Genomic DNA, 57071 nt, shown 5'->3' with positions numbered 1-57071 from the left:
GATCTTCGCGGTGAGGGCGCGCGCCTCGTCCTTCTTGTTCGGGTCGCCCTTGGGCGCCGCGCGGTTGTTGGTCTTGGGCGCGTCCTTCTTGCCCATCTGACCTTCGTCGTTGCGCTGCTTCTGGGCCATCTCGCCCGACTTCTTCTCCTTCTGCTGGTTCAGCTTCTCCAGGAACTTGTTCTTCTGGGTCTCCGGAGCCTTGATGATCAGCTTCGCGATGCGCGCGTCGTTGCCCGCGAGCTCATCCGCGTACTCGTCCCCTTCCCCACTCTGGTTCATGGAGTGGATGACGAACGCGGTGCCGATGAAGAACATCACCAGGAAGATGTTGAGCGCCGTGTAGTCGATGTTCTCGCCCACCGGCACGGCGACGCGCTTGGGCACCGGCTGGAACTGCGCCTCCAGCGTGAGGCCGCCCAGGTCCACCCAGACGAAGTCGTCCGCTTCCAGCGTGAGGCCGTAGGCGTCGCCGTCCTGGGAGGCCTTGCCGGACTCCATCACCGCTTCCAGGTCCAGCGTCTCGCCCTTGCGGGTGAGCTCGCCCTTCATCTTGCGCGCGAAGCGCACGGTGAAGGACTGGCCGTCGGTGCGCAGGACCTCGAAGGTGGGGGCGCCCAGCTTGGCGTCGCCCATCACGAAGTCCACGCCCTTGGCGCTGCCGACCGTGAAGGCCTTCTTCGCGCCGGGGGGCACGAAGAACTCGCCCACGCGCTGGTCACCCCAGAGCAGGCGCAGCGACACGCCCTGCGGGCCGTTGGACTTCGTCTTGCGCACGGTGCGCACGCGCGGCGCGGCTTCCTGCTCCTCGTGCGCGTCGTCCGCCTCCGGAGCCTTGGGGGCCTTGGGAGCCCGCGCGGGCGCCACGGCGTTCTTCTGCGTGGGCGCGACGGATGAATCCAGCGCGGCGACGGGAGCCGGAGCCGGCGTCGCGGCGGGCGCGGGCGTCGCGACCACCGGAGCGGGCGCGGCAACGGCCTGCGCGATGGCGGCGGCGGGGGCCACCGGCGCAACCGTGGGGTTCTTGTCCGTGGGCGCATCCGCCTGGGCAACGGCGGCGGCCAGGTTCACCGCGGCGACAGCGGCCGGGTTCTCCAGGCGGATGGTGGTGCCACCCACGCGGACCTCGTCACCGAAGGAGACCTGCCCCTTGTTGACGCGCTTGCCGTTGACGTAGGTGCCTTCGACGCTGCCCATGTCGATGATGGACATGGAGCCGTCGGCGGCAACTTCGATGACGGAGTGGATGCGGCTGACCTTGTCGTCCTCAAGGCACAGGTGCGCGGAGGAAAGACGACCAATCTTGATGATGTCGCGCTCGTAGTCCTTGGAGGCGACCAACGTGTCGCCCTTGAAGACCTTGAGTGTCAGGGGTACGGCCATGGAGGGCTCCCGGTAGGCTTTGGCGCTCTTGGACAACGGTGCCGGCGGAAGGTTCCCGCCGTCGATTCAATCCGTGGTGGGGGGATTACAGCTCGCCCACGGACTGCATCACCTTGTCCTCGAAGTCTTCGCGGATGCGGATGAGGTTCGAGTGCTTCACGGTCTTGCGCGCCTCGACGTACTCGCCATCCGGCTTCGTGAGGTCACCTTCAATGGTGTCGTCCTCGAAGTCGACGCTGGTCGTCTTCTGCATCCTGGCGCCGCCACCCTCACCCGCCGCCTTGCCGCCCTCGTCCTGGGCGAAGGCCGGGGCCACCGACAGCGTCACCAACAGCATCAGCCACTTCCGCATCCTGCCTCCACGTGGGGCCTTCCCAAGGCCCACTGGTGTTTCCGCATGGTGGGCCCCCGCCTCGAAAAGCGAGGGGCCCACAAGGTTCGCATCTTCCCGAGCCGCGCCGCCAGCGTGAAGCCACTGGCGGGCGTCTCCCACATCACAGCAGGTCGTCGGTGGGCTCGTCGGAGTCCGCCGGTGCTGCATTCTTCTGGGCAGGGGCCGTCTGCGTGCCACCCGCCGGAGCGGCGGCCGGCTGCTGCGCCCCCGTGCCCGAGGCCGGCGTGGCCTGCGGAGCGGTGCCGTTGCCGGACGCGGGCGTTGCTCCACCCGGAGGCGGCTGGCCCTTCTGCTTCGCCTCTTCCGCCTTCATCGCGGCCTGCTGCTGCGCCTGGAGCGCCTCCATCTGCTTGGCCTGGGCCTCCGCGGCGGACGCCTCGCGCTTGGCCTGCACGATGCTCTCCGCCTCGCGCATGAGGCCGAAGACAGGCGCCTCCGCGTTGATCGCGACCTCGCCGCCGGCGAGCGCGACGTACTTCTTGTAGAGCTCCACCGCGCGCTCGGGGGCGTCCTTCACCTTGTGCAGGATGATGCCGCGGTTGAGGTACGTGGCGCCCAGGTCCGGGTTGAGCTTCTCCGCCTCGTCGTACTCCTGCATGGCCTTGTCGTACTGGCCCTGGCCCTTGAGCGCGATGCCCAGGTCCACGTGCGCGGCGGCGTTCTTGCCGTCCGACTGCAGGATGCGGCGCAGGTGCTCCTCCGCGCCGGGGAAGTCCTCCGCGTTGAGCGCCAGCTGGGCCAGCTCCACGTGCGCGGGCACGTAGTCCGCCTTCGCCTCCAGGGCGCTCTTGAACTGCAGGCGCGCGCCCTCGGTGTCGCCCTCCTTCAGGAGGATGAGGCCCACGGCCTGGTGCAGCTCGGGGTCCGTGCCGTCCAGCTTCACCGCGCGCAGCGCGACGAGCTTCGCCATGGCCAGCTGCTTGCGATCCAGGTAGCTGCGGATCATGACCTTGAGGGCGTTGGTGTTCATCGGGTCGCGCATGAGCGCGGCACGAGACAGCTCCATCGCCTTGTCGTGGTCGTTGTTCTGCCGGTAGATCTCCGCGAGCCGAGCGCGCGAGCCCGCGTCATCCGGGTAGCGCGTGAGCACGTCCTGGTAGAGCGCCACGGCGCCGGCCACGTCGCCGCCGTTCTGCTTCATGATGGCCAGGTTGTCGGACGCCTGGCGCAGGGACGGCTTCTTGGTGAGCGCGGACGCGTAGCGGGCCTTGGCCTCGTCGCCCTTGCCCATGCGCTCGGCGATGACGCCCAGGTTGTACTCGGCCTCCGCCAGGTTCTGGTCCGCCTCCAGGGCGGCCTTGAACTTGCGCTCCAGCGACGGGTAGTCGAAGGCCTTCGCCTTCTTCTGCGCGTCGAAGGACTTCACCGCGTCATCGAACAGCAGCATGGCGCGGTTGGAGATGGACACCGGGCCCGTGGGGGCGGCCACCGGCTTGGCGACAGCCGCCGGGGTGTTGGTCTGCGTGGTGGAACAACCGACGGCGGTCAGCGCCAGCGTGGCCAGCAGGAGGGGGCGGAACGGGTGCATGCGGCGATTCATTAGAGGAAGTCCTCCGGCTCCTGATCATCAACGGTCTTCTTGGGGGCGCCGTCCTTGGACGCGGCGGCGGGCTTGGCGACCTCGGACTCGGTCTGCTGGCGAAGCGCGTTCGTCAGCGCGGACAGGTCCTCGTTGAGCGCCTCGCTCTTGGCCATCTTCTCCGGCTCGGACTTGGAGACCGGGGGCGGGATGTCCTGCACGGCGGCCAGCAGGTCGCCGCCCAGCACCAGCTCCTTGTTCTTCAGCGCGAGCTTCTCCTCCAGCACCTCCGGGTAGCGATCCGGAGCGTAGGTGCTACGGAGGATCTTCAGGCTCGCCGCGGCGCAGTCATTGAACACGCCCAGCTCGCGGCTCTTGGCCACCGCGCCGGAGAAGGCCTCCGTGGCCTTGTCCTTGAGCGGCTGGGCCTGGTTGGCGAACTCGTCGCGCAGGGCCTGCTGCGACTCCTCATCCAGGCCGCGCGGCATGGGCGCGTTCACGACGAGCTCCGCCATGTGGTCATACGCGAGGCCAATGCGCTGCAGCGCGCAGATGGCCGGCTCCGGGGCGCCCAGGGCCACGGTCTGCACGTACTTCTTCTGGACGACCTCCAGCGCGCGGCCCTTGTCGGCCAGCGAGCCCTTGAAGCGCTCCGGCGACGGCGGCACACCCCAGTACAGCTTCAGGCGCTTGAACTCGTTCCAGTCCGGCTCGATGGCCAGCAGGTTCGCCTGCGCGGCGGCGGCCAGCGCGGGCTTCTCCAGCGCGGTCTGCTGACGGCGGGGCAGCTGGTCGAAGTACTCGAAGATGCGCTTGTTCATGCGGCGCACGTCGTTCGTCTTCCGCATCTTCGCGTAGATGTCGGTGATGCGGCCCTCGGCCATGAGGAACTTGCTCTGGCTGCGCATGTTGTCGCGCTCGTACTCCTCCAGGAGCTTGATGGCCTTCATGTACGCGCCCTGCTTCACGTACAGGTCCACGACGGACAGGAAGGCGGCCTCCGCGTCCTTCGACTTGGGCCACAGCTCGATGTAGTGCTCGCGGTTCTTGAGCGCGGCCTTCAGCTGGCCCAGGCCCTCGCGGTAGGTGGCCGCGTTGAACAGGGCGATCTGCGCCTTGGACTCGTCCCACTTCTGCACCACCGCGGGCTTCGCGGGGCCGTCGTCGTTGGAGGCCTGCTTCGCGCGGCCCTTGGCCTTGCTCTTCGCCTTGGCCTTCGCGGCCGGCGCGCCGCCCTTCTCGTTCAGGTTGCGCTCGTAGCCGCGCACGTAGAGTTCGTAGGTGCCCGCGGCCTCCTCGAAGTCACCAATGGCCTCCAGCGCCTCCGCGTTCGCGTAGATGGAGTCCGGCACGTACTTGGACCGGGGGTACTCCGCGAACAGGCGCTTGCGGACCTCGATGGCCTTATCCAGGCTCTTCGCCTTGTAGTAGTCGACGGACGCGTTGTAGAGCGCCAGGTCCGCGATCTCCGTCTGCGGGAAGTCGTGGACGAAGTTCAGGTACGCCTCGGCCGCCTTGGAGAACTCCTTCTTCTCCTCCAGCTGGCTGACCAGCTTGAACGACGACTGCTCGATCAGCTTCGCCAGGTCGTCGCGGAACTTGCCGGTGGCCAGCTTGTCGTTGGAGTAGAAGCGGCGGGCCCACTCGTTGACCTTCGCGAAGTCGCCCAGCAGGTTGTACGAGTCGAGGATGAGGTTGGCGGCGATTTCAGCGGCGCGCTGCCCGTCCTCGAACTTGTACTCGGGGTAGCCGAGCGCGATTTCGGAGAAGCGCAGCACCGCTTCGTCGAAGTGGTTGTGGCGGTAGTAGATGTTCGCCGCCTTGAAGGCGATCTCCACGCGCTTGTCGCCCTTGGGGACGTACTTGAGGTAGCGCTCGCACGCGTCCAGCAGCGACTTCTTCAGCGTGGGGATGGCGATCTTCTTCTGGATGTCCGTGCCGGCGGACTCGGACTTGGCCTCGCCGCGCGCCTCAGCGGCCTTCACGACTTCGTCGTAGGCGAGCACGGCGTTGTAGGAGGCGTTGGTCAGCCACTTGCCCGGCTTGCCCGGCTTGGGCTTGCCCTTGTCGTCCTTGGCCTCCAGCACCTTGGCGTCCTGGAGGACGACGAGCGTGTAGTTGGCGGCGGCCTTGTCGAAGTTCTGGAGGTTGTCGTTGAGGAGCTCCGCCCAGAAGAAGCGCAGGTCGTACGCCTTGGGGTTCTCCGGGAAGAGCGTGAGGTAGTCGCTGTACACGGCGTCCGCGTACTTGAAGGTCTCCTCGCTGCGCGTCTTCTTGCCCTCGTTGTGCCAGGTGACGGCGAGGTTGGAGAGCGTGCGCTCGGACAGCTCCTTCGCCTCCGCCAGCGCCTTCTTGTCCTTGTCGTCCTTGATGACGCCAGAGGACTCGACGTCCTTCATGATCTTCACGAGCCGGCGCACCTGGGCCACGGTGCGCTCCTTGTTGCCCATGCGCAGGATGCAGTCGACGATCTTGCCCTGGAAGCCAGGAGCCTCCGGCGACAGCGGCTTCTCCTTGATCAGCGAGTTGTAGGTGATGGCCGCTTCGCGGTCCTTGCCGTCGCCGTAGTACAGGTTCGCGAGCTGCTTCATCATCGCGAAGCGGTCTTCCGGATTGGTGGCGACCTTGCCGAAGTCCGCGCGGGCCTGCGTCACGTCACCCTCGCGGGCGAAGGCGCGCACGTAGTCGGCGCGCGCTTCACGCACCAGCGAACCCTTCGCCTTGGACTTGCCGTCCTTCTCCACGGCGGCGGCGCCCGCCAGCTCACCGTAGAGGACCACGGTCTTGTACTTGTCCTTCGCGGACTCGTACTCGCCCATGTTGAAGTAGCACCAGCCCTGCTTGTAGAGGGCGAAGGCGTAGACCTGGTTCTCCGGGAACTCGGCGGCCTTCTTGTACGCGGCGAGCGCCTTCTCCAGCTCCGGGCGCTTGCCCTTGGAGTTGTTGAAGTAGTACTCGCCGAAGGCGAAGTACGCGTCCGGGATGTACTTGGACGTGGGGTGCTTCTCAATCAGGCGCTTGAACGCGACGAGCGCCTTCTTGTCCTGGCCGTCCTCCATCAGGTACTGGCCGAGGAAGAAGAGCACTTCGTCCGTGCGCTCGAACTTCGGGTACTCCTGGACGATCTTCGTGTACTGCTCGACGGCGTACTTGCCGTTCTCCTTCACCTTCGCCATCAACTCCGCCTTCTCCGCCTTGGCCTTCTGCTGGGCCGCGGCGTCGTTGCGGTTCATGGCGACGATGAGCTCGTCGTCCTTCCGGTTGGCTTCGAAGAAGAAGAACTTCGACTCCTCCCAGTAGAGTTCGCCCAGGCGGAACAACAGGCTGGGGGCCTCCTTCTGATCAGGAGACAGCGAGATGATCTTCCTCAGCGATTCGATCTGTTCGCGGCGCTTGGAAGCGACCTGCACTTCCACGCCCAGGCGGAACTGATCATATTGAAGCGCGGGAGCGGCCTGCTGGGCTTCCTTCGGGCGAGTGATGTCGCCTGCGAGGGACTTGTCCACGGTGGTGGTGGACTTCTTGCCCAGGTCAGCGTCGCGCAGTGCTTTCTTCTCCTGGGCCGAAGCCATGGAAGTCAGGAGAACGAGGCAAACGAGTAGCGAGCGGCGCATGGTCTTCCTAGGAGCGGGTGACCGGTGTCCACGGATGCCTGCTTGCTTGGCAAGTGTCCGGGAATCTTCGGGAATTTCCATGAGGGGACTCGTACTATGCGCGGTTTGCGCAAGGCGGGTCAACCCAGACGACGGGACGTCCGGTCCGTTGGATAGCAAGCGGGAAAACTTCAATTTCGCTGTGCGCCATCACCGCTCCAGACAGCGACAGGAAGGTTGCACCGGCTGTCCCAACGGGTATGGGAGGCTGGCGGCTGTTCGTCTGGTCGCCCTGCCTGGAGTGGTTGTCGGATCATGAGTCTTCTGCCGGAGAGCGCCAGCTTCGAGGAGCTGGTGCAGGACTACTTCCTCGCGGTGCGCGGCGCGGGCCTGATGTTGTCCGCGCTGGACACCGAGCTCGTCATCGCGTGGGCCCGGGAGGGCGTGCCCTTCGAGGTCGTGGCGCGCGGCATCTCGCGTTCGGCGGAGAAGGCGCTGTGGGACGCGCGGCCCGGAGAGCCGGTGCTGCGTTCGCTGCGCGCGTGCCGGCGCCAGGTGGAGACGGAGATCCGCAAGTACCGCGACCTGTCCGCGGGTCAGGGAGAAGAGGCGCCTCAGGCCTCCTCGAAGAAGCGCCCTGCCCGTTCGTGGGAAGAGGTGCGGCACGCGCGGTTGTGCGCGGCGCTGCGGGCGCTGACGGAGCGCGAAGCCGCGATGGCGCCGCGGGTGCACCGGCTGCTGGACACGGTGCTCGCGTGCGTGCCTCGCGAGCCCGCGGCCATGGATCAGCAGGAGGCCTGGGCGCTGCTGGTGCTGCTGCGCGCCCTGCCCTTCTCGGAGCGACGCACGGTGTGGCGAGATGCGCGCACCGGTGAACAACAGCTGATGACCGCCCGCGCGCGGCGTGTGTCCCGGCGCTTCCGGCTCCAGGCGGCCGTCAGACGGCGGCTGGACATGAAGGAAACCTGAAGGGTTGTCCTCCTACCGCACTGCTGAACCAAAGTTCAGCAGGCTGACGGCCAGGGGCGACGGTGTTATGGCTGGGCGCGATGGCTGCCAAGGCGAACGGCGAGGCGTGTGGGCTGTGCGGCGGGCGGACGTACGTCATCGAGCGCCGCGGAGAGCTCGCGACCGCTCGGGTGTGTACGTGCTCGGTGGACTGCCCGATGTGCGGTGGACGCGGGCACAGGCTGGTGCAGAAGGAAGGCACCTTCAGCGCGAAGGTGGGCCCCCGGATGTATGAGGTCCTGGAGCCGTGCGTGTGCACGCTCCGGCGCACGCGTGTGGCGCTCTACAACGACGTGCAGATGCCGGGCGTCATGGCGCACGCGTCGTTCGACAACTACCGGCCCTTCAACGAGGCGCAGGACCGGGGCCGCGGCGTGGCGATGCACTTCGCCAATCAGTACGTGAAGGGCGCCACCAACAAGGGCTTCGTGCTGAGCGGACCGGTGGGCACGGGCAAGACGCACCTCATGGCGGCGACGCTCGGGCACCTGGTGCTGGAGATGGGCGTGAAGACCCGCTACGTCGAAATCTCGCTCCTGTACGCGACCATCCGGCGCGGCTTCCAGGACGGCAAGAGCGGCGGAGAGATCATCGGGCCCTTGTCGGAGGTGGAGGTCCTCGCCATCGACGAGCTGGGCAAGGGGCGCGGCAGTCCCTTCGAGATGGAGACGCTCGATGAGCTGATCGCCCGGCGCTACAACGCGGGGCGCACGACGCTCTTCGCCACGAACTACTCGCTGGAGCCGGAGCGCAAGGGCGTGCGGAGCAGCGCGCCTTCGGGCTACCGCACCACGGACGACGCCCGCTCCGCCATGAAGGACGCGGAGCTTCTGCGCGAGCGCGTGGGCGAGCGCATCTACAGCCGCCTCTGCGAGATGTGCACCTTCGTGGAGCTGCCGCGCGACACCCCGGACCGGCGGCGCACGCGGCAGGAGATGGATGCGCCGCCGCCCATGGGTGGCATGCGCAACCCGGGCCGGTGATCAGCGATTGATGGCGCGCACCAGCGAGTTGCCCGCGTCCGCCACGTAGAGGGTGCCATCCGGCCCCACCGCGAGCCCGGCGGGCAGCACCAGCTGGGCCTCCCTGCCCGCGCCGTCGTCCGCGCCATAGCGGCCACTGCCCGCGAGCGTGGTCAGCTTCTCCGGTTCACCCGACGCGTTGAAGGTCAGCCGGCGCACTCGGTAGTTGCCGGGGTCGGAGATGGCGAGCGAGCCGTCCGGCAGCAGCGCCAGGCCCAGGTACGGCAGCAGCTGGCCCTCCTTCGGCTCACCGTCGCGGAAGCCGGGCGTGGAGCCCGCCACCACGGTGGTGACGCCGTCGCGCACGCGAACCACGCGCGCCATGCCGCTCTCCACGACGTAGGTGGTGCCGTCCACCGTCTGGGCCACCGCGGAGGGACGGTAGAGCCAGTCGCCCTGCAGCGTCGTCACCGGGTTGCCGGGCGTCACCATGTCGATGCGGCGGATGACGCTGTTGTTCAAGTCCGCCACGAGCAGCGCCGTGCCGTCCGGCGTGAAGGACAGGCCCGCGGGCTGGTTGAAGGCCGCCGACAGCGCGGGGCCGTCCTGGTAGCCGAACGAGGTGCCCGCGAAGACCTGCGCCTTTCCGTCCGGGGTGATGCGGCGGATGAGCGCGTTCTCCGTGTCGGACACGTAGAGGTTACCCAGCGCGTCCGAGGCAATGCCCATGGGGCCGTAGAGGCCGGTGAGCACCGTGCGGATCTTCCCGTCCGGCGACACGCGCTTCACGGTGTTGCCCAGCGAGTCCGCCACCGCCCAGCCCCCATCCGGCAGCACGGCGACCGCGAGTGGCGCGCCCAGTTCGTCCGGCCCCACCTTCGCGCCCGAGTGGCAGCGCTTGCCGGGCTGCCCCGCCACCGTCGTCACGGACGCGGCGAACGGCCCCATCGGCGAGGGTGCCGCTGGAGGCTGGAACTTCACCAGGTCGCCCGGCAGCTTCCGGCCCAGCGCCTTGTAGAGCACGTTGGCCACGATGCGGCCCGCGCGCGGATCCGCCACGCGGTCCCCTACCCCGGCCAGCTTCTGCACGAAGTCGATGCCGCCCGAGGAGAAGACGTACGCCTCCCCCTGCTTGCGCACCACCATGTGCGCGAAGCCGAAGCCGCCCTGGAGCGACAGCGACGGCGACTCCGCGAGCACCTCCACGCCGGAGGGCTGGCGGCCGTTGGACACCAGCTGATCCACTTCGTAGCCATTCGCCATCCACAGCGTGTCACCGGCCTTCAGGCCCGTGCCGTTGAAGACCCAGTGCTCCGGGTGGGTGATGACGGTCGGGAAGGGCCACTGGTGCCAGCGCGCGGCGAACTGCACGCCCAAGAGCGCGTTCTCCGGACGGGGCGCGGGCAGGTCGCGGAACTTCACCGTCCTGCGCTGGTCCTTGTACGGATCCTCGGGCGCTCCCTTGTAGCAGGTCACGACGCGGCGCTGACGGCCGTCGGCGGCGGGCTCGAAGCGCACCTGCCAGTAGGCGTTGTTCGCGCCCAGGTTGATGATGGAGCGCCCTTCAGACAGCGCGCGGTCCGCGTGGTCGCGCTGCTTGGAGGACCAGTACTCGTCGTGGCCGGACATGAAGAACACCTTCGCGCCACGGAAGAAGTCGTAGCTTTCGTCCATGTCCTCATCGGTGAAGTAGCCCACGTCCAGGTCTTGCGACTCCAGCCACGTCACCAGACTCAGGTCGTCCGTCATCAGGTGCCCGGAGCCCTGGCCCCGGTAGTAGGGCCGGTCGTAGGAGGACTGGAAGGCACGCGAGACGCCGTGCGCCTTCATCACGCCCTTCTGATCATCGTAGAGGCTGGTGCCACCCCAGGTGTTGTACGCCGCCCAGTTCGCGGTGGGGATGAGCACCGCGACCTCCGAGCGCGGGTTGGCGTCACGCACGTAGAAGGGCACGTAGCGCGAAGGCCGATCGTCGCGCACGAGCTTCACCACGTACACGCCGCGCACCCAGTTCTCGCCGATGGGGATCTCCAGCGTGGGCGACCAGGAACAGGCGATGATGCCCGTGGAGGGATCCGCCGGACAGTCCGCCTGCCGCGTGCCCTGCACCGGGCCACCGCGCGCGACCTCCCGGGCCCCCACGCCGCCGTAATAGCCCAGGCGGTAGACGAACCAGCTGAACTTGCGCTCCTCGGACAGGGACACCGCCACGCGCAGCAACTCGCCCTGCGTCAGGGTGGCCTTGAGCGGGTAGCCTTCAATCTCACGGCTGTTGGCGTTCTTGTCGATGCGCCAGCCCGTGGTGCCCTTCTTCTGGTTCTCCTTGTAGACGGCGTCCGGGTCGCGCTCGGGAAGTGCGCTGCCGCCGTCGGGCAGCGTGCCCGCGTCCGGCTCGTCGTCCGGAGTGCCCGCGTCGTATTCGGGAACGATGATGCCGCCGTCCGGACCGATGACGCCCGCGTCGTCGTTGCTCAGCGGCGGCTCATCATGGCGGTCGCCAGGGGGAGGCGTGCCGGGTGCCGGACCGGAGTCCTTGCAGCCCGAGGCCCCCGTCACCAGGAGCGCCAGCACCACCCCCAGTCCCATCCAGCGACGCCCCTGACCCATGGCCCAACCCTCCAAGGTGTTCGGGGAGGAGGGTAGGCATCGACTTCTCAGAGGGAAGCGCTCTGCCCCCAATAGGAAAGGAAGTTCGACAGACGATGTCGCCTCGTCCCCAGGGACAACCCGCAAGCCCTCGGATCAACGGAGGTTGCGCGGGCGTGATGCGTGTCAGCTACCGAGCAGTTCGCGGTGCAGCCGGGCCGTGAGGGTCTTCAGATGCGTCTTGTCCACCAGGAGGGTCACCTGCAGGGGCGAGGTGCTTACCGCATGGATCCGCGCGGAGAGGGCCTCGGCGGCGGAGAGGGCCTTGCGCAGCGGCACCCAGTCCGCGTTGAGGCCCACGCCCACACAGGTGACCGTGCCCCAGCCGTCCTGCCAGTCCACTCCCGCGCCAAAGCGAGTGGCCAGCTCACGCTGGAGCGCCTCCGGGCCGTGAATGTCCGCGAGTGGAACCGCCAGGTACGTGCGTCCCGGCGCGCCCGGCAATCCATCGTGGGCGAGCGTGCGGCCTCGGACGGCGCGCGCGTCCAGGAACTCCAGCAGCTCCTGGAGGGGCACGCTGGCGTGCGCGACGAGCACGGCCATCTCCGCGTCCGCCGTCACGCCCTTGACGCGGCTGTCGGTGGGCACGGCGAGTTCCTGCACGCTGGTGCCGGTGCCCTGGCCGTGCGCGGTGCGCGCGAGGATGGTGATGCCGCGCGCCTTCGCCCACTCCACGGCCTGCGCGTTGAGCACCTTGGCGCCGGCGCTCGCCAGCTCCTGCATCTCGTCGTAGCTCAGCGACTCCAGCTTGCGTGCGTCCGGCACCACGCGCGGATCCGCGCTGAAGACGCCGTCCACGTCCGAATAGATTTCACACGCCTCCGCGTCCAGCGCCGCCGCCAGCGCGACCGCGGTGGTGTCGGAACCTCCGCGCCCCAGCGTCGTCACCTCCTTCTTGTAGGAGACGCCCTGATAGCCCGCGACGATGACGACCTTGCCGTGCGCCAGCTCGTCCTGGATGCGGTAGGGCCGCACCTCCACGATGCGGGCCTGGGCGTGCGCGTCGTTGGTGATGATGCCGCTCTGGCTGCCGGTGAAGCTGATGGCCGGGACGCCCTGTTCCTGGAGCGCCATGGACAACAGCGCCATGGAGATGCGCTCGCCGCAGGTGAGGAGCATGTCCAGTTCGCGCCGGGGCGGGTCCTGGGACACGCTCTTGGCCAGCGACAGCAGGTCATCCGTGGTGTCGCCCATGGCGCTCACGACGACGACGACCTGATAGCCCGCGTCCCGCTTCTGCTTCACGCGCCGCGCGACCTTGCCGAGCTTCTCCGCGTCAGCGACCGATGAGCCGCCGTACTTCTGCACCACGATTGGCATCCACGCCTCGCTTCCGGGGCAGTGTAGAGTTCGCCCCCGCGCATGCCAATCACCGAGAAGCCCATCATCGAGGTGCGCAACCTCACCCGGCGCTACCGCGATCGCGTGGCCATCGACGACCTGTCCTTCACGGTCGGTGAGGGCGAGCTGCTTGGCTTCCTGGGCCCCAACGGCGCGGGCAAGTCCACCACGATGAAGATCCTCACCGGCTTCCTGCCCCCCTCCGAGGGCAGCGCGAAGGTGGCGGGCTTCGACGTGTCCACGCACCCCATGGAGGTCAAACGGCGTATCGGCTACCTGCCGGAGACGCCGCCGCTGTATCCGGAGCTGACGGTGCACGGCTACCTGGCGTTCGTCGCGGCGCTCAAGCAGGTGCCCGGCCGCGCGGTGAAGGCGGAGGTGGCGCGGGTGGCGGGGCTCACGGGCATCGACGACGTGATGGGCCGCGTGCTCCAGAACCTGTCCAAGGGCTACCAGCAGCGCGTGGGCATCGCGCAGGCGCTCATCGGTTCGCCGCCGGTGCTCATCCTGGACGAGCCCACCGAAGGCCTGGACCCCGCGCAACGCGCGGACCTGCGCGCGTTGATCCGGAGCCTCAAGGGGAAGCACACGGTGCTGTTGTCCACGCACATCCTCCCGGAGGTCACGGTGACGTGCGAGAACGTCCTCATCCTCCACCAGGGCCGCGTGGTGGCCCATGACGCCATCGACCAGTTGGCGAAGGCGCATGGCCAGGCCGAGCACGCGTCGTTGGAAGAAGTCTTCATCAAGCTGACCGCCGCCTGAACAGGAACCCTTAAGCGCATGCGCACCGCCCTGGCCATTGCCCGCAAGGAGCTGGCCGTCGCCTTCACCACCCCGTGGGCCTACGCCGTGTTCACGGCGATGGCGGCGCTCTCGTCGTTCTTCTTCGTCAGCCTGCTGGAGCAGTTCCAGCAGGTGCAGTCCCTGGCGCGCGAGCACGGCTGGAGCAAGCTGCCGCCGGACTCCATCGTCTACCGCAACCTCACGGACGGCGTGGTGGTGCAGCTGTGGGGCGTGGTGTTGATCCTCACGCTCTTCGTCGCGCCCTTCCTGTCCATGCGGCTGTTCGCGGAGGAGAAGCGCCAGAAGACGTTCGCGCTGCTGCTCACGACGCCGGTGCGGCCGGTGGACATCGTGCTGGGCAAGTACCTGGGCGGCCTGGGCCTCATCTTCGTCACGCTGGGGCTGACGCTGGTGTTCCCGGTGCTGCTGTCGGTGGTGGGCACGGGCCCGTCCGGCTCCGCGCTGGAGTGGCCCACGGTGCTGCTGGGCTACGGCGCGGTGCTCCTTTGGGGCGCGACGTGCATGGCCGTGGGGATGTTCATCTCCGCGTTGACGGAGAGTCAGATGCTGGCGGCGTTCCTCACCTTCACCGTGCTGCTGCCGTGGATGCTCCTGCGCGGCGTGGCCCAGTCCACCGCGGAGCCGCTGCGCTCGTTCCTGAACTACCTGTCCTTCGACACGCAGTTGCAGGGGATGATCCAGGGCGTCCTGGAGGTGCAGGCGCTGGTGTTCTTCGCGTCCGTCATCCTGTTCTCGCTGCTGCTCACCCACCGCGCGGTGGAAGCGCAGCGCTACGCATGACCATGAGAGCGACCCACGTCACCCGGGTGCTGGGGCCCTTCGGCCTGCTGCTCCTCGCGTCCAGTCCCTTCACGCTGTTCCTCACCTCCGGCAGCGTGGCGCTCGCTGCGGGCAAGGCGGTGCTGGGCGCGGCGATGCTCACGGCCTACGTCGTCACGCACCGGGAGGAACTGGGGCGCGCGGGCACCCGCCGCACGGGACGGTTCCTCGCGTCCTCCGTGCTCACCACGCTGGCGGTGCTGGGCGTGCTGGTGGCGCTCAACGTGTTCGCGTTCCGCAAGAACCAGCGGTGGGATTTGACGCAGGAGCGCATCTTCTCGCTCGCGCCGCAGACGGTGCAGACGCTGGCGGGGTTGAAGGAGAAGGCCCATGCGCTGGCGCTCGTCCCACCCACGCATCCGTCCTATGGCGAGCTGGAGGAGCTGTTCCGGCGCTACCACGAGGCGGCACCGGAGACCTTCGACTACGCCTTCGTGGATCCGCGTCGCGAGCCGACCCTGGCCGCGAAGTACCAGCTCAAGGACAAGCAGACGCTGGTCGTCGTCTCCCGCGGCGAAGGAGATGCCGCGCCCCACACCACCCTGCCCGTCCCCAGCGAGCAGGAGCTGACCAACGCCCTGCTCCAGTTGAGCGCGACGGGCGCGCAGAAGGTGTACGTCCTCGAAGGACACGGCGAGTGGTCGCTGGAGGCGGCCGGTGAGGGGCTGACGGAGCTGCGGCGCCAGCTGCTGCGCGAGGGCTACCGTCCCGAACCGCTCAACCTCCTGGGCAGGAAGGAGGTGCCTCGCGACGCGGGCCTGTTGATCATCGCTGGCGCGAAGCAGGCGTATACGGCGCCGGAGGTGGCGGTGTTGCGCACCTATCTGGGCGAAGGCGGCCGGCTGCTCTACTTCACCGACGCGAACACGGACGACGGGCTGGGCCTGTTCCTCGCGGACTACGGCGTGCAGGTGGACGAGGGCGTGGCGGCGGACCCGCAGTTCAACTCGGGAAACCCGTTCGTCCTCCTGTCGAACTTCTACGGCAAGCACCCCATCACGCGTCCGTTGCAGGAGCGCGGCTTCAACGTCCAGCTGCCCACGCCGCGCAGCTTCACGCTCGTCCGCGAGGGCTTCCTGCTGCCCGGTGTGACGGTGGAACCGGTGCTGCTGAGCTCACCGTATGCGTGGGTGGAGTCGCGGCCCCTGGAGGACACCACCCCGTCCAGCGGCGAGAAGATGGGACAGCTCACGCTGGTGGCCGCCGCTTCGCGGGACACACGCGCGGCGGAGCACAAGCGCTCCGACGAGGCGCGGCTGGTGGCCGTGGGAGACTCGGAGCTGCTGTTGGATCCGAACTGGGGCTACGAGGCCAACCGCAACCTGGTGATGAACTCCCTGGGATGGGCGTCCCATCAGGCGGAGAAGATCACCCTGCGCCCTCCCGACCGTGAGACGTCCACGCTTGAGCTGGGCGAGGACCAGATGCGGACCCTGCGCTTCGTATCCACCGACCTGCTGCCCCTGTCGCTGCTGGGCGTGGGACTCGCGGTCTGGTTGTCACGGAGGAACCGGTGAGGACTTCCACCGTCTTGATGCTGGGGCTTTTGAGCGTGGGATGTTCGCGCGACGCGGAGAAGCCCCCTGCTCCTCCGAAGCTCTTCGCGACGGAGCCCGCCGAGCTACCCCGTGGCTCGACTCCGGACCCGACGCCCGTCTTCACACACCTGACGGTGAAGGCTCGTGGCGCCACCACGGAGCTGGAGCGGACGCCGGAGGGCTGGCGGCTTGTGTCTCCCGTGGAGGCGAAGGCGGATCCGTACGCGGTGGAGGCCCTGGTGCAGCAGCTCACCTCGGCGAAGTTCAAGTCCACCGTGAACGCGTCACCGACGGACGCGGACCTGAAGAAGTACGGGCTCACGGCTCCGGCGTTCACTGTCACGGCGCGGGCCTTCCTCCCGGACGCCAATGGCGAAGGCGCGGAAAATCCGTCCCGCCAGCGCACCGTGACGCTGGCCGGTGGAGATGAGAACCCGTTCGATGGCTCCGTCTACGTGCGCCGTGAAGGCGACGCGACCGTGTACGCGGCCGACGGTGCCGTGCGGTACTCGCTGGACAAGGGCCCGTTCGAGCTGCGCGCCAAGGAGTTCCTGGGGCCGCTGGAGCTCGCGTCGCTCCAGTCCATCGAAGTCAAAGCGAAGGACCATGCGTACGTGCTGACGCGCGAAGCGGACGGCAAGTCGTGGCGGATGGAGAAGCCGGAGCCCACCCGCGCGAACGCCAGCCGGCTGACGGACCTGCTCAAGGCGTTCGAGAACCATCAGGCCCTGTCCTTCCCTCAGGACACCGCCGCCAACCGGAAGGCCCTGGGGCTGGACACGCCCATCGTGGACGCGCGCTTCGTGCCTGCCTCCGGTGAGCCCATCCGCGTCAGGCTGGCGCAGGTGACCCGCGACGGTGCGACTGTCGTCCATGCGCTGCGCGAACAGGGTTCGCGGTCCACGCTGGCGGAGGTCGAACCTCGCGCGCTGACGACGCTGGACGTGGGCGTGCAGGAGTTGAAGGACCGGCGTGTGCTGTCGTTCCCGCGCGACGACGTGCGGCGCATGGACTTCCTCCCCGGCGGCAAGGCCGCCCCCGTGGTGGTGACGCGCGGCGCGGGCAACAGCGACGCGTGGCAGGTGGAAGGTCCCGGCGGTGGACGCGCCCTGCACTTCCGCGTGGTGAAACTGCTGGGCCGGCTGGAGGCTTTGAAGGCCTCCGCGTTCGGCGAAGCGAAGGTGAAGCACTGGGATCGCTACGGCATCAGCGACACGTCGCGGGGCGTCGTGCTGCGCGACGCGGACGGGCGTGAACTGGCGCGGCTGTGGCTGGGCGACGCAGTTCCGGACACGGAGGACCGGCTCTACGCACGGGGCTCCGGTCCGGACCTGGTGGAGGTGTCCATGAGCGCGGTGGCGGACCTGCCCACGCGCGCCGCGGACCTCCAGGAGGCGCCGCCTGAAGCTTCGGACGGCGGACCTCCCGCGCCCTGAGGCGGCCCTACACTTCCATCAAGGCGAAGCGCTGCTCGGGCGTGAATTTGGTGAGCAGCGGCATGGCGACGTTGAACACCGGGATGCCGCTCTTCGTCTTGCCCTCGAGCGCACCGTGGTGCGCGTGGCCGTGGAAGACGTAGGCCGCGCCGTAGTGGTCAATGGGCATCGACAGACGGCTCGTCCCCAGGAAGGGGCGGATCTCGATGTTCTCCCCCTCCAGCGTCTCCGGGATGGGGGCGTAGTGCATGATCACGACCTTCTTGGGCGTGTCCAGGTGGCTGAGCGCCGCCTCCAGCTTGAGCGATTCGGTGACGGCCTCCTGCACGAAGGACTTCGTCTGGCCCTCGCCGAACGCCTGCAACGTCGCGTTGCCGAAGCCGCCCCCGAAGCCCTTCACCCCCGCGACGCCCAGCACCTTCTCGAAGATGAAGTGGTCCCCGTCGAGGATGTGCACACCGACCTTGGAGAGCTCCGAGCAGATGTCCTTCACCTGCCCGTGCTCGTAGTCGTGATTGCCCAGCACCGCGGCGCACGGGACGCGCAAGGCCGAGAGTTCCTCGGCCAGGACCTTGCCCTCTTCAATCATCCCGCGGTCCGTCAGGTCCCCGCACAAGAGCAGCAGATCCGCCGAGGCGTTCACCTGTTTGACGAGCTGACGGAACCGCCCGTGCTGGTCCTCCCGGCAGTGCAGGTCACCGACCGCTGCCAGTCGAATCTTCGAGCTCGGATCTCGCGCCACGGATTCCCCCCTCGGGTCTGTCCTGTTCGTCCCACGCCCTGCCGTCCCCAAAGCCCCAGTGGTGGATGTCCACGTGATAGTTCACCTTGGACACCAGGTTGCCCCGGCACAGCTTCTCGTCCCAGCTCCCGTCGCGCACCGTCTGGAGCGTGCGGCTCATCAACTCCGTCATCACGTAGTTGGGCACGATGTCGCGCTCGCTCGGGTACGCGAAGCGGAACATCATCAGGTGGCTGAGCAGCACCTCCCAGTAGCGGTCGAAGCGCCGGAGGATGCGGTCCCAGTCCATCTCCCGCCCCGCCTTGAGGATGAGGTGGTTGATGTCCGCGCCGTCATAGCGCTCGCGCTCGGTGACGAAGGCCTTGGACCAGATCATCTCCTCGGCCGGTGCGATGAGGCACTCGTAGCCGAAGATGGTGGCCTTCTTGGCGTTGGTGAACCACTCGTCGTCCACCGTCGCCACGCCGTTGCCGGAGGAGAAGATGAAGTCGACGAAGTAGTCGCCCTTGTACGCCTTGTAGAGCCAGACCTCGTCCGGCCGTTCCGTGCGCCAGCCATCCTTCTCCAGCACGTCCAGGGCGCGGATGGCGTCCTGCTTGCGCGGGAACAGGTCCAGGTCCTTGGTGTCGCGGTAGATGCCGGTATAGGTGGCGTAGGCATACGCACCCCCCACGACGAACGGCACCCCGGCCTCATGCAACAGGCCAACGGCTCTGGCGCGGGCGTTGATCTCGTCCGGCGCACGCTCCCGCTCGGCCAGCGTGGCGTCCGTACCCATCTCCCCGGGATGGTTCGGGTGTCGTTTTTCCATGGGCGAAAGGTAGGGATGGCCCATTTCACCCGTCGGGCAGGCGGCCGCGGGCGGCCGGAGAGCAGGCAGCCAGACGCCAAGCGCTTGGTTTCGCTGTGTTTTTCCACTCCTAGCGAGCGCTTTTTCTGTTTTTCGGCCGGCCTGTGTCCATTGGGGCGAATTCACTGCCGCACGGCCCGCATGAGACGGGCCCTGAAAGGACGCCCGACCATGCTGCGCAAGAGCCTGCTGTGTGCCTCCCTGTTGTTCGTGGGCTGCAACGACGCCGGGAGCAACGACGCGGACACGTTCCGTGACGGCCTGCCCTCCAAGGAGATGACGCAGGTGAAGGCGCCGAAGGCGAACGGCCAGGGCCTGACGGCGGCCGGCCCTTCCGCGCAGTACGGCCAGGGGCAGAAGGCGGAGTACTACCAGGCGACGGTGAACGCCACGGTGGCGGTGAACGGCGGCACGCTGTGGGTGCTCAACCTCATCGAGCAGATCTCCAAGTATCCGCCGACGACGCTGGAGGAGAACAAGGCGGTGTGGGGCCCGAGCACGGAGGCGCTGAGTCCCACCACGTGGCGGCTGACGGTGACGAAGTCCGGGGAGGCGTCGTTCTCCTGGGTGCTGGAGGGCAAGGCGAAGGCCGAGGAGGACAGCGCCTTCCGCGCGGTGCTGTCCGGCGCGCAGCAGGTGGCGGTGGACGCGGACGGCGAGCGCGTGAAGGGCTACGGCTCCGGCGAGCTGTTCATCGACTGGGACGCCGCGCACACCCTGCCGGATGCCGACGACAACGTGGGCACGGTGGAGATCCGCTACGCGCGCCCGAGCGCCTCCGCGGAGGCCACGGTGGACGCGGACTTCCACCAGGTGCGTGACGAGAAGGACCCCAACAAGCGCGTGGACGGGACCTACCACTACAAGGCGTCCGCGACGACGGGCGGCGAGTTCGAGTTCGCGACGAACGAGGACATCGACAATGGCGACCCGCTGCGCGCGAAGCTGGAGAAGCTGTCCATCAAGAGCCGCTGGACGGCGACGGGGGCGGGCCGCTCGGACATCAAGGTGACGGGAGGCGACCTGGTAGGCGAGGCCACGCTGAACGAGTGCTGGGACACGAACTTCCTCAGCACCTACTTCCGCGTCAGCCTGGACCCGCGCCTGGGCTACGGCGAGGCGGAGGCGGCCTGCGGCGGGTTCACGGCGGCGGTGTACTCGTCGCTGTGAGCCGGGTCGCGGTAGGCTTGCGCCGCGCGTGACCGGACCGACCCCGCTGGCCCTGAAGGTGGTGCCTCCCCGTCCCAACGAGGACCGGCGGGCCGTCCTGCGCGAGCTGTACGTGAAGTACGGCGGCAGCGTGCGTGAGCGCTGCCGCTACCTGCTGAAGGACGCGAGCCGGGCGGAGGACGCGATGCATGACGTCTTCGCCCGCGCGCTCGTGCACGGAGAGTCGTTCCGGGCGGAGGCGTCTCCGCTGACGTGGTTGATAAAGATCGCCACGCACCACTGCCTCAACCAGCTGCGCTCCGAAGGGGCGGCATGGCGGAAGTGGTTCGCGCGGGACGAAGCGGCCCGTTCGGAGGGCCATGGCGGCGCGGAGGCGATGGAGACGCGAGACCTGGTGCGCAAGCTGCTGGCCCGGGTGGACGCGGAGACGCAGGCGGCGGCGATCCACTACCACGTGGATGGGATGACGCTGGAAGAGGTGGCCGCGGTGCTGGGGCGTTCGGTGCCCACGGTGCGCAAGCGGCTGGAGCAATTCGCGGAGCTGGGTGGAGAGGAGCTGAGCGTCCGATGAGCGCGCACGAGTCGAACTGGACATTGCGCCGCCTGCACGCCGGTGAGCTGCCCACCCACGAGGCGAACCGCGTCCGGGAGCATGCGGAGGCGTGCGAGGCGTGTGGCTCGACGCTGAAGTCCTTCGCGGATGCGCAGGCCGCCTTCGAGGCGGACGTGCCCTTCGAAAGTTTCGAGGCTGGCGTGGAGCGGGCCCGCGCGCGGCAGGCCTCTTCGAAAGAGTCGGCGACGCGCTCGCAGTGGGTCCGGCCGCTGATGGCGGTGGCGGCGTCCGTGGTGGTGCTGGTGCTGGCGCGTCCGTTGCTGGAGACCGGTGGCAGGACGGATCCGACCCAACCGCCTGTCGCGGGCAACAGAATCAAGGGCGGCGCGGGCGCGGAGCTGCGAATCGGTGGGGGCGTGGATCCGCAGCGGGTGGCGGGCACGGAGGCGCCGGAGACGTTGCAGCCCGGTGAGCGCGTGCGGCTGGGCTACACGGCGGACGCGTTCCGCTACGTGGCGGCGCTGTCGGTGGATGCGCAGGGCGAGGTGACGCCGCTGTATCCGGAGTCCGGAGACAGCCTCGCGGTGGAGCCGGGCGCGGGACAGCACTGGCTGCCGGAGAGCGTGGAGTTCACCGGCGCGGGTGCGGAGCGCGTGGTGCTGGTGCTGACGGACGCGCCCGTGTCCATGGATGCGCTGAGCAACGCGGCCCGGAAGTCCTTCGTCGCCGCGGGCCGGGACGTCACGCGCATGGCCCCGCTGGACGTGGCGGGCACGCAGACGCAGTGGATCTTGCTGAAGCCATGAGCGACGGCCCCGTGAGACAGGTGCTCGCTCCCGTGGCGGCCTGGGCACGGGCCCTGGGCTCGGCGATGCGGGCGTCGATCCCCGCGCTGGTGCTGGCCTCCACCGCCGCGCACGCGGACACGCTGCACCGCTTCGCGCTCATCGCCGGCAACGACACGGGCGGCGCGGACACGAGGCCCTTGAGCTACGCGCGCGACGATGCGCGCAAGATGCACGACCTGCTCACGCGACTGGGCGGCGTGTCCCCGGCCGACGCGAAGCTCCTCCTCGACGACGACGCGAAGGACTTCCTCGTCGCGCTGTCGGAGCTGGAGCAGCGGGCCCGCGCGGCCCAGGCTCGCGGCGAGCGCACCGCGCTGTTCGTCTACTACTCCGGCCATGCGAAGGACGGCGCGCTGCGGCTGGGTGATTCGCGGCTCGCCTTCGACGCGCTCAAGCGCCGGCTGGCAGACGCGCCGGTGGACATCCGCATCGCCATCCTCGACTCCTGCCGCTCCGGTGCGCTCACCCGCACCAAGGGCGCGCGCAAGGCCCCGGCCTTCGACGTGGAGTCCGGCGCGGCACGCGATGCCCGGGGCGTCGTCATCCTCACCTCCAGCGCCGCGGACGAGGACTCGCAGGAGTCGGACGCGCTGGGCGGCAGCTACTTCTCCCATCACCTGGCCAGCGGCCTGCTGGGAGACGCGGACCGCAGCGGCGACGGACGCGTGACGCTCTTCGAGGCGTATTCGCACGCCTACGCCCGCACGGTCGCGGACACGGCCGACAGCAGCGCGGGCCCCCAGCACCCCACGTTCAGCTACGACCTCGCCGGCAACGGCGACCTGGTCCTCACCGACCTGCGCGCGAGCGCCGAAGGCCTGGTCGTCCCCGGCAACGCCCCCGCGGGCTCCTACTACTTCGTGGATCCAGGCGGCCTCGTGGTCGCGGAGCTGGACAAGGCCGTGGACACCGAGCGCCGCGTGGCCCTGGCCCCCGGCACCTACCGCGTGAAGCGCCGGCTCAGTGACCGGCTGCGTATCGGCGAGGTGGATGTCGCTCGCGGACGCACGACCATCCTGCAGGAGCCGCGCTTCAAGGACGCGCCCTTCTCCGACGACCCCGTGAAGGGGGCGATGCTGAACAAGGGCGCGTGGTGGGCATTCGGCCTCACGGGCGGCTTCCAGTCCTTCTTCGACCCCCAGACGCGCCAGTCCCTCTTCCTGTCCGTGCCCCTCTTCGGCGCGGAGGCCGAGCTGCACGACTACTTCCGCCGCGACTGGGTCTGGGGCTTCGATGCGGCGGTGGGCGGCACGAACGGCGTGCTGTCACTGCCCACGCTGGCGGGCCCGGCGTACCGCTACTCCGTGGTGAACGTGGGCACCAGCCTCACCGCCGAATGGCCCGTGGGCCGCTTCTCCCCCTTCGTGGGCGTTCGCGTCGCGTACCTCATCATGGGCCGCAAGTTCGACGACGCGGCGTTCCCGGATCAACGCTTCGCCATGGTGTCTCCGGGCCTGGCGACGGGCGCGAGATTCCAGCTCACGCGCACGCTGAACCTCACCGCGCGCAGCCGCTTGCAGTACCTCCAATACACCGTCGACGCGCAGCGCTCCCTGGGGTTCTGGGAACTCGCCGCGCTCCTCACGTACCAGCCATGAGGGAGCACGTGATGCGAACCTTTGCCCTGGCCCTCCCCTGTCTCCTCGCGGTCGCGTGCGGCGGCGATTTCTCCAACGACGACCTGGAGTTCCAGAACGCCCTGCCCCAGCGCGAGGACCTGGCCGCGAAGCTGCCTGACAGCGCCCGCGCCGGCCAGGGACTGGGCACTCGCGCCCAACGGCTGAGCGCGTCGCAGGTGCTGGGCGGCACGTCGCCCCTCGCCCTTCAGGCCTACCAGGCGGGCACGCAGTTCAACACCAGCGTGGACGGCCTGCTCTCCCTGCTGGAGCTGTTCCGCAACGCCCCGCCCACCACGCGCGAAACCGACCAGCGCATCTGGGGGCCCATCCCCTCCGACGACCACCCGGGCCACGAGCTGCGCTTCGTGATGGAGCGCCAGGGCGCCTCCTTCGCGTACCTCCTCCAGTTCCGTCCCCAGGGCGGTGGCGAGGACGCGTGGTGGACCTACCTGCCCGGCACCTTCAAGGCGGACGGCGGCATCCGCAAGGGGACCGGCACGCTCGCGTTGGACCTCAAGGCGGCCCGCGCGCACGGCTTCGACACGGGGGACGCGAAGTCCTTGGACCGGCTGGACATCGACTACCAGACGAAGGCGCTGCCCACGCGCGTGGAGCTGCTCTTCACCGGCGCGGGCGCCGCGACCCCCAACACCCGCTATGCGTCGCGTCAGACGCCCGAGGGCCTGGGGGAGATGGCGTTCCGGTTGCCGAACACGGACCTGATTCCCGGCGGGCTCCTGGAGACGCTGGACATCCTGGCCCGCTGGACGCCGGATGGCCGGGGCGTGCTGGTGCTCAACATCCTGGACGGGGACGCGAAGGGCGCGCAGTACACGGAGTGCTGGGACACCCGGACGCGCATCACCTTCATGCAGCGAAACTGGGACTTCATCACCCCCACCGAGGGCGACCGCCGCACCTGCCCGGACGTGTCCGCGCTGGACCCGAAGCCCTGAAGAGGCCGCCCGGGCTTAGGGCCGGACAGCAGCCGGGCGGACAGTCCCTGGCCGTTGGAAGGTGACGCGCGGGGTGGATTCTCTATGCTGGCGGCGGTTTCCCGCGCCCCCATGCCCAACTCCTCGCTTCTCACCGTCTTGAAGAGCCGGCGCGTCTGGCTCCTGATGGCCGTCGGCTTCGCGTCCGGCCTCCCCCTGTGGCTGACCGGCGTCACGCTGTCCGCGTGGATGAAGAACGAGGGGGTCAATCTCAAGACGATTGGCATCTTCAGCCTGGTGGCGCTGCCCTACACCTTCAAGGTGCTGTGGGCGCCGCTGATGGACCGCTACACCCTGCCCTTCCTGGGCCGGCGGCGCGGCTGGATGCTGCTCACGCAGGTGCTGCTCATGGGCGCCATCGCCGCCATGGGCCTGGTGAACCCGAAGGACACCCCGCTGGCCATGGCGTGCATGGCGGTGGTGGTGACGTTCCTGTCCGCCAGCCAGGACATCGTCGCGGACGCGTGGCGCACGGACATCCTCACCCTGGAGGAGCGCGGGCTGGGCAACTCGCTGTACGTCACCGGCTACCGGCTGGGCATGCTGGTGGCGGGCGGGCTCGCGTTCATCCTGTCGGATCACCTGGGCTGGTCCCAGACGTACTACGTGATGGGCGTGCTCATGGGCGTGGGCGTGGTGGCCACGCTGCTGGCCCCGGAGCCCCAGAGCGTGCGGCCTCCGCGCAACCTGGCGGACGCGGTGGTGCGGCCCTTCGTGGACTACTTCCGCCGCGAGTACGCGCTGGGAGTGCTCGCGTTCCTGGTGCTCTACAAGCTGGGGGATGCCATCGCCGCCAGCATGGTGACGCCCTTCTACATCGAGCTGGGCTTCTCCAACACGGAGATTGGCACGCTCAGCAAGACGCTGGGCATGGTCGCTACCATCGGCGGAGGCCTGCTGGGCGGCGTGCTGATGGTGAAGCTCAGCATGCGCCGCGCGCTCTTCATCTTCGGCGCCGCGCAGGGCCTCACCAACCTGGCCTTCATGGCCCTGGCGCTGGTGGGCAAGAACGACCTGATGCTCGCGGGCACCATCGCCGTGGACAACGTGTGCACGGGCCTGGGCGTCACGGCGTTCGCGGCCTTCATCATGTCGCTGTGCCACAAGAGCTTCAGCGCCACGCAGTACGCGCTCTTGTCCGCGCTGGGCACCATCGCCAACCGGCTCATCGGCTCCGTGTCCGGCTACCTGGCCACGTGGATGGGCTGGCCCACCTTCTTCGCCTTCACCGCCGCGGCGGCCATCCCCGCGCTGGTGCTGCTGACGTTCCTGCCGGAGAACGCCGCCCAGCCGAAGGAGGACGAGCCCCCCGCGCCCGAATCCGTCCCGCCCGCGTCGTCTTCCGCGGCCTCCGTCGCCGTGGCGCGCTGACAGCTTCCGGACACGCGTCCCCGTCCCGACAGCCCGCGCCCCGCCCGCTACTGGACGGTGCGCGTCAAGACGGGTGATGCGCGCGACAGGGCCGCGACTTCGGCTCCCCTCCCAGAGCGCGCGCGGCTAGGGTTGCCTCGACATGGCCCACCCTTCCGCTGGCAAGCCCCTTTCGCGCGACCTGCTGATCAATCCCGAGAAGCTGCGCGCGCAGTACTACGACGACACGCCCGACGCGTCCGTGGCCGAGCAGCGCGTGGCCTTCGGCACCTCCGGTCACCGGGGCAGCGCCGCGCGCCGGAGCTTCAACGAGGCGCACATCCTCGCGGTGGCACAGGCCCTGTGCGAGTACCGCAAGCAGCAGGGCTACGACGGCCCGCTGTTCCTGGGCATGGACACGCACGCCCTCTCCGAGCCCGCCCAGCGCACCACGCTGGAGGTGCTGGCCGCCCACGGCGTGGAGGTCCGCTACACGGACGGCGCCACGCCCACGCCGGTCATCTCCCACGCCATCCTCACGTACAACCGGGGCCGCACAAGCGGGCTCGCGGACGGCATCGTCATCACCCCGTCCCACAACCCGCCGGAGGACGGAGGCATCAAGTACAACCCGCCCAACGGCGGCCCCGCCGACACCAACGTCACGTCGCTGGTGGAGAAGCGCGCCAACGAACTGATGGCCTCGGGCAACAAGGGCATGCAGCGCGTCCCCTACGAGAAGGCGCGCGCGAGCGCCACGGTGAAGCCGTATGACTTCATCACCCCGTACGTGGCGGACCTGGCGAACGTGGTGGACCTGGACGTCATCCGGGGCGCGAAGCTGAAGCTGGGCGCGGATCCGCTGGGCGGCTCCAACCTGAACTACTGGGAGCCGATCGCTCGGAAGTACGGCCTGGACCTCACGGTGGTGAACCCCACCGTGGACCCCACCTTCGGCTTCATGCCCGCGGACCATGACGGGAAGATCCGCATGGACTGCTCGTCGCCGTACGCGATGGCGAACCTGGTGAAGCTCAAGGACCAGTACGCGCTCGCGTTCGGCAACGACACGGACTCCGACCGCCACGGCATCGTCACCCGCAGCATGGGGCTGATGAACCCGAACCACTACCTCGCGGTCGCCATCAACTACCTCTTCCGCAACCGCCCGGGCTGGAAGGCGGACGCGGCGGTGGGCAAGACGCTGGTGAGCAGCAGCCTCATCGACCGCGTGGGCAAGGACCTGGGCCGCCGCGTGGTGGAGGTGCCGGTGGGCTTCAAGTGGTTCGTGGACGGGCTCCTGGACGGCTCGCTGGGCTTCGGCGGCGAGGAGAGCGCGGGCGCGTCCTTCCTGCGCAAGGACGGCACCGTGTGGACCACGGACAAGGACGGCATCATCCTGGACCTGCTCGCGGCGGAAATCCTCGCGCGCACCGGCAAGGACCCCGGCGAGCACTACCAGGAGCTGGCGAAGAGGTTCGGCGCGCCGCTGTACACGCGCATCGACCAGCCGGCCACGTCCGCGCAGAAGGCGGCGCTGAAGAAGCTGTCGCCGGAGGCGGTGAAGGCCACGTCGCTCGCGGGCGAGCCCATCCTCCAGCGCCTCACGCGCGCGCCGGGCAACAACGCGGACCTGGGCGGCCTCAAGGTGACGACGGAGAACGGCTGGTTCGCCGCGCGTCCGTCCGGCACGGAGGATGTGTACAAAATCTACGCGGAGAGCTTCCGCGACCAGGCGCACCTGGACGCCATCGTCCAGGAGGCGCGCGCCATCGTCTCAGCGGCGTTCGCCGGAAAGTAGGCGTGGACTCAGGCGCCTCGCGCGGGCTTCGATGCCGCGCGAGGAGCCCCACCGCCCATGGAAGTGAAAACCATCCTTCAGTACGTGCTCGCGCTGTTCATGGTCGTGGCGGGGGTGAACCACTTCCTCAAGCCCCGCATGTACATGCGCATCATGCCGCCGTACCTGCCCCGGCCCCGGGAGCTGGTGCTGCTGAGCGGCGTGGCGGAGGTGCTGCTGGGCATCTTCCTGCTGGTGCCCGCCACCACGCGGCTCGCGGCCTGGGGCCTGGTCGCGCTGTTCGTGGCGGTGTTCCCCGCGAACATCTACATGGCCCAGCACCCGGAGCAGTTCCGGAAGATTCCCCGGGGCATGCTCTGGGCGCGGCTGCCGCTCCAGGTCGTGCTCATCGCCTGGGCGCTCTGGTACGTCTGAGCACGCCGGAGCCTCGTCAGCGCCAGAGCGGCGCGTGGTCCTCGATGTACTGGCGCACCGTGCGCGTGGGACGGCCCAGCAGGTAGGTGAGCGTGGGGTCCACCTGCTCCGCCTTCCCGAAGCGAAGCCCCACGTGCATCAGCGTCTGCATGCCCAGCTGGCCCCATGACAGCCGGCGCTGGTGCAGGTGGCGCACGTAGCCGGGCACCGACGCGGGCACGTAGCGGATGGGCCGGCCCAGCACCTCCGACAGCACGGACGCGACTTCCTCGAACGACACCGCCTCCAGGCCCGTGAGCGTGAAGGCGCGGTTGCGCAACGACGTGTCCAGGAGCGCCCGCGCCGCCACCTCGCCCACGTCGCGCACGTCCACGAAGGCCACCTTGCCGTGGCCCGCGGGCATGTAGAGTCGGCCGTCCTGGCGGATGTCCTCGCGGTACGCGTCTCCCAGGTTCTGCGCGAAGAACGCCGGGCGCAGCAGCGTCCACCCGACGTTGGAGCGCATCAGGTGCTCCTCCACCGCGCGGTGCGGCGCCCACGCGCGCGTCTCCGCGCCCGCCATGGACAGGAACACCACCTGCTTCACGCCCTGAGTGGCGGCCGCGTCGATGAACGCGTTGAGCGTCCCTTCCGCGTGGGCGATGGCGGGCGGATGCATCAGGAACACGCCCCGCACGCCCTCCAGCGCGGGGAGGAACGTCTCCGGCCGCAGGAAGTCCAGCGGCGTCGGCATCACGTCCCCGTCCATCTCCTTGAGCAGCGACACCGTGTGCTCCGGCGACTTCACCGCCGCGCGCACCGCCACCCCTTCGGCCAGGAGCGCGCGCACCACCGCACGCCCCACGTTGCCCGTGGGCCCCGTGACGAGCACCGGCCCACTCACCACGGCCAACCCTCCGCAACCCGCCGGACCCGGCCGGCGCCAGACGACGCTCCTGCGCTCATGCGGAACTCCTCCCACCCACCCGCCACCCCGGGAACCGGCCGGCGACGGGGTGATTTGGACCCACCCTGGCGTCCCATTCCCTACTCGTGAAAACGCACCCGTTTTGATCCGTTGCGGCCTTCGCTCTCAAATTCCGGAAGTTGAGAGTGAAGCGTACGTCAGCCAACACCTCGCGTGTGGGAGGGTCGGCTGCCGAGCACACGGCAGGGGGTGGAGGGCGGGCGGGGAGGCGGTGCCTGGCCAGGCCCCCGGTGGAGCTTCTGGTCCGCCATCCTTCCTTGACTGATCCGAACCCGCTCTTTAGGTTGAGAGGCTTCCACCGGCTCAGTCAGAGCCAAGAAGGATGTTCCATGGCCCGCGTTACCGTTGAAGACTGCCTTCCCTACGTGGACAACCGGTTCGCGCTGGTGCTCCTGGGCGCCAAGCGCGCGCGCCAGCTGATGGCCGGCGCCCGGCCCATCATCGAGACCTCGAAGAACAAGCCGCCCGTGCTCGCCCTGCGCGAGGTCGCCACCCAGCGCGTGAAGTTCGACCGCGACGTGCGCGAGGCGCTGTCCGGCAAATACGTGGGCGAAGAAGGCAAGAAGTAGCCTTCCGACCTACCCCGGCTCCTTCCCCTCCATGGGGGGAGGAGCCCCGGGCGCCAGGCCCTGGGCGCGCATCCACCGCAGCGCCCGGCCGGCGACGGCCTTCTCACCCTTGTAGCCCAGCGCCGGAATCAGCCCCTCGAGCGGCATCCAGCGCACCTCGTCCACCTCCACGCGCGGCCCCGGCAGCGGCCCCAGCTCTCCCGCCTCGTAGCGGAAGAGGAAGAAGTGGACGCGCTTGAAGATGCGCTGCCCCCGGAACTGGTAGACGTAGCGGATCTCCCCTAGGGGCGCGAGCAGCGCCACGGCGGTGAGGCCCGTCTCCTCATTCACCTCGCGCCGCGCGGTCTGCTCTGGCGTCTCGCCGGGGTCCACGTGGCCCTTGGGCAGCGCCCACAGGTGACGCCCGTGCGGACGAATGACGGCGACCTCCCAGGCCCCGTCCTGGAAGCGGATGACAATGCCTCCTGAGGACGCCTCGCGCGGCATGCCTCCACCCTACCCGATGCAGGCGGCGGCCGGGACCCTCAACCGCCGTGCGCGAAGTGGCGCAGCTTGGCCTCCGCCCCCAACCGGTAGGCATAACGCAGGTCGCCGAGGAGCCGGTCCAACCGCCGGCTCAGGACATGCCCCATGAGCCGCGCGCAGAAGCGCCGGGACAGCCGGTTCGCCTCCTCGTAGCGCCAGCGCTCCTCCACGGACAGCAGGGGCTGGTACGCGACCTGGTCGAAGAGGCGCCCCAACAGCTCCCGCGCCCACCCGGCCACGCCCTCGCCCCAGCGGTGCATGAGGCACACGACGAACTTGTCCACCTCCGCCTGGGCCTCCAGCTCCAGCAGCGACACCGTGCGCTCGTAGTGCGCCGTGTGCGCGACGTAGAGGAAGTGGCTGACCCCTTCGGTCACCTGGCAGTAGCCGTCCAGGTCGCCCTCCAGCACGGAGCCCAGGGGGCTGCTCGCGTAGCGCTCCATGCGCTCGCGCAGGCCGGGGTCCAGGTAGAGCGCCACCTCCAGTTCACCCCGGGCCTCCAGCACCAGCAGCTCCTCCGGCGCGCGCCCGGTGCCGCCCAGGAGCGCGGCGACCTCCGCGTCCACGACCACGAAGGCCTCCGCGCGGGCCTCGCACTTGAAGCCGTAGATGGCCTCCAGGTGGGCCTGGAGGCGCCCCACGAGCGGGAAGTCCCCGGCGTCAGTTGGCAAGCGGCCCCTTGCGCGGGATCCAGCCCGCGTCCACCAGCACGCGCTCCAGCTTGTCGTTGCCCGTGCGCACCCAGGACTCGTAGACGCGCAGCGCGCCCGCGGGCCCCGCGCTCACCAGGCCGCGCGCGCTGATCTCCTCCAGCACCTCCGCGAGCGAGCGGAACTTGTCGCACAGCTCGCGGTACACGCCGGTGAAGCCGCCCGCGGGCACCAGCTCCGCCACCTGCCCGTAGGCCGCGCCGCCCATCTGGATGTAGTAGTCCGGGCCCACCATCCCCTGCTGCAGCGCGCCGGAGAAGAAGCCGACCTTGTAGAGCGACACGTCGCCCAGCCGCCGCAGCGTGCGGATGCGCTCCTCGCGCTCCTGCTGCAGCGAGCGGTGGTACAGCTCCGCCAGCGGCTCGTGGTCCCGCCGGCCCTCCGCGTCACGGACGAACAGCTTGTCCGTGGCCGCGAACTCCGCCAGCAGGTTCACCAGGTAGAACTCGGTGGACTCGCCCAGCGCCACCCGCTGCCGGGCCGCGACCTCCAAGAGGAGCTCCCGGAAGAACTCCTTCAGCGAGGAAGAGGACGTCACCAGTCCGCTCATCGAGCACACCTCCCGGATGAAGCCTGAAAGGCCTCCGGGCTGGCGCCCGGACCTTCCAGGACACGCTTCCGACAAGCGTAGCCATGTCGCAAGGCGTTAGCAAAACAGACCCAAGTCTTATCAAGCACTTACGCTGGCACTCGTCCGGGGCGAGTGCCAACGTCCGGACACCCCACACGGCCTGGCGGGCAGGTGTGACAGGTGGGAATGTTTTTCGGAAAAGCCTAATCAGGACGGGAGTTTAGCGGCATCCGGACAGATGTCCCGACGTCGCTTGACGAGGTGAAGTCCCTGGTTATTATCCGCCGCGCCTGGGCGTTAGCACTCAGTAGGTGCGAGTGCCAACGCCGGGGCCCACAGGACCTTTTCAATCACCCCTGCGGCATCCCGGTCCGGACCTTCCGTCCGCCTCCGGCAGCCGCGATTCACAGGAGCAAGCCATGAAGATTCGTCCCCTGCAGGATCGGCTCATCATCAAGCGCGTCGCCGAGGAGAACAAGACCAAGGGCGGCCTCTTCATCCCCGACACGGCGAAGGAGAAGCCGCTCGAGGGCAAGGTGATCGCCGTCGGTAACGGCAAGGTGCTGGAGGACGGCAAGGTGCGCGCCATGGACATCAAGGCCGGCGACACCATCCTCTTCTCCAAGTACGCGGGCACGGAGATCAAGCTGGACGGCGAGGATCACCTGATCCTCCGCGAAGAGGACGTGCTGGGCATCATCGAGAAGTGAAGCCCGCCGTTCGTCTTCCCACTCACAACTTCTAGAGGTTTCAGACCATGGCGAAAGACATCATTTTCGAAGTGCGCGCGCGTGACGCGATCCTGCGCGGCGTGAACATCCTGGCCGACGCGGTCAAGGTGACCCTGGGGCCCAAGGGCCGCAACGTCGTCATCGAGAAGAGCTTCGGCTCCCCCACCATCACGAAGGACGGCGTGACGGTGGCGAAGGAAATCGAACTGGAGAACAAGTTCGAGAACATGGGCGCCCAGATGGTCAAGGAGGTCGCCTCCAAGACGTCTGACGTCGCGGGTGACGGCACCACCACGGCCACCGTGCTGGCGCAGGCCATCTTCCGCGAGGGCGCGAAGCTGGTCGCCGCGGGCCACAACCCGATGGACATCAAGCGCGGCATCGACAAGGCCGTCACCGCCATCATCAACGAGCTGAAGACGCTGGCGAAGCCGACCAAGGGCAACAAGGAGATTGCCCAGGTTGGCACCATCTCCGCGAACGGTGACACCACCATCGGCCAGATCATCGCGGACGCGATGGAGAAGGTCGGCAAGGAGGGCGTCATCACGGTGGAAGAGGCCAAGGGCCTGGACACCACCCTGGACGTCGTCGAGGGCATGCAGTTCGACCGCGGCTACCTGTCCCCGTACTTCGTGACGGATCCGGAGCGCATGGAGGTCGTGCTGAACGACCCCCTCATCCTCATCCACGAGAAGAAGATCTCCTCGATGAAGGACCTGCTCCCCATCCTGGAGCAGGTGGCGCGCGCGGGTAAGCCCCTGCTGATCATCGCCGAGGAGGTGGAGGGCGAGGCCCTGGCCACCCTGGTGGTGAACAAGATCCGCGGCGTGCTGAACGTGGCGGCGGTGAAGGCGCCGGGCTTCGGCGACCGCCGCAAGGCCATGCTGGAGGACATCGCGGTCCTCACCGGCGGCCGGATGATCGCCGAGGACCTGGGCATCAAGCTGGACACGCTGACGCTCCAGGACCTGGGCCGCGCCAAGCGCATCACCATCGACAAGGACAACACCACCATCGTCGACGGCTCCGGTGCGCAGACGGAGATCGAGGCGCGCGTGAAGCAGATCCGCGCCCAGGTGGAGGAGACCTCCAGCGACTACGACCGTGAGAAGCTCCAGGAGCGCCTCGCGAAGCTCGTGGGCGGCGTGGCCGTCATCAACGTGGGCGCCGCGACCGAGACGGAGATGAAGGAGAAGAAGGCCCGCGTGGAGGACGCGCTCAACGCGACCCGCGCGGCCGTCGAGGAGGGCGTGGTGCCCGGCGGTGGCGTGGCGTACATCCGCTGCCTCAAGGCCCTGGACACCCTGAAGGTCGCCGACGGTGAGAAGTCCGGCGTGGACATCATCCGTCGCTCCGTCGAGGAGCCGCTGCGTCAGATCGTCGGCAACGGCGGCCTGGAGGGCAGCGTGGTGGTGAACAAGGTCAAGGAGGGCACGGGCCCCTTCGGCTTCAACGCCGCCACGGGCGTCTACGAGGACCTGCTGGCCGCGGGCGTCATCGACCCGGCCAAGGTGAGCCGCACCGCGCTGCAGAACGCGGCGTCGGTCGCCTCGCTGATGCTCACCACGGAGGCCATGGTCGCCGAGCGCCCGAAGGCGGACGACGACAAGGGCGGCGGCGGCGGTGGTGGCATGGGCGGTATGGGTGGCATGGGCGGTATGGGCGGCATGGGCATGTAGTCGCCCCACCCGTCCCCAAGCAGTCCAGGGGATGGACTTGATGGCCTCCGGCGCCCACCAGGGTTCCGGGGGCCGTCGTGTTTTCAAGGGACCAGGCACAAGGGAAGGCCCGTGGCCCCCCGTGCAACGGCCCCTTAGGTTTGGCATCAAGAGAGCCAGGAGGAATTCCATGAAGCCCGTGAAGATCTACACGACGACCTACTGTGGCTTTTGCGTGCGCGCGAAGGACCTGCTCAAGCGCAAGGGCGTGGCCTACGAAGAGGTGGACGTCACCGGAGACGACGACGCCCGCACGAAGCTGGTGGAGATGAGCGGCGGTCAGCGCACCGTGCCGCAGATCTTCATCGGCGACACGCACGTGGGCGGCTACTCCGACATGGCCGCGCTCGACCGCGAGGGCAAGCTGGACCCCATGCTCCACGCTTGAGCAGCCAGGCGGCCGGGCCCCGTGCCCGGACGCCACCCGCGTTCCCCGTGCCTACCTTCTTCGCCAAGGCACTCACCCCTTTCACGGGAGGAACACCATGGCGGGCGGACAGGAAGTCACGGGGACCCGGGATGAACACCACGACCTCATCAGCACGCTCTACCACCTGCTCAAGGGCGCGTCGGTGAGCGCCCAGTACCTGCGCGACGCGGAGGCCGCGGGGGACCAGGAGCTGGCGCAGCTCTTCCGCGACTGGCAGGACGAGCAGCGCAACCTGGCCGAGCGCGCCAAGAACCTGCTGGGCACGCGCATGGTGAACGCGCAGGCCGGCACGGGCCGTGCGACCACGTCGGGCGCGGAGTCCAAGAGCACGAAGCACAAGGCGAACGCGGAGGTGCCGACGCGCGAGGTGAAGAGCCCCACCAACGCGAGCGTGCGCTCCGGCGGAAGCCCCGGCGACGACGAAGTGGACGAGCAGTCCAAGGAGTCGTTCCCCGCGAGCGACGCATCCGCGAAGTACTGAGGCGGGGGGAAATCCGGAAGGCAGGCCCGACGTCCCCGGTTGGGGCGGCCGGGCCCCTTCTGTCTTCATCTTCAACGGACGTTTCCGCGTCTACTTGTTCCACTTGCCCCCTGTGTGCAGTCCCCCCTAAAGAGGCGGGATTGAGGGCGACGAGGGGTGTTTTTGCCCCCCACGCCCCGTTGCGACCAGGGGTCCGTGACCATGATTGACAGACCGGATGTCACCGAAACCGTCCACGCGGAGCGCGAGGCCCAGGCCACCCGCGTCCCCCTTCACGAGTGGACGGTGGAGGTGGTGGGCGGTCCGGACAAGGGCAAGAAGGTCACCACGCGGGACTCGCTGGTGCGCGCGGGCTCCGACGCCGCGGGCGACCTGGTGCTGAGCGACCCGACGGTGAGCCGCCGTCACCTGGAGGTGGAGCGGCTGCCGCAGGGGCTGCTGCTGCGCGACACCGGCAGCCGCAACGGCACGTTCCTGGACGGGCGCCGCATCATCCAGGCCTTCGTCGCCAGCGGCGACAAGGTGGAGCTGGGCAAGACGAAGCTGGTGGTGAAGGTGGCCGCCCGCGCGACGGAGGTGGAGGTCGCCGGCGCGGAGTCCTTCGGGCAGCTCGTGGGCAGCTCGGAGAAGATGCGCTGGGTCTTCACGGAGCTGCGCCGCATCGCTCGCGAGGACATGAACCTGCTCGTCGAGGGTGAGACGGGCACGGGCAAGGAGCTGGCCGCGCGGGCGGTGCACCAGCACTCGCTGCGCCGCCACGGCGCCTTCAAGGTCGTGGACTGCAACCTCATCTCCGAGGAGAAGGCGGAGCGCGAGCTGTTCGGCGGGCTGCGCGCCGGGGAGAACGAGGACAAGGGCGCGCGCGGCATCTTCGAGGCGGCGCGCGGCGGCACCCTCTTCCTGGACGAGGTGGGCGAGCTGCCCATGTCCGTGCAGGGCAAGCTCTTGCGCGTGCTGGAGACGCGCGAGGTGCCGTCGCTGGACGGGCAGCCGGTGGCGGTGGACGTGCGCGTCATCGCCTCCACGCACCGCAACCTGGAAGAGGACGTGCGCCAGGGCCGCTTCCGCGCGGACCTCTACTTCCGGCTCGCGGTGGCGCGCGTGAAGCTGCCGCCCCTGCGCACCCGCCGCGACGACATCCCCACGCTGTCGCAGGCCCTGTCGCGCGGCATGAAGGCCGCGCTGGAATTGACGCCGCAGACGCTGGCCCTCTTCGAGGGCTACGACTGGCCGGGCAACGTGCGCGAGCTGCGCAACGTGCTGGAGCGCGGCGCGCTGATGCAGGAGACGGGCAACACCAGCTGGCTGGACTTCCTGGCGCACGCGCCCAAGCTCACGGAAGGCACGGAGCCCGCCACCAACGTGGCCGCCATCGTCACCGGCATGCCGTACCACGAAGCGAAGGACCGGGTGCTCGCGGACTTCGAGCGGCTGTACTTCGCGGAAGTCATGCGCGAGGTGGCCTTCGACATGAAGGCCGCGGAGCAGCGCACCGGCCTGTCCATGCAGAGCCTCTACCGCCTGTTGAAGAAGAACGGGCTCCGCCTCAAGGACCTCAAGAACGCCGAGGGCCTGGAGAAGTGAGCGCCCGACCGCAGTCCCAATCACCCCAACCGGGAGAAAGCCTCACCATGCTGAAGCGTCTCGCCGTCGCCTCCGTCATCCTCACCGCCGCCTGTGCCGGCCAGCAGAAGACCGAAGCCACCGAAGGTCAGAAGCAGATGACCAAGGAAGAGCGGCTGCGCATCACCAACCAGCCCCCGTTCGACCTGGCGACCTGCTTCCCGCACGAGCAGACCCTGCCCACCCCCGCCAACGAGGGTGTCCTCGTGGGCGCGCTCCTGAGCGTCCGTCCGGACGTGCTGGAGTGCCTGGTGGACCCCGCCAACCGCGGCCCCGCGGCCAGCACCAAGGTGATGGTGAAGTCCACCGTCAACGCCCAGGGCGCCACGCACGCCGTCACCGGTGAGAACCTCACCCCGGCCGGCACGGCCTGCATCCAGCAGGTGCTGGACACGCACGTGAAGCCCGCGGCGCTGGCGGCGGACGCGAAGCCGGTGGAGGCCTCGTACGAGTACGACCACGCCACCGCCAACAACCCCTCCGTCACCATGGGCATCAACGAGGGCTCGGACTTCTCCGGCACGGTGCGCCTGGCCCAGAAGAGCTGGTGTGACTGCTTCGCCGGCTTCAAGGCGTCCACGCCGCCGGTGCTGGCCGCCGACATCCACATCGTGAAGGGTCAGCCCACCCCGACGGAGGTCGTCTTCAAGCCCTCCGGCAGCACGGAAGGCGACCAGCTGGCGTCCTGCATGCAGGCGAAGATCGCCGCCATGCCCGCGACGACGACGGGCGAGCTGAAGTTCCCCTTCCGCTTCGTGTTCTTCAACTCGCAGGCCCCGGTGGAGGCCTCCACGACCATGCCGCCGGAGCTGCGCTTCTTCCAGCTGGAGCTGGCGCGCACCCAGACGGCCGCCGCGTCCGCCATCGCCTTCGGCGCGCGCACCAACGCGGCGGACACGTATGACGCCGTCGTTCAGAAGTACACCAAGACGAAGGACTACAAGCTCTTCGACGAGCTGTCCTCCAAGTGCCAGGCGCTGGTGGACTCCGCCGGCAAGTGGGTGGACGCGCTCAAGGCGCAGGAGACGGTGGACCAGACGACCCTGACGCTGGTGCAGCAGCTCAAGGCCCAGAAGGAAGACTGGGCCCCGGTGGAGACCGCCAGCCAGGAGGCCCTGGCCAACACCCAGAAGGACCTCTCCGCCGCCCAGCAGCGTCTGGCCGCGGACCAGGGCGCCTGCCCGAAGAAGAGCTACGCGCCGACGAAGAAGAAGTAGTCCTTCGACGTTGAGCCGCTGAAATGACAACGGGCGCTCCGGGGAACATCCCGGGGCGCCCGTCTTCTTTTCAGCGACCAGCCCTGCCCTGCCCCGCGCCCTACGACGCGGCGGGGACCTTGTCGTCGTTGTGAGCGGAGGCCTCGCGCATCTTCACGCTGACGAGCTTGGAGATGCCGGGCTCCTCCATGGTGACGCCGTAGAGCGTGTCGGCGATCTCCATGGTGCGCTTGTTGTGGGTGATGAGGATGAACTGCGACTGGCTGCTCATCTCCTTCACCATGTCGTTGTAGCGACCCACGTTGCCCTCATCCAGCGGGGCGTCGACCTCGTCCAGGAGGCAGAAGGGGGTGGGCTTGATGAGGAAGATGCCGAAGATGAGCGCCACGGCGGTGAGGGCCTTCTCGCCACCGGAGAGCAGGTTGACGCTCTGGAGCTTCTTGCCCGGCGGCTGGGCGACAATCTCCACGCCCGGCTCACCGTTGGGGCCCTCCTGCGTGAGGATGAGGCTGGCGCGGCCACCGCCGAACAGGCGCGGGAAGATGGCCTGGAACTTGTCGTTCACCACGTCGAAGGTCTGCTTGAAGCGCTCGCGGCTCGTCGCGTCGATGCGGACGATGGCTTCCTTCAGCTGGCTGATGGACGCCAGGAGGTCCTGACGCTGGGTGGAGAGGAACTCGAAGCGCTTGGACAGCTCCGCGTGCTCGTCGATGGCGGTGAGGTTGATCTCCCCCATCTTCTCCACCTGCGCGCGCAGGTCCTTGAGCTCGCTCTCCACTTCCGGCGAGAGCGGCGCCAGCAGGTGGTAGTTGTGCAGCTCCGTGGCCAGCTCCAGCTGGTAGCGCTCGCGGATACCGGCGGCCAGGTGCTCCAGCTCCAGGCCAATCTCCTTCTCGCGCAGGGTGATTTGCGACAGGCCCTGCATGAGCTCGTCCAGCCGGCCGCGCAGCTCGCGGAAGGAGGTGTCCTGCTCGCGCACTTCCGTGGTGGCGGTGGTGTGCGCGGTGCGGCGGGCCTCCAGGGCCTCCGCGCCCACGCGGTGCTCCTCCGCCCGCTGCTCCTTGGTGGACTCCAGCTCCGCGAGCCGCCCCTGCAGCTGCTCCACCTTGGTGCGGCCGTCCGTCACCGTGGCCTGCAGGCGGCTGACGCGCGACTCCATGTCCCGGCGCTGCGCCACCAGGCTCTCCAGCTCCTTGCGCGCGGACTCACCGCGCTCGCTGCCGGCGGCCACCTTCACGCGCAGGCCCATCAGGTTCGAGGACGCGGTGTCCGCGCGCTGGCGCAGCCCCTCCAGCTCCCCGGCGTACTGGCGCACGCGCTCCTCGCGCGCCTCGCGGTCCGCCTGGCCGTGGGCGACCTCGCCGCGGCTGGACTCCTCCTCGTTGGTGAGCGCGGTGTGGCTCTGCGACAGCTGGCCCTCCTCGCCCTCCAGCGAGCGCAGCCGCTCGCGCACCCGGGCCAGGTCCTCGCTCGCCTTGTGGAGGTCCTTCTCCTGGCTGGCCAGGTTGACCTCCTCCGCGTGCTGCTCCTTGCCCAGGCCCTTGAGGACGGCCTCCGCCTGCCCCATCTGCTTCTGGAGCGTGTAGTGGCGGGTCAAAATCTCGTTGTAGCGCTCCTCCACCCGGGCCACTTCGGCCGCCAGCTCGGCGATTTCGCGCTTCTTCTGGAGCGCGCCCACCGCCGCGCCCTCGCGCTCACCGCCGGTGATGGAGCCGTCCGCGCGGAACACCTCGCCGTCCAGCGTGACGAGCGTGACGGGCACGGGGGTGGTTTCCGCGTACTCGCTCGCGGCGACCATGTCCTGGACGATGACCACGTCGCCCAGGAGCAGCTTGAGCACCGGCTCCAGCGCGGGCTCGCAGGACACTTCCTTGAGCGCGTGCGCCAGGACGCCCGGGCGCGAGAGGTCCGGCTCCACGTAGGCCCGGGCCTGCTCGCCGGAGGGCACCGGCAGGAAGGTGCCGCGCCCTTCCGCGTGGCCCTTCAGGTACTCCACCAGCTCCACGCCCTTCTCGCGGCTGTCCACGATGACGTGCTGGAGCCGCTCGCCCAGGGCGGCCTCCACCGCGCGCTCGTAGCGCGCCGAATTCACCGTGAGGACGTCCGCCACCAGGCCGAAGATGCCCTGCTCGCGAGCGGCCTCCGCGGCGCGCACCATGACGGCGCGCACGCCCCGGTCGAAGCCGTCGTAGTTCTTCTGGATGTCCTCCAGGGAGGACAGGCGGCTGCGCTTGTCGCTCAGCTCCTCGCGCAGCGCGATGACCTGGACCTCGTTCTCCGTGAAGGCCTCGCGCGTGCGGGTGAGGGCCTCTTCTTCCTGGCCCCGGCGCTCGGCCAATTCGGAGGCCAGGTGGCGCGTGTCCTCCACGTGCCTGGCCGCCTGGGTGCGCACGGTGTCCAGCTCCTGCTCCTGGACGCGCAGGGCCTCCAGCTCACCGCCCAGCTTCGCGCGGCGCGCCTCCAGGTCCGTGCGCTGGCGCGCGAGGTTGACCAGGTTGCTCTCGTGGTTCGCCAGGCGCGTGGCCACGGCGACCAGCCCGGCCCGCTCCTGCTCCAGGCGCAGGGAGATTTCCGTCTGGAGCACGGAGACGCGGCGCTGCTCCTCCAGGGCCACCGCCATGGCCACTTCGTCTTCCTTGTACGAGCCGGCGATGCCCGACAGCTCCGCCTCGCGGGCCGTCATGGTCCGCACGACTTCGGCCTGCCGCGCGAGCAGCGCGTCCAGCTCCGCCTGCGCGGACTCCACGCGCGCGCCGGTTTCCTCGAAGTCGCGGCGGCCGTAGGACAGCTCCTGCGCCTCGCGCTGCAGGGCGCTCTCCAGCGCGTGCACCTCTCCGGCGTACTGCTGGAGGGCCGCCCCTTCCGCGTCCAGCTCCGCGCGGCGCCGGGTGATGACCTCCTCCAGCTCCTTCACCTTGTCCAGGCCCTCGCGCTCCTCGCCGCCCAGGTTCTCCAGGCGAGACTGGAGCACGCGCTTCTCCGCCATCAGCTCCAGCGAGCGGTGGCTGGTGGAGTGCAAATCAATCTCCCGCATGCGCGCCTTGAGCTTGCGGTACTTCTCCGCCTTCTTCGCCTGGCGCGACAGCGTGTCGAGCCGCTTCTCCAGCTCGCCCGTGATGTCGTTGACGCGCAGGAGGTTGGCCTCGGTGGCCTCCATCTTGCGCTCGGCGGCCTTGCGGCGGGCCTTGTACTTGGTGACGCCCGCGGCCTCTTCCAGCAGGTGCCGGCGGTCCTCCGGCTTGCTGGAGACGATGAGGCCCACGCGGCCCTGCTCGATGATGGAGTAGGCCTTGGTGCCCACACCCGTGCCGAGGAACAGCTCGGTGATGTCCAGCAGGCGGCAGAGCGTCTTGTTGATGAGGTACTCGGAGTCGCCGTTGCGGAACAGCCGGCGCGTAACGGTGATCTCACTGAAGCCCTGGTACTGGGGCGCCAGCGTGTCCGTGTCGTCCACGAGGAAGGTGAGCGACACCTCCGCCATGGACAGGGGCGGCTTGTTCTCCGAGCCGTTGAAGATGACGTCTTCCATGCCGCGGCCGCGCAGGTTCTTCGCGCTCTGCTCGCCCATCACCCAGCGGATGGCGTCCACGACGTTGGATTTGCCACACCCATTGGGGCCGACGACCCCGGTGACGCCCTCGTCGAAGGAGAAGACGCTCCGCTCCATGAACGACTTGAAGCCGGTGATGTCCAGGCGCTTGATTCGCATGCCAGCGGGCTCCCTACAGGCCGACGGTGAGACGGGGTGAAAACGCGCGCGGAGCCGGAAAATCGGCTCCGCAGCGTTTGGCAGGAGTACCAACGCACCCCGCCCCGGATCAAGCGTGACCATGCCACGCATGACCCTATGTGCAGTGCTACAGGTTGGTGTGCGAGCGGCCTTGCACCACCCTTGCAAAGCAACCGACCCACCCTACCTTCCTCTTGATCTTTCTGGAGGCGTCCTACGTTTCAGCCCTTGCTCGCCGTGTCGCTCCTCGTCGGTGCGTCCCCGACGTCCCAGGTAGCACCCCGGTCTGACATGGTCGTGGCGGCGGCGCCGGCCCCCTGTCCGAACCCCTGGTTTCCCATGGAGGAAGGCCTGTCGCTGACCTACCGGGCGGGCCGCTCGTCGGAGCTGGTGCTGGCGACGAAGGACGTCGCCTCCGCCGCGGACGGGACGGTGAAGGCCACGCTGGCGGTGAGCCTCAAGGGGCGCAGCGGCCAGACGGACCTGACCTGCGACTCCGAAGGCGTCCGCACGGGCCTGGGCGGGCTGGAGGGCACGCTCCTGTCCGCGTCCGGAATGGACGTTCAAGTCGTGAACGCGGAGGGCGCGGCAGTGCCGGCGCCGTCCGTGATGGTCCTCGGGGGCACCTGGAAGAACAGCCTGTCGGTGAAGCTCCAGCCGCCGGCCAGGAAGGGCGGCCTGCGCCCCATCATCGCCACGACCTTCGACAAGGAGGCCACGGTGGTGGGCGAGGAGGAGGTCACCGTCGCGGCGGGCACCTTCAAGGCGCTGAAGATCAAGAACATCACCACGGCGCGCGCCAGCCGCCCCGGCTCCGAGGGGCGCTCCATGGAGAGCTTCATGTGGTTCGCGCCGGACGTGGGCATCGTGAAGCTGACCACGGACGGAGAGACGAACCTGGAGCTGCTCAAGGTGGACCGGCCGAACGCCAAGGTGAAGCCGGCGGCCATCCAGGGCGGCGCGAAGAAGAAGGCCGTGAAGCCCACCAAGAGCTAGCGCGTCACCCCGTCTCGCCGGAGGGCACGGGCGGCTCCGTGGGGCGGCTGCCGTCCTTGGGCACCGCCGTGGGGCGCGACTGCGGCTCCACCGTGACGCGCACCACGCGGGGGCCGTCCACCTCCTCCACGAGGATGCGCCACATGTCGAGCTTGAGGCTGTCGCCCTTCTCCGGCACCCGGCCCAGCTTCGTCATCAGGTAGCCGGCGATGGTCGTCACCTCGCCCTTCTCGTCGTCGCTCAGGTCGAAGGTGACGTCCAGCTGGGCCTCCAGGTCGTCCAGCTGCGCGGTGCCGGGCAGCTCGAAGCGGCCTCCCGGCAGCGCCCGGACCTCCTCCACGCGCCGTCCCAGCTCCGCCACGTCGCCCACCACCTCCGCCACCACGTCCGCGATGGTCACGAGCCCGGACGTGCCGCCGTGCTCGTCCACCACCATGGCGATCTGCCGGCGCCGGCGGCGGAACTCCGTCAACAGCTGCTCCAGCGTCGCGTTCTCCGGGATGAAGAGCACCGGGCGCTGCACCTGCGACAGGCTGCGCAGCTCGCCGCGCGACAGGAGGAAGAACAGGTCCTTCACGTTCACCACGCCCTCGACCTCGTCGAGGTTGCCCCGGCACACCGGCAGCCACGTGTGCCCGGACGCCCGCGCGTCGATGACGTTCCTGTCCAGCGCCTCCTCCACGTCCAGGTAGCGCATCTGGTTGCGGGGCACCATCACCTGCCGCGCCGTCTTCTGCGCCATCTCCAGCGCGCGCTCCAACAGCTCCGCCCGCGCCGTGGTGATGGCGCCGGCCTGCGCGGAGCTGTGCAGGATGACGCGCAGCTCGTCCTCGTTCGTCGCCTCGTGCGACTCGCTGGCGGAGTGCAGGCCGAAGGCCTTGAGCACCAGCCCCGCCAGCCAGTTGAGCAGCCGGATGGCCGGGTAGAAGAGGAAGTAGAACGCGCGCATGGGCAGCGCCACCGCGAGCGTCGTCTGCTCCGCGCGCTGGATGGCGACGCTCTTGGGCGCCAGCTCCCCCATCACGATGTGCAGGAACGTGATGATGCTGAAGCCGATGATGCCCGCCGCGGTGGAGCCGTACTTCGCCGCCAGCGCCTCCGGCAGCACCTTGTCCACCACCGGGTGCAGCAGGTGTTCGAACGCGGGCTCACCCAGCCAGCCCAGGCCCAGCGACGCGAGCGTGATGCCGAACTGCGTGGCGGACAGGTACGCGTCCAGCTCGGTCACCATCTTCAGGGCCGTGGACGCGCCGGGCGTGCCCTCGTCCACCAGGGACTGCAGGCGCGTGGCGCGGATCTTCACGATGGCGAACTCCGTCGCCACGAAGAAACCGTTCGCGACGACCAGCAGCAGCGCCAGCCCCAGGAAAACCCATTCCATGTGTGATTCCCTCAGAAGAGGGCTTCGAAGTCCGGATCGCCCTTGAGCACGTCGAACATGGGGTCCGCGGACAGCCACCCCAGGACCTTCTGCCGGTCCGCCGCCAGCGCCTTCTGCAGGTACTGGACGGCGTCCTTCGGACGGCCCCACAGCGCGTACAGCGCCGCCAGGTTGTAGTTGAGCAGGAGGTCTTCCGCGTTGAGCGCCCGGGCGCGCTCGTAGGCGCGCTCCGCTTCCGCGTAGAAGCCCTTCTGGGCGTAGCAGATGCCCAGGTCCAGCTGCGCCTCGAAGTTGTCCGGCTCCAGCCGCACCACTTCCTTCAGCTGGGTGATGGAGGAGCGGTAGTCCCCCTCATCCATCATCAGCGCCGCCAGCTCGTGCCGGGGGAAGGCGTCCTGCGGGTCCAGCTCGATGGCGGCCTGCAGCTCCCGCATCGCCTCCTCCACCCGCCCCTGGTCCGCGTAGGTGAGCCCCAGGTTCAAGTGGGCGTCCGGGTACTCCGGATCCAGCTCGATGGCTTCCTTGTACTCCTCCACGGCCATCTCGCTGGCGTGGGTGGAGAGGAAGCAGGCCAGGTTGTAGTGCGCGGTGGCGCTCTCCGGCTCCAGCTTGAGCGCGGTGAGGTACTCGCCCAGCGCCTCGCGGAACTGCTTCTTCTCCGCGTAGACCGTGGCCAGGTTGTCGTGCGCGTGCGCCGACGTGGGGTCCAGGTCGATGGCCTTCTTGAACTCCTTGACGGCCTCGTCCAGCCAGCCCCGGTCCGCCAGCTCGATGCCGCGGGTGTTGTGCTCATCGGACAGAGCGATGTTGTCCTTTTCCCGGGCCATGGGCGCGCGGCAATCTACGCGTCGCGCGTTTCCCCGTGCAAGGTAGAGTTTCCCCTTGCCCATGCGCCACGCCGCCCTGCTGCTCCTGCTGTCACTTTCCGCCTGCCATCCCCGCCCCGTGACGCCCGCCTCCCCTCCCCCGGGGCTGGAGCCCGCCGCCGCCACGGAAACCCCGCCGCCCGAGGCCGCCTCCGCTCCGCCGGCCGGGTCCGATACCGGACATCCCGCTGGCCAGCCGACCCCTCCAGCCCCCGCCCGCCCGGTGACCCTGGTGGTGGGGGGCGACGTGACGGTGGGCTACCACTACGAGGAGTACTTCGATGATCAGGTGGCCAAGGGGAGGACGCGCGAGGAGATGTTCGCGTACGGCTTCCGCGAGGTGATGCCCATCGTGGACTCCGGCGACCTGTTCGTCGTGAACCTGGAGTGCCCGTACACGGACAGCACGGTGAAGCTGCCCAAGAACTTCAACTTCCGCGCGCGGCCGGAGCTGGTGAACGTGCTCACCGCGGGCCGCGTGGGCGTGGTGAGCCTGGCCAACAACCACATGATGGACTACGGCGCCCAGGGGCTCCTGGACACCCTCACCTCCCTGGAGGCCGCGCGCATCCCCTACTTCGGGGCCGGCCGCACCCTGGCGGAGGCGCGCCGCCCGGCCATCCTCACTGTGGGAGGCCTGCGCGTCGCGTTCCTGGGCTACTTCTTCCTGGGCACGCGCAACATCGAACCCCGGGAGGTCTACGCCACGGACACCACGCCGGGTGTGGCCGGGCACTTCTCCGACGTGGAGGTGATGGAGCGGATGCTGCGCGAGGACATCGCCGCGGCGAAGGCCCAGGCGGACCTGGTGCTGCCCTTCTTCCACTGGGGCATCGAGGGCAACACCACCCCGGAGCCGTACCAGGTCCGGCTGGCGCACGCGGCCATCGACGCGGGGGCGGCGGGGGTGTTGGGCAGCCACCCGCACGTGCTCCAGTCCATGGAGCTGTACCAGGGCAGGCCGGTGCTCTACTCGCTGGGCAACTTCGTGTTCGGTGGGAACTGGAACCCCCGGGACAAGCGCAGCGTCCTGTGGCGGGCGCGCTTCGACTCCACGGGTTATGTCTCCAGTGACGTGCTGCCCCTCAGGACCGACCGCTACCCCGAGTTCCCCGTCCAGCCGGTGCCCGTCACGGGTGCCGAGGCCGATGGGGTGATGACGCTGCTGCGCACCGCGTCGCAGGGGACGCCGGGGCTGGAGCGGATGCTCCCCGCGTTGGAAGCCGGGGGAGCAGGGAGCCAGCCGCCCCCCTCCTCCAGTGTGAGAGGGGGGCAGTAGCTTCCAGGACTACTTGTTGTTGCGCTGGCCGCGCTTGAAGCGCGTGCGGCGGCGCTTCAGCTGCGCCTTCCGGGTCTTGGCGCGGTTCTTCAGCTTCTTCTTGGAACGATTCCCCTTCTGTGCGGCCATGTGGAAGGACTCCGTGTTGAGCGTGATTCAAGCCGCACCGGGCGGCGACGGGGGCCGTTCTACATGCCGCTGCCCATACGGCCAAGGTTTTCCTTGACGCCCTCGGCCCTTGCCACGGGGCGCCCAACGGGGCAAGACGCCCCGGGAACCACGCATGATTGACAAATTGGAAGAGGTCGAGCGCCGCTTCGAGCGGCTCACGGCCGACCTGTCGAACCCCGATATCCTCGCCGACACGGCGAAGCTCCAGAAGGTGTCCAAGGAGCGCGCCGGGCTGGAGAGGCTCGTCGAGACCTTCCGCGCCTACCGCAAGGTGCTGGCGGACCTGTCGGAGGTGGAGTCGTGGCTGTCCAGCTCCGACCCCGACGAGAAGGCCTACGCCAAGGAGTCCCTGCCGGGCCTCAGGGAGCAGCGCGAGGAGCAGGAAGCCGCGCTGAAGATCCTCCTGCTCCCCAAGGATCCCAATGACGAGAAGAACGTCATCCTGGAGATCCGCGCGGGCGCGGGTGGCGACGAGGCGGCCCTCTTCGCCGAAGAGGTCATGCAGATGTACCTGCGCTACGCGGACCGCAAGGGATGGAAGGCGGACATCCTGGACATGAGCGCGGGCAACGCGGGCGGCGTGAAGGACGCCACGGTGACGCTCTCCGGGGACGCCGTGTTCAGCCAGCTCAAGTACGAGTCCGGCGTCCACCGCGTCCAGCGCGTGCCGGCCACGGAGACGCAAGGGCGCATCCACACCTCCACCATCACCGTGTCGGTGATGCCGGAGGCGGAGGACGTGGACGTGCAGATCAACCCCGCGGACATCGAGATGCAGGTGATGCGCTCCACGGGCGCCGGTGGCCAGAGCGTCAACACCACGGACTCCGCGGTGCGCCTCATCCACAAGCCGTCCGGCATCGTGGTGAAGTGCCAGCAGGAGAAGAGCCAGGGGAAGAACCGCGCCATGGCCCTGCGCATGCTGCGCGCGAAGCTCTACGACATGGAGCAGGAGCGCATCCGCAACGAGCGCGACTCCATGCGCCGCGGCCAGGTGGGCACGGGCGACCGCAGCGAGAAGATCCGCACCTACAACTTCCCGCAGGACCGGCTCACCGACCACCGCATCGGCCTCACCGTGCACAACCTGCCGGCCATCATGGTGGGCAACGTGGACGAAGTGATTACCGCCTGCCGCACCCACTACCAGGCCGAAGCCCTCAAGGCGCAGACGGGCGGCGGGCGTCCCGCCAGCGAAGCATGAGCGACGTCTGGACCATCCGCCGGCTCCTTACCTGGACGACGGGGCACTTCGAGAAGCGCGGGGTGGACGCGCCCCGGCTCACGACGGAAATCCTGCTCGCGCACGTGCTCAAGACAGGCCGCGTGCGCCTGTACGTGGACCTGGACCGGCCGCTGTCCAAGGACGAGCTGGCCGCCTTCAAGGCGCTCATCGAGCGCCGGATGGCGGGCGAGCCCACGAACTACCTGACGGGCACGAAGGAGTTCTACAACCGCCCGTTCAAGGTGGACGCGCGCGTACTCATCCCCCGGCCGGAGACGGAGCTGCTGGTGGAGGCGGTGCTGCACTCGGTGCCGAAGGATGCGCCCAGCCGCGTGCTGGACGTGTGCACGGGCTCCGGCTGCATCGCCATCAGCGTGGCGGCGGAGCGGCCCCAGGCGACGGTGCTGGCCACGGACCTGTCCAAGGACGCGTGCGCGCTGGCCCGTGAGAACGCACAGGCCCTGGGCGTGGCCGAGCGCGTGAGCGTGCTGGAGGGCGACCTGTTCTCTCCCCTGCCCCCGGACGCGACGTTCCGGGTGGTGGTGTCGAATCCGCCGTACATCGACTCGGGCGACATCGCCGGGCTGTCCGCCGAGGTGCGGCGAGAGCCCCGGCTGGCGCTGGATGGCGGGCCGGACGGACTGGTCGCGCTGCGGCGGGTGATTGAGGGCGCCCGGCGGGTGCTGGAGCCTGGCGGATTGCTTGCATTGGAGATGGGTGAGACCCAGGGAAGCGCCGTCCTGGAGCTCCTGCGGGCCGCGGGCTACTCCGACGCGCGCGTGGAGAAGGACCTGGAACGGCGTGAACGCATGGCGTTCGGGACACAGCCCGCGGCCTGACGGCCACGGGACACGCGGCCCGGCAGCCGCACGCACGAGAAGGCACGTCAAAGACATGGACAAGATCGTCATGAAGGGTGGCACCGCGCTGCACGGCGAGGTGGAGGTCTCCGGCGCGAAGAACGCGGCGCTGCCCATCCTGGCCTCCGCGCTGCTGGCGGATGGCACCACCACCTTCCGCAACGTGCCGGACCTGGCGGACGTGGCCACGATGCTGGAGGTGCTCCGCACGATGGGCTGCGAGGCCGCGCGCCTCACCGGCAAGAAGGCGGACACGTGTGAAATCAGCATCGCGGGGAACATCACCCCGGAGGCCCCCTACGACCTGGTGAAGACCATGCGCGCCAGCGTCCTGGTGCTGGGGCCGCTCGTGGCGCGCTTCGGCCGGGCGCGCGTGTCCATGCCGGGCGGGTGCGCCATTGGCGCGCGTCCCATCGACCAGCACCTCAAGGGCCTGAAGGCGCTGGGCGCGGACATCCACCTGACGGAAGGCTACGTGGAGGCCCGGGCCAAGCAGCTCAAGGGCGGCATGGTGAACTTCGACGTCATCACCGTCACCGGCACGGAGAACGTGATGATGGCGGCGGTGCTCGCGAAGGGCCGCACGGTGATGGAGAACTGCGCGCGCGAGCCGGAGGTGGAGGAGCTGGCGCGGGTCCTCAACAAGATGGGCGCGAAGGTGGAGGGGGCGGGCACGTCCATCATCACCATCGAGGGCGTGGACTCCCTGAACCCGGTGGAGCACGCCATCCTCCCGGACCGCATCGAGGCGGGCACGCTGCTGGTCGCGGCGGCCATCAGCGGGGGCAACGTGCTGGTGAAGCACGCACGGCCGGAGCACCTGGACGCGGTCATCGACAAGCTGCGCGAGGCGGGCTGCACCATCACCGCCGAGGGCGGGGGCCTGCGCTGCAAGGCGCCCAGGTCGCTCAAGTCGGTGAACATCACCACCACGGAGCACCCGGGCTTCCCCACGGACATGCAGGCGCAGTTGATGGCGCTGATGACGGTGAGCCACGGCACGTCCGTCATCTCCGAGAACATCTTCGAGAACCGCTTCATGCACGTGCCGGAGCTGCACCGGCTGGGCGCGGACATCACCATCCAGGGGCACACGGCGGTGGTGAAGGGCGTGAAGGCGCTCAGCGGGGCACAGGTGATGGCCACCGACCTGCGCGCCAGCGCGTCGCTCATCCTGGCTGGCCTGCGGGCTGACGGGCAGACCGAGGTCAGCCGCGTCTACCACCTGGACCGCGGGTACGAGCGGCTGGAGCGCAAACTGCGGGGCCTGGGGGCGGACATCCGCCGGGTGAAGGAGCGGGCCTGAGCCTGAGGGGCCGACCGACGGCACGTTGCCAACAGAAGCCGCCGCACGGGTTGCATCCCAATTTTTGGGCGACTTATCATTCTCCATTCACTGGGGAGCACCTTCCGCTCCCCCCTTTCAGGAGAACGAGCCGCCCCATGAATTGCCCCGGTTGCAGCGTCGAGATGACTGATCTCGAAGGAGATCACGAGACGTTGCGGAAGTGTGGAGACTGCGGAGGCCTGTGGACCGATGTTTCGGACCTGCGCCGCATCCTCCTTCACAACAACCTGCCCGGTCTGGAGCTACTCGGGGGCAAGGTCGACGCGGAGGCCCTGACAGGGCAGTGCCCGGACTGCCAGGTGGACTTCGTACGCATCGATGGTGGCGACCGGAAGCATCCGCTGCACTACGACACCTGCGAGTCCTGCGGCGGCATCTTCCTGGAGTCGGAGTTCGCGGACGCCGCGGACGCCAAGGCCGCCGAGCAGGAGATGGTCACCTTCTTCCGCAACTTCGACGCGAAGCGGAAGTCCAAGGCGGCCATCTAGGCCCCAGGCTCCAGGACCGGTGGGCGCCCGGTTCTCCCAGGCGCCCGGTCGTTCTCAAGGCTTGCCGCGGAAGGCGCTTCCCCACTCCTCGGGGAGCGTCCCGTCCAGCGACAGCGCGGCGGCCGCCTTCGGCCCCTCGCCAGCGGCGGTCCGCTCGAAGCGGGCCGTCACCTTGCCCTTCTTCGGGATGTCCAACGTCACCTTGTTGCCGGACACCGTGTAGGTGCCGCTGACGACGGTGGTGGGCTCCGGCGTCTCCAGGGGCTCCAGCGAGAAGCGCCAGGTGCCGTCCACGAAGAAGGACAGGAAGCGCTCCGGGGCGCCTTCATGCCCGCCGAACCAGGTGCCTACGAGCGGGGCCACGCGCGCGTCGTACTTGTACCGGGTGGCCAGCGCGGGGCCGTTGAGGGGCTTTCCGCCCGAGTAGAGGACCAGGTCGGTGAGGCACACCGGGCTGTCCTCCTTGGCGCCGGGGAAGCGGTCCGCGACCTCCAGGATGAAGCGCGCGCCGAACAGCGGCTGGGACAGGGGCACGGCCTGCAGGCCGCGCTTGTCCTGCACGGTGACGCTGCGGGACGCGTCCACGCTGGTGAGGGTGAACTTGCGCACGCGGCCGTTGGCCTTGAAGGCGTCGCGGGAGGTTCCGTCGCCCGTGTAGACGCGCACCTCGTCCAGGGTGACGGGCTCCTTGAAGCCGATGAAGACGTGGGAGGGCTTCTCCCCTTCCGCGCACCAGACGGTGGTGTCCCGGCCGTCCAGCATGTTGAGGGGCACGTAGTGGTCCGGGCGCCCCTCCTTCTCCAGCCAGGCCTCCGCCTGGGCATAGCCGGGCGCGGCGGGCGCGGCGGCGAGGACGGACGGAGACACGAGCAGCAGGCAGGCCAGGGACAGGCGTCGCATGGGGCGCATCTTGGATCGTCCCCACCCCGGGGCTCCAGTCCGGGTGTGCACCTTCCGCCACCACCGGACCTCGCGGCGGGCCGCGAAGGAGGCCCTGGCGTTGTCCATGTGACGTGCCGGGGGCGAGGATGAAAGCGGCCCGCCAGGGGTTGGGGGTGCTTGACACCCGGACACGCCCAGGCCGACAAGGCGGACCGACCGAGGAGGAAGACGTGATGCGACGTTGGGGCTGGGTCTGTGTCGTGGGGCTGCTGGGGGTGGCCGCATGCAAGAAGGACGTGCCTGCGGAGGTGCCGGACGCGGGCGTGGAGGAGACGGGCCCCTCCGCCCTCACGGAGAAGGAGCCCAACGAGCGGCCCGACCAGGCGCTGCCGATTACCCGCGACAGCGTGGTGACGGGCGGCCTGGCGGCGGAGCCCAACAAGCTGGATGAGGACTGGTACCGGCTGGCCCCCGGCACTCCGCGCATCGCGGACGTGACGGTGACGGGCCTGCCCGGCGGGGACGTGAAGCTGGACGTCTACGACCAGGACCGCAACCGGCTGGTGGGCGTGAACAGCGAGGGCGAGGGCAAGGGGGAGCGCCTTCCGAACCTCTACGTGGAAAAGGAGCGCTGGCTGGTGGTGTCGCCCGCGCGCAAGGGCACGGGCGGGGCGTACACGCTGGAGGTGAAGTACCGCCAGCCCAACGACGGCGAGGAGCGCGAGCCCAACGACCGCGCCGTGGACGCCGCCGCGCTGCCGCTGGGGCAGACGGTGACGGCGTTCCTGGGGCACTCCGGAGACGAGGACTGGTACCGGGTGGAGCTGCCCGGCCCCGCCACGCCCGAGGGTGAGGTCCCCGCGGTCCAGGACAGTGGCGCACCGGCGCCGGGCGCGACGCCCGAAGCTCCCGGTGCGCCGGCCCCGGGTTCGACGCCCGCGGCCGTGCCTCCGCCGTCCGTGCCGGACGAGACGCCGGTCATCGACGACAACGCGGCACCCTCCCCCGAGGGCACATTTGGAGGCGGAGAGCCGCCCGCTCAGCCGCCGGAGGGCGCGACGCCCACGGCGCCCGGAGAGCTGGCGGGGGCGACGGCGGCCCAGGCGGCGGACGCGGGCCTCCCGCCCCTCGAGCCGGAGGTGCCGTCGGTGGCGCTGAAGATTGAGCTGTCCGCCGTGGAGGGCGTGCGGCCGGAGATTTCGGTGCTGTCCGCCGCGGAGGCGCCGCTCTTCACCCTGCAGGGCAAGGAGGGCGAGCCGCTCGCGCTGCGCAACATCGGCGTGAGGGCCACGGACCGGGTGGTCTACGTGGTGGTGAAGGGCGGCTGGACGGGGACGGGCAAGGCGCAGCGGCGCACGTACAACGCGCAGGTGCCCTACACGCTGACGGTGTCCCAGGAGGAGGCGGGGGCGCACGCGGAGCTGGAGCCCAACGACGAACTGCTCAAGGCCACGCCGCTGACAGGCGCGGGCTTCCGCGAGGGCTTCCTGTCGCCCAAGTCGGACGTGGACAACTACGTGCTGACGACGCGCGAGCCGGTGCTGGCGAAGGTGGAGCTGTCGGGCGTGGACCGGTTGGACCTGACGCTGTCGATGGTGGAGCCACCGCAGGGTGACGGGCAGAAGGAGACGGTGCTGCTCAAGGCCAACGACGGCGCTCTCAAGGAGCCGGAGCGGCTGAACAACGTGGCGTGCAACGGCACCTGCTACTTCCGGGTGGAGGGCTCGTTCCGGAAGGTGAACGGCAAGTTCGTGAAGGACTTCGAGAACGCGGACCAGCCCTACCGCATCAGCGTGACGACGGTGCCGGACAACGGCGGCGAGGAGCGCGAGCCCAACAACACCGCCGACCGCGCGCAGGACCTGACGTTGGGCAAGGCGGTGCGCGGCACGGTGTACCCGGCGAAGGACGTGGACTTCTTCCGGGTGGACCTGTCCGACCGGCCGGTGCGCACGGCCATCACCGCGACGCTGCTGGGCATCCTGAAGGTGGACGTGGGGCTCTACCTGCACCGGGTGCAACCGGACGGAAAGCTGACCCTGGTGCAGACGTCCGACCGCGCCAAGGGCGACCTGCCGGAGACCATCCGCTACAGCGCCGAGCCCGGCGTCTACGTCTTCGAGGTGCGCGACGCGAAGAACCGCGAGGCGAACTTCCAGGACTCGTACCAGCTCACCGTCGAGGAGGGGGAGTAGCCCGACGTGCTGCCACTCGACTCACCACGGTGGCATGCACTGGAGGCGGCCAAGGGCCCTGCCTCCCACGTCCCGGGATTGCTCCGCCAGTTGAGGGAGCATCCCGAGGATGAAGGCCTGTGGTGGGGTGAACTCTGGGATGCCCTCTACCACCCGGGATCGATCTGCTCGGGTACGTATGCCGCGATCCCCTACGTCGTGGAGGTGGCCCTTGCGCATCCAGGGCCCGTGACGCGGCGGGAATGCGCGGTCGTCGTTGGCATCACGGTGCTTGAAGGGCCAGTGGATGTCGTGCCCGAGGAGTTCCGGACTGACTTCCGGACAGCCATCGCGCATGCACGCCGGCTGGCGCTGGAGGAGCTGAGGGTCGCCACGCCTCGCCTGACGACCCATCTCCACCTGCTCATGGCCCTGGCAGGCCTGTCCGGATGGAAGCGGCTCGGGGACCAGATCGACGGGCTCGCGGCCGACCAGTTGGAAACGAAGTGCCCGAAGTGCGGTGTCCCACTGGTCCTTCTTCCCGAAGATGAAGGAATGAGCATTTCGGCGGAGCCCAACGCCGCATTCAAGCCCGGAGCCCAACGCCTGCCGGTGACACCCGCACCGGAGCGGACCGCCCCATCGGACGACGGGGCGGGGCCTCGGGAGCAGCTGCTCGCGTTGAGCCTGCACGCGGGCCACTCCCGTGCGGCCACCTGGCTGCGGTGCCTGGGAGGAACCGCGTCATGCCCTGCGTGCGCGGAGACCTTCCCACTGGAAGACCCAGGCGATTCTTCCCGTTGACAAGGCAGGGCCCCGCCCCTACTTTGGGCCTCGCTTCGCGCATCACCTGCGGTGGTAGCTCAGTTGGTAGAGCACGAGCTTCCCAAGCTCGGGGTCGAGGGTTCGAATCCCTTCCGCCGCTCTGAAGAGACACAGGCCGGTGGTTCCTTCACGGAACCACCGGCCTTCGTGTTTCCGGCGCGGGGTGGCTACTGGAGCGCGACCGGGGGCGCCTTCTGCGTCATCTGCTGTGCATAGTCCGCTGCGTGGGCGCGCATGTAGCCCACCGGATCCGCGACCACACCCAGGCCATGGGTCTTCGAACGCCCGGTGTAGACGAGGTCTCCGCTCTCGTTGATGTAGTGGACGAAGAGGCCCGCGGTGCCGTCAGCACCGAAGCGATCGGTCTCCACGCTGCCAATCTGCGTCCCGTCCGCGGCCACGATCTCCCGCATGATGGGCGAGCGGTACATGTGCGCGACCGGGATGATCACCCCCTTGGCGCCGGACTGCTTCACGTACTCGGCCAGTTCCTTCTTCATCCGGGGAGGGACGGTGAAGTTGTCGGTGGCGATGTTGGGGAACGCCTCGCACCACGGGCTGTCTCCCTTCACCTTCTTCACCTGGACCTCGGCGACGTCCTTGCCGTACGCGCTCCAGAGCGCCGGAGCCAGGGCATCCTCGAGGTTGCGGTACACTTGGTCGTTGCCCTCCGCCGGGTAGGCGCAGGCGAGCATGGGGGTGAGCGCGTAGGGACCGTCCAGGGCGTTCCACTTCCCGCCGGTGAAGTAGCGCGGGTTGGACGTGGCCAGGCCGCCACCGCATCCAGACAGCAGGGCCAACGCGACAACGGCGCTCGATGAAATGCGGAAGAAGGATGCACGGCGAGCGGTCATGGGAACTCCTCAAGCAGGTGGATGTGACTCACGGACATTCGTGAGCCCCCTTGGACGCTCCACACGGATTCCAGGGTTCCATCTTTTCCCATGTCCTGGAGACCACGCCCTTCACCCAGGGCGATGGACCTCTACGGCCCCCTGGGGACGGCGGCCAGCACAACGTGGTCCCCGGGGCCCTGTACGAGCCCCACAACCGCCAGCACTTCTAGAAGGCTACTTCGCGAGCCACGCCGCGAAGCGCTTGTCGAGGAGCGGCGCCGCCTTGTCGACGGCGTCCCAGGTGTCGTCGTCGAGCTTCGGCGCGTCGTGACCGAACGGCCCCGCGCGTTTTCCGAATGTCTTCTTGAGGTCGGCGGTGATCCACAGCCCGTTCATGTTGTGGAACCACCGCCACGCCAGTTCGCGGAGGCCCGGCGCTTCGCGGAGGTGGTTGTCCCAGAGGCCGCGCGGGAGCGCCTGCTTCACGAACTCCGACCCCTTCGCTTTGCGTGTCGCGACAGCCTCGAGCAGTGCGCGGTGCGCCGGGAATCGCGACGTATCGAGCAGGCCCCGTGTCGCGGCATAGCCAATGAAGAGCCCGGTCGTGACGTCGGGATACCGCTCGAGGGCGCCCCCGCCGTCCACAGCGAGGGTGACGGAGAGGGACTCGTCGAACTCGAGCGTGAGCCACACGTGCTCCGCGGTGTCGAGCGCGAAGTCCCAATAGGCGACGGTGAGCGCGTCTTCGTCAGCGAAGGCGGCGCTACGACCGGTGGGCGGGCCGAGCAGCTTCGTGATCTCCGCCTCCGCCTTCACCTTCCACGGCACGCCCAGGACGTCCTCGCCCACCTTCGAGCGCACCCACGCGGAGGAGACGTAGGGGATGAACGTCTTGGCCGTCTTCGGGATGGGCAGGAAGGCGTCGTTCAGGATGTCGTGGGAGAAGACGATTTCGACGCCGTGCTTCGCCGCTTCGACGTTCACCGAATCGGTGTTCTCACTCGTGGACGCGGGCACCTTCTTGCCAAGCACACCGGTCACGTAGGCGATGACCTCGGGGTCGTCCGCGCGCCGTCCCATGAGCCCCGCCAGTTGCTGGACCTTCGGGCCGAGCTTCTTCATCACCGCGGTGGGAACGAACGTGTGCACCGTCGCGGGAGGCGCGGACGCGGGGGGCACGGCGTCGCCGTCCAGCCAGGCCGCGAAGTCGAAGTCCTTCGCCTTCGGCGCCCGGACCTTCTTCGCCTTCAGCCACGCAGCCAGCGCCTTGCGGCCGGACGCCCCCTCTTCGTCATCCAGGTCGGACACCTCCGTCTCGCCCTGGGCCCACAGCGCCAGGAACTCCTCGAGGCTGTTCGCGACCGTCCGCGCCTCCCCCTCCGAACCGACCAACGCCACAGCCCACGGAGCGTCCGCGCCGGGGTTCACGAGCGCGAGCAGCGAGCCATCCGGAAGCTGGAGGAACGCGAAGGCGTCACGGTGAAGCCGGTCCGCCTTCTCCGGGTTCCACTCCTTCGGAACAGGCTCGGCCGCGAGCGCATCGAACCAGCCCAGCGTTCCATGGGACTGATTGCCAATCCACGCGCCGACGTCCGCCAGCAGCGGTGGAATCTCATGACCCTTCGGCGCCCTGGAGAGATTGACCGTGTAGTTCGCCATCCGGGCAGCTTTGGCCGCGGCCCCCACGCTGTAAAGGCGCGCGGGCGTCTTGACTGAACGCGCTTTCAGCCACACCCTGGCAGGGTGAAGGCCCGTCCCGTCGACAATCCGCCCAACCCCTGGGCCAGCACCGCGGTGGAGTACCTGGACGAGATTCCCCCCGCGCGCCTGGAAGTCTGGGAGGACCACAGCCGCTCCATCATCGCGAGCAACGACAGCCCCGACGTGTGCTTCTCCTGGAGCGTCAACCCGTACCGGGGCTGCCTTCACGCCTGCGCCTACTGCTACGCGCGCCCCACGCACCAGTACCTGGACTTCGGCGCGGGCACCGACTTCGAAACGCGCCTCGTCGTCAAACCCAACGCCCCGGAGCTCTTGCGCGAAGCCTTCGACCGTCCGTCGTGGAAGGGAGAGACGGTCGTCTTCAGCGGCGTCACGGACTGCTACCAACCCCTGGAGGCGTCGCTCCGGCTCACCCGCCAGTGCCTGGAGGTCTGCGCCGAGTACCGCAACCCCGTGGGCATCGTGACCAAGGGCGTGCTGATTGAGCGCGACCTGGACATGCTCCAGCGGCTGGCGGCGGAGACGAAGCTGTTCGTGAGCATCAGCCTCCCCTTCCACAACGAGGAGCTGGCGCGCGCCATGGAGCCGCTCGTCGCCACACCGAAGCGGCGCCTGGCCACCATCCGCAAGCTCACGGAGGCCGGCATTGACGTGGCCGTGTCCGTGGCCCCCATCATCCCCGGCCTCAACGACGAGGATATCGCGCGGGTCATCACCGCCGCCCGCGAGGCCGGCGCCACGCGCGCGCACTACACGCTCTTGCGGCTCCCCGGCCCCGTGCAGGCCGTCTTCGAGGAGCGCCTGCGCGCGAAGCTGCCCCTGCGCGCGGAGCGGGTGCTGCACCGCATCCGCGAGACGCGCGGCGGGGAGCTCACCGACAGCCGCTTCAAGCACCGCATGCGCGGCGAAGGGCTCTACGCGCAGACCATCCACCAGCTCTTCGCGACGTCGGCGCGCA

Annotated in this window: 48 protein-coding genes and 1 tRNA gene (2 of these 49 only partly in view); 31 read left to right on the top strand and 18 right to left on the bottom strand. The window is 69.0% G+C overall.

What is annotated here, in order from left to right:
* From gltG to GTZ93_RS20065, 4 genes are all read right to left on the bottom strand, one after another.
* Positions 1 to 1380, bottom strand: partial view of an adventurous gliding motility protein GltG gene (gltG, locus tag GTZ93_RS20080; protein WP_120594294.1) — the 5' portion only. 600 nt of this gene lie to the left of the window's left edge; the window shows 1380 of its 1980 coding nt (coding positions 1–1380); its start codon is at positions 1378 to 1380; the stop codon falls past the left edge of the window.
* Between the two features lie 85 nt (positions 1381 to 1465).
* On the bottom strand, positions 1466 to 1732 hold the full coding sequence (gene cglF / locus GTZ93_RS20075) for an adventurous gliding motility protein CglF (RefSeq protein WP_120576002.1): 267 nt from the start codon (positions 1730 to 1732) through the stop codon (positions 1466 to 1468).
* Positions 1733 to 1874: 142 nt separating this feature from the next.
* Complete coding sequence (gene gltE, locus GTZ93_RS20070) at positions 1875 to 3314, bottom strand: adventurous gliding motility TPR repeat lipoprotein GltE (protein WP_139915625.1); 1440 nt, start codon at positions 3312 to 3314, stop codon at positions 1875 to 1877.
* Positions 3314 to 6907: a tetratricopeptide repeat protein gene (locus GTZ93_RS20065; protein WP_180946000.1), complete on the bottom strand. Its 3594-nt coding sequence runs from the start codon at positions 6905 to 6907 to the stop codon at positions 3314 to 3316. Before GTZ93_RS20065 ends, gltE begins: the two co-directional genes overlap by 1 nt.
* 294 nt (positions 6908 to 7201) lie before the next feature.
* Here GTZ93_RS20065 and GTZ93_RS20060 point away from each other — a divergent pair, with 294 nt between their 5' ends.
* Together GTZ93_RS20060 and GTZ93_RS20055 are read left to right on the top strand one after the other, a co-directional pair.
* A complete protein-coding gene (locus GTZ93_RS20060; RefSeq protein WP_139915623.1) occupies positions 7202 to 7855 on the top strand; it encodes a hypothetical protein in 654 nt (217 codons plus the stop codon).
* Between the two features lie 80 nt (positions 7856 to 7935).
* On the top strand, positions 7936 to 8877 hold the full coding sequence (locus GTZ93_RS20055) for an ATP-binding protein (RefSeq protein WP_120576006.1): 942 nt from the start codon (positions 7936 to 7938) through the stop codon (positions 8875 to 8877).
* Here the strand turns inward: GTZ93_RS20055 and GTZ93_RS20050 are convergent, their stop codons facing one another.
* Positions 8878 to 11463, bottom strand: a complete 2586-nt coding sequence (locus GTZ93_RS20050) for a N,N-dimethylformamidase beta subunit family domain-containing protein (RefSeq protein ID WP_139915622.1) — start codon at positions 11461 to 11463, stop codon at positions 8878 to 8880.
* 165 nt (positions 11464 to 11628) lie between these two features.
* A complete protein-coding gene (locus GTZ93_RS20045) occupies positions 11629 to 12822 on the bottom strand; it encodes an aspartate kinase (protein ID WP_139915621.1) in 1194 nt (397 codons plus the stop codon).
* Between the two features lie 42 nt (positions 12823 to 12864).
* Here GTZ93_RS20045 and GTZ93_RS20040 point away from each other — a divergent pair, with 42 nt between their 5' ends.
* The 4 genes from GTZ93_RS20040 to GTZ93_RS20025 are packed head-to-tail and all read left to right on the top strand — an operon-like array spanning position 12865 to position 17443.
* Complete coding sequence (locus GTZ93_RS20040) at positions 12865 to 13608, top strand: ABC transporter ATP-binding protein (RefSeq protein ID WP_167548189.1); 744 nt, start codon at positions 12865 to 12867, stop codon at positions 13606 to 13608.
* 18 nt (positions 13609 to 13626) lie between these two features.
* A complete protein-coding gene (locus GTZ93_RS20035; RefSeq protein ID WP_120576009.1) occupies positions 13627 to 14430 on the top strand; it encodes an ABC transporter permease in 804 nt (267 codons plus the stop codon).
* Between the two features lie 2 nt (positions 14431 to 14432).
* A complete protein-coding gene (locus tag GTZ93_RS20030; protein WP_139915636.1) occupies positions 14433 to 15986 on the top strand; it encodes a GldG family protein in 1554 nt (517 codons plus the stop codon).
* Positions 15983 to 17443, top strand: coding sequence for a DUF4340 domain-containing protein (locus GTZ93_RS20025; RefSeq protein ID WP_139915620.1), 1461 nt, complete (start codon positions 15983 to 15985; stop codon positions 17441 to 17443). Before GTZ93_RS20030 ends, GTZ93_RS20025 begins: the two co-directional genes overlap by 4 nt.
* 7 nt (positions 17444 to 17450) lie before the next feature.
* Here the strand turns inward: GTZ93_RS20025 and GTZ93_RS20020 are convergent, their stop codons facing one another.
* Complete coding sequence (locus GTZ93_RS20020) at positions 17451 to 18155, bottom strand: metallophosphoesterase family protein (protein WP_120594297.1); 705 nt, start codon at positions 18153 to 18155, stop codon at positions 17451 to 17453.
* Positions 18139 to 18963, bottom strand: a complete 825-nt coding sequence (locus GTZ93_RS20015; protein ID WP_180945999.1) for a nucleotidyltransferase — start codon at positions 18961 to 18963, stop codon at positions 18139 to 18141. Before GTZ93_RS20015 ends, GTZ93_RS20020 begins: the two co-directional genes overlap by 17 nt.
* Positions 18964 to 19206: 243 nt before the next feature.
* On the opposite strand from GTZ93_RS20015, the gene GTZ93_RS20010 reads away from it, so the two are divergent.
* The 8 genes from GTZ93_RS20010 to GTZ93_RS19975 all read left to right on the top strand — a co-directional run bounded on the left by GTZ93_RS20010 (position 19207) and on the right by GTZ93_RS19975 (position 27785).
* Positions 19207 to 20205: a hypothetical protein gene (locus GTZ93_RS20010; RefSeq protein ID WP_139915618.1), complete on the top strand. Its 999-nt coding sequence runs from the start codon at positions 19207 to 19209 to the stop codon at positions 20203 to 20205.
* A 28-nt stretch (positions 20206 to 20233) separates the two neighbouring features.
* Positions 20234 to 20776, top strand: a complete 543-nt coding sequence (locus GTZ93_RS20005) for an RNA polymerase sigma factor (RefSeq protein WP_257978966.1) — start codon at positions 20234 to 20236, stop codon at positions 20774 to 20776.
* Complete coding sequence (locus GTZ93_RS20000; protein WP_139915617.1) at positions 20773 to 21564, top strand: DUF4384 domain-containing protein; 792 nt, start codon at positions 20773 to 20775, stop codon at positions 21562 to 21564. The genes GTZ93_RS20005 and GTZ93_RS20000 overlap by 4 nt, the downstream gene beginning before the upstream one ends.
* Positions 21561 to 23204 carry a caspase family protein gene (locus GTZ93_RS19995; RefSeq protein ID WP_257978965.1) on the top strand — a complete coding sequence of 548 codons (1644 nt, stop codon included), beginning with the start codon at positions 21561 to 21563 and terminating at the stop codon, positions 23202 to 23204. Before GTZ93_RS20000 ends, GTZ93_RS19995 begins: the two co-directional genes overlap by 4 nt.
* An 11-nt stretch (positions 23205 to 23215) precedes the next feature.
* Complete coding sequence (locus GTZ93_RS19990; protein ID WP_139915616.1) at positions 23216 to 24181, top strand: hypothetical protein; 966 nt, start codon at positions 23216 to 23218, stop codon at positions 24179 to 24181.
* Positions 24182 to 24292: 111 nt separating this feature from the next.
* Positions 24293 to 25591, top strand: coding sequence for an AmpG family muropeptide MFS transporter (locus GTZ93_RS19985; protein ID WP_139915615.1), 1299 nt, complete (start codon positions 24293 to 24295; stop codon positions 25589 to 25591).
* A gap of 142 nt (positions 25592 to 25733) precedes the next feature.
* Positions 25734 to 27371 (top strand): phosphoglucomutase (alpha-D-glucose-1,6-bisphosphate-dependent), encoded by a 1638-nt coding sequence (pgm, locus tag GTZ93_RS19980; RefSeq protein ID WP_139915614.1) that lies wholly within the window; start codon positions 25734 to 25736, stop codon positions 27369 to 27371.
* A 57-nt stretch (positions 27372 to 27428) separates the two neighbouring features.
* Complete coding sequence (locus tag GTZ93_RS19975; protein WP_121760816.1) at positions 27429 to 27785, top strand: DoxX family protein; 357 nt, start codon at positions 27429 to 27431, stop codon at positions 27783 to 27785.
* Positions 27786 to 27801: 16 nt separating this feature from the next.
* Here the strand turns inward: GTZ93_RS19975 and GTZ93_RS19970 are convergent, their stop codons facing one another.
* Positions 27802 to 28671 (bottom strand): SDR family oxidoreductase, encoded by an 870-nt coding sequence (locus GTZ93_RS19970; protein WP_219629035.1) that lies wholly within the window; start codon positions 28669 to 28671, stop codon positions 27802 to 27804.
* A gap of 410 nt (positions 28672 to 29081) precedes the next feature.
* Between GTZ93_RS19970 and rpoZ the strand changes: the two genes are divergently transcribed.
* Positions 29082 to 29321: a DNA-directed RNA polymerase subunit omega gene (gene rpoZ / locus GTZ93_RS19965; RefSeq protein WP_120576017.1), complete on the top strand. Its 240-nt coding sequence runs from the start codon at positions 29082 to 29084 to the stop codon at positions 29319 to 29321.
* Between the two features lie 9 nt (positions 29322 to 29330).
* Here the strand turns inward: rpoZ and GTZ93_RS19960 are convergent, their stop codons facing one another.
* The 3 genes from GTZ93_RS19960 to GTZ93_RS19950 are packed head-to-tail and all read right to left on the bottom strand — an operon-like array spanning position 29331 to position 31106.
* Positions 29331 to 29807: an NUDIX hydrolase gene (locus GTZ93_RS19960; protein ID WP_139920590.1), complete on the bottom strand. Its 477-nt coding sequence runs from the start codon at positions 29805 to 29807 to the stop codon at positions 29331 to 29333.
* Between the two features lie 38 nt (positions 29808 to 29845).
* A complete protein-coding gene (locus GTZ93_RS19955; protein WP_120576019.1) occupies positions 29846 to 30517 on the bottom strand; it encodes a hypothetical protein in 672 nt (223 codons plus the stop codon).
* Positions 30507 to 31106 carry a hypothetical protein gene (locus tag GTZ93_RS19950; RefSeq protein WP_120600168.1) on the bottom strand — a complete coding sequence of 200 codons (600 nt, stop codon included), beginning with the start codon at positions 31104 to 31106 and terminating at the stop codon, positions 30507 to 30509. The genes GTZ93_RS19955 and GTZ93_RS19950 overlap by 11 nt, the downstream gene beginning before the upstream one ends.
* 440 nt (positions 31107 to 31546) lie before the next feature.
* On the opposite strand from GTZ93_RS19950, the gene groES reads away from it, so the two are divergent.
* From groES to GTZ93_RS19920, 6 genes are all read left to right on the top strand, one after another.
* Positions 31547 to 31837 carry a co-chaperone GroES gene (gene groES, locus GTZ93_RS19945; RefSeq protein WP_014395362.1) on the top strand — a complete coding sequence of 97 codons (291 nt, stop codon included), beginning with the start codon at positions 31547 to 31549 and terminating at the stop codon, positions 31835 to 31837.
* A 47-nt stretch (positions 31838 to 31884) separates the two neighbouring features.
* Positions 31885 to 33540, top strand: coding sequence for a chaperonin GroEL (gene groL, locus GTZ93_RS19940; protein WP_139920589.1), 1656 nt, complete (start codon positions 31885 to 31887; stop codon positions 33538 to 33540).
* Between the two features lie 169 nt (positions 33541 to 33709).
* Positions 33710 to 33967, top strand: coding sequence for a glutaredoxin 3 (gene grxC / locus GTZ93_RS19935; protein WP_120564118.1), 258 nt, complete (start codon positions 33710 to 33712; stop codon positions 33965 to 33967).
* A gap of 97 nt (positions 33968 to 34064) precedes the next feature.
* Positions 34065 to 34490 (top strand): hypothetical protein, encoded by a 426-nt coding sequence (locus tag GTZ93_RS19930; protein ID WP_139920587.1) that lies wholly within the window; start codon positions 34065 to 34067, stop codon positions 34488 to 34490.
* Positions 34491 to 34691: 201 nt separating this feature from the next.
* Complete coding sequence (locus GTZ93_RS19925) at positions 34692 to 36074, top strand: sigma 54-interacting transcriptional regulator (protein WP_120576023.1); 1383 nt, start codon at positions 34692 to 34694, stop codon at positions 36072 to 36074.
* A 47-nt stretch (positions 36075 to 36121) separates the two neighbouring features.
* Positions 36122 to 37330 (top strand): hypothetical protein, encoded by a 1209-nt coding sequence (locus tag GTZ93_RS19920; RefSeq protein ID WP_139920585.1) that lies wholly within the window; start codon positions 36122 to 36124, stop codon positions 37328 to 37330.
* 100 nt (positions 37331 to 37430) lie between these two features.
* On the opposite strand, the gene smc is transcribed toward GTZ93_RS19920, so the two are convergent.
* On the bottom strand, positions 37431 to 41039 hold the full coding sequence (gene smc, locus GTZ93_RS19915; protein WP_120576025.1) for a chromosome segregation protein SMC: 3609 nt from the start codon (positions 41037 to 41039) through the stop codon (positions 37431 to 37433).
* Positions 41040 to 41399: 360 nt separating this feature from the next.
* Between smc and GTZ93_RS19910 the strand changes: the two genes are divergently transcribed.
* Positions 41400 to 42056, top strand: a complete 657-nt coding sequence (locus GTZ93_RS19910; RefSeq protein WP_257979360.1) for a TapB family protein — start codon at positions 41400 to 41402, stop codon at positions 42054 to 42056.
* Between the two features lie 4 nt (positions 42057 to 42060).
* Here GTZ93_RS19910 and GTZ93_RS19905 read toward each other — a convergent pair whose 3' ends face one another.
* Both GTZ93_RS19905 and GTZ93_RS19900 read right to left on the bottom strand, forming a co-directional pair.
* Positions 42061 to 43437 carry a hemolysin family protein gene (locus GTZ93_RS19905; RefSeq protein WP_139920581.1) on the bottom strand — a complete coding sequence of 459 codons (1377 nt, stop codon included), beginning with the start codon at positions 43435 to 43437 and terminating at the stop codon, positions 42061 to 42063.
* An 11-nt stretch (positions 43438 to 43448) separates the two neighbouring features.
* Positions 43449 to 44264: a tetratricopeptide repeat protein gene (locus GTZ93_RS19900; protein WP_120576028.1), complete on the bottom strand. Its 816-nt coding sequence runs from the start codon at positions 44262 to 44264 to the stop codon at positions 43449 to 43451.
* Positions 44265 to 44325: 61 nt separating this feature from the next.
* On the opposite strand from GTZ93_RS19900, the gene GTZ93_RS19895 reads away from it, so the two are divergent.
* From GTZ93_RS19895 to GTZ93_RS19875, 5 genes are all read left to right on the top strand, one after another.
* Entirely contained in the window at positions 44326 to 45582 is a 1257-nt protein-coding gene (locus tag GTZ93_RS19895; protein WP_161662930.1) for a CapA family protein, read from the top strand.
* A gap of 283 nt (positions 45583 to 45865) precedes the next feature.
* The gene (prfA, locus tag GTZ93_RS19890) at positions 45866 to 46957 is read left to right on the top strand and encodes a peptide chain release factor 1 (protein ID WP_139920737.1); all 1092 of its coding nucleotides are present in this window, start codon (positions 45866 to 45868) and stop codon (positions 46955 to 46957) included.
* Positions 46954 to 47817: a peptide chain release factor N(5)-glutamine methyltransferase gene (prmC, locus tag GTZ93_RS19885; RefSeq protein ID WP_120580946.1), complete on the top strand. Its 864-nt coding sequence runs from the start codon at positions 46954 to 46956 to the stop codon at positions 47815 to 47817. Before prfA ends, prmC begins: the two co-directional genes overlap by 4 nt.
* A gap of 55 nt (positions 47818 to 47872) precedes the next feature.
* A complete protein-coding gene (gene murA, locus GTZ93_RS19880; RefSeq protein ID WP_120580947.1) occupies positions 47873 to 49144 on the top strand; it encodes a UDP-N-acetylglucosamine 1-carboxyvinyltransferase in 1272 nt (423 codons plus the stop codon).
* 137 nt (positions 49145 to 49281) lie between these two features.
* Entirely contained in the window at positions 49282 to 49674 is a 393-nt protein-coding gene (locus tag GTZ93_RS19875; protein ID WP_120580948.1) for a zf-TFIIB domain-containing protein, read from the top strand.
* Between the two features lie 54 nt (positions 49675 to 49728).
* On the opposite strand, the gene GTZ93_RS19870 is transcribed toward GTZ93_RS19875, so the two are convergent.
* Positions 49729 to 50574 (bottom strand): discoidin domain-containing protein, encoded by an 846-nt coding sequence (locus tag GTZ93_RS19870; RefSeq protein ID WP_249345073.1) that lies wholly within the window; start codon positions 50572 to 50574, stop codon positions 49729 to 49731.
* A 215-nt stretch (positions 50575 to 50789) separates the two neighbouring features.
* On the opposite strand from GTZ93_RS19870, the gene GTZ93_RS19865 reads away from it, so the two are divergent.
* The 3 genes from GTZ93_RS19865 to GTZ93_RS19855 all read left to right on the top strand — a co-directional run bounded on the left by GTZ93_RS19865 (position 50790) and on the right by GTZ93_RS19855 (position 53655).
* Positions 50790 to 52751, top strand: a complete 1962-nt coding sequence (locus GTZ93_RS19865) for an ABC transporter substrate-binding protein (protein WP_139920740.1) — start codon at positions 50790 to 50792, stop codon at positions 52749 to 52751.
* Positions 52752 to 52841: 90 nt separating this feature from the next.
* Positions 52842 to 53534, top strand: coding sequence for a hypothetical protein (locus GTZ93_RS19860; protein WP_161662929.1), 693 nt, complete (start codon positions 52842 to 52844; stop codon positions 53532 to 53534).
* Between the two features lie 48 nt (positions 53535 to 53582).
* Positions 53583 to 53655, top strand: a tRNA-Gly gene (locus tag GTZ93_RS19855).
* A 67-nt stretch (positions 53656 to 53722) separates the two neighbouring features.
* Here GTZ93_RS19855 and GTZ93_RS19850 read toward each other — a convergent pair.
* Both GTZ93_RS19850 and GTZ93_RS19845 read right to left on the bottom strand, forming a co-directional pair.
* On the bottom strand, positions 53723 to 54409 hold the full coding sequence (locus tag GTZ93_RS19850) for a hypothetical protein (protein ID WP_139920731.1): 687 nt from the start codon (positions 54407 to 54409) through the stop codon (positions 53723 to 53725).
* A gap of 216 nt (positions 54410 to 54625) precedes the next feature.
* A complete protein-coding gene (locus GTZ93_RS19845) occupies positions 54626 to 56050 on the bottom strand; it encodes a hypothetical protein (protein ID WP_139920729.1) in 1425 nt (474 codons plus the stop codon).
* A gap of 84 nt (positions 56051 to 56134) precedes the next feature.
* Here GTZ93_RS19845 and GTZ93_RS19840 point away from each other — a divergent pair, with 84 nt between their 5' ends.
* Positions 56135 to 57071: the 5' portion of a PA0069 family radical SAM protein gene (locus tag GTZ93_RS19840; RefSeq protein WP_139920727.1), read on the top strand. 98 nt of this gene lie beyond the right edge of the window; only the first 937 of its 1035 coding nucleotides appear in the window; the start codon lies at positions 56135 to 56137; its stop codon lies off the right edge, out of view.

Source organism: Corallococcus exiguus, from assembly GCF_009909105.1.
Classification (GTDB): Bacteria; Myxococcota; Myxococcia; order Myxococcales; family Myxococcaceae; genus Corallococcus; species Corallococcus exiguus.
Note: the sequence above shows the minus strand (reverse complement) of the source record. Positions and strands in the feature narration are given on the sequence as shown.

Coding starts and splice junctions, on each gene's coding strand:
- GTZ93_RS20000 (WP_139915617.1), top strand. CDS start 20,773: ATGAGCGCGCACGAGTCGAACTGGACATTGCGCCGCCTGCACGCCGGT.
- GTZ93_RS19975 (WP_121760816.1), top strand. CDS start 27,429: ATGGAAGTGAAAACCATCCTTCAGTACGTGCTCGCGCTGTTCATGGTC.
- GTZ93_RS19960 (WP_139920590.1), bottom strand. CDS start 29,807: ATGCCGCGCGAGGCGTCCTCAGGAGGCATTGTCATCCGCTTCCAGGAC.
- GTZ93_RS19950 (WP_120600168.1), bottom strand. CDS start 31,106: ATGAGCGGACTGGTGACGTCCTCTTCCTCGCTGAAGGAGTTCTTCCGG.
- GTZ93_RS19865 (WP_139920740.1), top strand. CDS start 50,790: ATGCGACGTTGGGGCTGGGTCTGTGTCGTGGGGCTGCTGGGGGTGGCC.
- GTZ93_RS19920 (WP_139920585.1), top strand. CDS start 36,122: ATGCTGAAGCGTCTCGCCGTCGCCTCCGTCATCCTCACCGCCGCCTGT.
- cglF (WP_120576002.1), bottom strand. CDS start 1,732: ATGCGGAAGTGGCTGATGCTGTTGGTGACGCTGTCGGTGGCCCCGGCC.
- GTZ93_RS19870 (WP_249345073.1), bottom strand. CDS start 50,574: ATGCGACGCCTGTCCCTGGCCTGCCTGCTGCTCGTGTCTCCGTCCGTC.
- gltE (WP_139915625.1), bottom strand. CDS start 3,314: ATGAATCGCCGCATGCACCCGTTCCGCCCCCTCCTGCTGGCCACGCTG.
- GTZ93_RS19990 (WP_139915616.1), top strand. CDS start 23,216: ATGCGAACCTTTGCCCTGGCCCTCCCCTGTCTCCTCGCGGTCGCGTGC.
- prfA (WP_139920737.1), top strand. CDS start 45,866: ATGATTGACAAATTGGAAGAGGTCGAGCGCCGCTTCGAGCGGCTCACG.
- GTZ93_RS19925 (WP_120576023.1), top strand. CDS start 34,692: ATGATTGACAGACCGGATGTCACCGAAACCGTCCACGCGGAGCGCGAG.
- GTZ93_RS19985 (WP_139915615.1), top strand. CDS start 24,293: ATGCCCAACTCCTCGCTTCTCACCGTCTTGAAGAGCCGGCGCGTCTGG.
- grxC (WP_120564118.1), top strand. CDS start 33,710: ATGAAGCCCGTGAAGATCTACACGACGACCTACTGTGGCTTTTGCGTG.
- GTZ93_RS20010 (WP_139915618.1), top strand. CDS start 19,207: ATGCTGCGCAAGAGCCTGCTGTGTGCCTCCCTGTTGTTCGTGGGCTGC.
- GTZ93_RS20060 (WP_139915623.1), top strand. CDS start 7,202: ATGAGTCTTCTGCCGGAGAGCGCCAGCTTCGAGGAGCTGGTGCAGGAC.
- GTZ93_RS20035 (WP_120576009.1), top strand. CDS start 13,627: ATGCGCACCGCCCTGGCCATTGCCCGCAAGGAGCTGGCCGTCGCCTTC.
- GTZ93_RS19930 (WP_139920587.1), top strand. CDS start 34,065: ATGGCGGGCGGACAGGAAGTCACGGGGACCCGGGATGAACACCACGAC.
- GTZ93_RS19845 (WP_139920729.1), bottom strand. CDS start 56,050: ATGGCGAACTACACGGTCAATCTCTCCAGGGCGCCGAAGGGTCATGAG.
- rpoZ (WP_120576017.1), top strand. CDS start 29,082: ATGGCCCGCGTTACCGTTGAAGACTGCCTTCCCTACGTGGACAACCGG.
- groES (WP_014395362.1), top strand. CDS start 31,547: ATGAAGATTCGTCCCCTGCAGGATCGGCTCATCATCAAGCGCGTCGCC.
- groL (WP_139920589.1), top strand. CDS start 31,885: ATGGCGAAAGACATCATTTTCGAAGTGCGCGCGCGTGACGCGATCCTG.
- smc (WP_120576025.1), bottom strand. CDS start 41,039: ATGCGAATCAAGCGCCTGGACATCACCGGCTTCAAGTCGTTCATGGAG.
- GTZ93_RS20040 (WP_167548189.1), top strand. CDS start 12,865: ATGCCAATCACCGAGAAGCCCATCATCGAGGTGCGCAACCTCACCCGG.
- GTZ93_RS20050 (WP_139915622.1), bottom strand. CDS start 11,463: ATGGGTCAGGGGCGTCGCTGGATGGGACTGGGGGTGGTGCTGGCGCTC.
- GTZ93_RS19995 (WP_257978965.1), top strand. CDS start 21,561: ATGAGCGACGGCCCCGTGAGACAGGTGCTCGCTCCCGTGGCGGCCTGG.
- GTZ93_RS19895 (WP_161662930.1), top strand. CDS start 44,326: ATGCGCCACGCCGCCCTGCTGCTCCTGCTGTCACTTTCCGCCTGCCAT.
- GTZ93_RS20015 (WP_180945999.1), bottom strand. CDS start 18,963: ATGGGTACGGACGCCACGCTGGCCGAGCGGGAGCGTGCGCCGGACGAG.
- GTZ93_RS20045 (WP_139915621.1), bottom strand. CDS start 12,822: ATGCCAATCGTGGTGCAGAAGTACGGCGGCTCATCGGTCGCTGACGCG.
- GTZ93_RS19875 (WP_120580948.1), top strand. CDS start 49,282: ATGAATTGCCCCGGTTGCAGCGTCGAGATGACTGATCTCGAAGGAGAT.
- pgm (WP_139915614.1), top strand. CDS start 25,734: ATGGCCCACCCTTCCGCTGGCAAGCCCCTTTCGCGCGACCTGCTGATC.
- GTZ93_RS19900 (WP_120576028.1), bottom strand. CDS start 44,264: ATGGCCCGGGAAAAGGACAACATCGCTCTGTCCGATGAGCACAACACC.
- GTZ93_RS20030 (WP_139915636.1), top strand. CDS start 14,433: ATGAGAGCGACCCACGTCACCCGGGTGCTGGGGCCCTTCGGCCTGCTG.
- GTZ93_RS20065 (WP_180946000.1), bottom strand. CDS start 6,907: ATGCGCCGCTCGCTACTCGTTTGCCTCGTTCTCCTGACTTCCATGGCT.
- murA (WP_120580947.1), top strand. CDS start 47,873: ATGGACAAGATCGTCATGAAGGGTGGCACCGCGCTGCACGGCGAGGTG.
- GTZ93_RS19910 (WP_257979360.1), top strand. CDS start 41,400: ATGGAGGAAGGCCTGTCGCTGACCTACCGGGCGGGCCGCTCGTCGGAG.
- GTZ93_RS19905 (WP_139920581.1), bottom strand. CDS start 43,437: ATGGAATGGGTTTTCCTGGGGCTGGCGCTGCTGCTGGTCGTCGCGAAC.
- prmC (WP_120580946.1), top strand. CDS start 46,954: ATGAGCGACGTCTGGACCATCCGCCGGCTCCTTACCTGGACGACGGGG.
- GTZ93_RS19850 (WP_139920731.1), bottom strand. CDS start 54,409: ATGACCGCTCGCCGTGCATCCTTCTTCCGCATTTCATCGAGCGCCGTT.
- GTZ93_RS20055 (WP_120576006.1), top strand. CDS start 7,936: ATGGCTGCCAAGGCGAACGGCGAGGCGTGTGGGCTGTGCGGCGGGCGG.